This is a genomic window from Pseudoalteromonas sp. NSLLW24, assembly GCF_015864725.1.
Lineage (GTDB): Bacteria > Pseudomonadota > Gammaproteobacteria > Enterobacterales > Alteromonadaceae > Pseudoalteromonas > Pseudoalteromonas arctica.
This window is the reverse complement of record NZ_JADYWQ010000005.1, coordinates 1-57,671: the sequence shown is the minus strand read 5'-3', so window position 1 is coordinate 57,671 and position 57,671 is coordinate 1. Positions and strand designations below refer to the sequence as shown.

At 39.5% G+C, this 57,671-nt stretch carries 55 protein-coding genes and 2 tRNA genes (1 of these 57 running past the window's edge); 15 read left to right on the top strand and 42 right to left on the bottom strand.

The genetic code is table 11. The annotated features are described in order from the left end of the window. Both I6E72_RS06595 and I6E72_RS06590 read left to right on the top strand, forming a co-directional pair. On the top strand, positions 1 to 288 hold the 3' portion of the coding sequence (locus tag I6E72_RS06595) for an amidohydrolase family protein (RefSeq protein WP_197111546.1). Its footprint begins 552 nt before the window's first position; only the last 288 of its 840 coding nucleotides appear in the window; its start codon lies off the left edge, out of view; its stop codon occupies positions 286 to 288. Positions 289 to 337: 49 nt separating this feature from the next. Continuing rightward, entirely contained in the window at positions 338 to 709 is a 372-nt protein-coding gene (locus tag I6E72_RS06590; protein WP_165722404.1) for a hypothetical protein, read from the top strand. A gap of 95 nt (positions 710 to 804) precedes the next feature. On the opposite strand, the gene I6E72_RS06585 is transcribed toward I6E72_RS06590, so the two are convergent. The 4 genes from I6E72_RS06585 to I6E72_RS06570 all read right to left on the bottom strand — a co-directional run bounded on the left by I6E72_RS06585 (position 805) and on the right by I6E72_RS06570 (position 3,986). Further along, positions 805 to 1,980, bottom strand: coding sequence for a mandelate racemase/muconate lactonizing enzyme family protein (locus I6E72_RS06585; protein WP_007375956.1), 1,176 nt, complete (start codon positions 1,978 to 1,980; stop codon positions 805 to 807). A 26-nt stretch (positions 1,981 to 2,006) separates the two neighbouring features. Further along, a complete protein-coding gene (locus tag I6E72_RS06580; RefSeq protein ID WP_121953742.1) occupies positions 2,007 to 2,774 on the bottom strand; it encodes a class II aldolase/adducin family protein in 768 nt (255 codons plus the stop codon). 165 nt (positions 2,775 to 2,939) lie between these two features. Further along, positions 2,940 to 3,263 (bottom strand): c-type cytochrome, encoded by a 324-nt coding sequence (locus tag I6E72_RS06575; RefSeq protein ID WP_002957866.1) that lies wholly within the window; start codon positions 3,261 to 3,263, stop codon positions 2,940 to 2,942. A gap of 183 nt (positions 3,264 to 3,446) precedes the next feature. Continuing rightward, positions 3,447 to 3,986, bottom strand: a complete 540-nt coding sequence (locus tag I6E72_RS06570; protein ID WP_002957867.1) for a DUF2058 domain-containing protein — start codon at positions 3,984 to 3,986, stop codon at positions 3,447 to 3,449. 221 nt (positions 3,987 to 4,207) lie between these two features. Here I6E72_RS06570 and I6E72_RS06565 point away from each other — a divergent pair, with 221 nt between their 5' ends. Continuing rightward, positions 4,208 to 5,341, top strand: coding sequence for an MFS transporter (locus I6E72_RS06565; protein ID WP_197111544.1), 1,134 nt, complete (start codon positions 4,208 to 4,210; stop codon positions 5,339 to 5,341). Here I6E72_RS06565 and I6E72_RS06560 read toward each other — a convergent pair. Together I6E72_RS06560 and I6E72_RS06555 are read right to left on the bottom strand one after the other, a co-directional pair. Beyond that, complete coding sequence (locus tag I6E72_RS06560; RefSeq protein WP_197111543.1) at positions 5,308 to 5,808, bottom strand: prolyl-tRNA synthetase associated domain-containing protein; 501 nt, start codon at positions 5,806 to 5,808, stop codon at positions 5,308 to 5,310. The genes I6E72_RS06565 and I6E72_RS06560 overlap by 34 nt on opposite strands. 1 nt (position 5,809) lies before the next feature. Further along, entirely contained in the window at positions 5,810 to 6,205 is a 396-nt protein-coding gene (locus tag I6E72_RS06555; RefSeq protein ID WP_197111540.1) for a hypothetical protein, read from the bottom strand. Between the two features lie 166 nt (positions 6,206 to 6,371). Between I6E72_RS06555 and I6E72_RS06550 the strand changes: the two genes are divergently transcribed. From I6E72_RS06550 to I6E72_RS06535, 4 genes are all read left to right on the top strand, one after another. Next, positions 6,372 to 6,447, top strand: a tRNA-Ala gene (locus I6E72_RS06550). Positions 6,448 to 6,626: 179 nt separating this feature from the next. Continuing rightward, complete coding sequence (locus I6E72_RS06545) at positions 6,627 to 7,889, top strand: ABC transporter substrate-binding protein (RefSeq protein ID WP_197111538.1); 1,263 nt, start codon at positions 6,627 to 6,629, stop codon at positions 7,887 to 7,889. After that, entirely contained in the window at positions 7,889 to 11,107 is a 3,219-nt protein-coding gene (locus tag I6E72_RS06540; protein WP_197111536.1) for an ATP-binding protein, read from the top strand. The genes I6E72_RS06545 and I6E72_RS06540 overlap by 1 nt, the downstream gene beginning before the upstream one ends. Positions 11,108 to 11,166: 59 nt before the next feature. Further along, on the top strand, positions 11,167 to 13,374 hold the full coding sequence (locus tag I6E72_RS06535; protein WP_165736110.1) for a two-component system response regulator: 2,208 nt from the start codon (positions 11,167 to 11,169) through the stop codon (positions 13,372 to 13,374). 76 nt (positions 13,375 to 13,450) lie between these two features. Here I6E72_RS06535 and I6E72_RS06530 read toward each other — a convergent pair whose 3' ends face one another. Together I6E72_RS06530 and proB are read right to left on the bottom strand one after the other, a co-directional pair. After that, positions 13,451 to 14,698 (bottom strand): glutamate-5-semialdehyde dehydrogenase, encoded by a 1,248-nt coding sequence (locus I6E72_RS06530; RefSeq protein ID WP_165736109.1) that lies wholly within the window; start codon positions 14,696 to 14,698, stop codon positions 13,451 to 13,453. Further along, positions 14,695 to 15,801 carry a glutamate 5-kinase gene (gene proB / locus I6E72_RS06525; RefSeq protein WP_197111534.1) on the bottom strand — a complete coding sequence of 369 codons (1,107 nt, stop codon included), beginning with the start codon at positions 15,799 to 15,801 and terminating at the stop codon, positions 14,695 to 14,697. The genes I6E72_RS06530 and proB overlap by 4 nt, the downstream gene beginning before the upstream one ends. Before the next feature lie 870 nt (positions 15,802 to 16,671). Between proB and I6E72_RS06520 the strand changes: the two genes are divergently transcribed. Next, positions 16,672 to 18,519 (top strand): cation:proton antiporter, encoded by a 1,848-nt coding sequence (locus tag I6E72_RS06520; protein ID WP_165722391.1) that lies wholly within the window; start codon positions 16,672 to 16,674, stop codon positions 18,517 to 18,519. A gap of 70 nt (positions 18,520 to 18,589) precedes the next feature. Here I6E72_RS06520 and I6E72_RS06515 read toward each other — a convergent pair whose 3' ends face one another. The 21 genes from I6E72_RS06515 to rpsJ form a co-directional block, all read right to left on the bottom strand. Next, a complete protein-coding gene (locus tag I6E72_RS06515) occupies positions 18,590 to 19,228 on the bottom strand; it encodes a tetratricopeptide repeat protein (protein WP_007586412.1) in 639 nt (212 codons plus the stop codon). A gap of 110 nt (positions 19,229 to 19,338) precedes the next feature. Continuing rightward, positions 19,339 to 20,652: an adenylosuccinate synthase gene (locus I6E72_RS06510; RefSeq protein WP_010554354.1), complete on the bottom strand. Its 1,314-nt coding sequence runs from the start codon at positions 20,650 to 20,652 to the stop codon at positions 19,339 to 19,341. Between the two features lie 214 nt (positions 20,653 to 20,866). Then, complete coding sequence (hflC, locus tag I6E72_RS06505) at positions 20,867 to 21,745, bottom strand: protease modulator HflC (protein WP_010554353.1); 879 nt, start codon at positions 21,743 to 21,745, stop codon at positions 20,867 to 20,869. 5 nt (positions 21,746 to 21,750) lie between these two features. Continuing rightward, positions 21,751 to 22,920, bottom strand: a complete 1,170-nt coding sequence (gene hflK, locus I6E72_RS06500; RefSeq protein WP_010554352.1) for an FtsH protease activity modulator HflK — start codon at positions 22,918 to 22,920, stop codon at positions 21,751 to 21,753. Between the two features lie 100 nt (positions 22,921 to 23,020). Beyond that, entirely contained in the window at positions 23,021 to 24,310 is a 1,290-nt protein-coding gene (hflX, locus tag I6E72_RS06495) for a ribosome rescue GTPase HflX (RefSeq protein WP_007586404.1), read from the bottom strand. Between the two features lie 15 nt (positions 24,311 to 24,325). Continuing rightward, positions 24,326 to 24,589, bottom strand: coding sequence for an RNA chaperone Hfq (gene hfq, locus I6E72_RS06490; protein WP_007586402.1), 264 nt, complete (start codon positions 24,587 to 24,589; stop codon positions 24,326 to 24,328). A gap of 78 nt (positions 24,590 to 24,667) precedes the next feature. Next, positions 24,668 to 25,585, bottom strand: a complete 918-nt coding sequence (miaA, locus tag I6E72_RS06485; RefSeq protein WP_007586400.1) for a tRNA (adenosine(37)-N6)-dimethylallyltransferase MiaA — start codon at positions 25,583 to 25,585, stop codon at positions 24,668 to 24,670. A gap of 10 nt (positions 25,586 to 25,595) precedes the next feature. Further along, positions 25,596 to 27,443: a DNA mismatch repair endonuclease MutL gene (mutL, locus tag I6E72_RS06480; protein ID WP_165722389.1), complete on the bottom strand. Its 1,848-nt coding sequence runs from the start codon at positions 27,441 to 27,443 to the stop codon at positions 25,596 to 25,598. A gap of 36 nt (positions 27,444 to 27,479) precedes the next feature. Further along, a complete protein-coding gene (locus tag I6E72_RS06475) occupies positions 27,480 to 28,823 on the bottom strand; it encodes an N-acetylmuramoyl-L-alanine amidase (RefSeq protein WP_024597271.1) in 1,344 nt (447 codons plus the stop codon). A 27-nt stretch (positions 28,824 to 28,850) separates the two neighbouring features. Beyond that, positions 28,851 to 29,318, bottom strand: a complete 468-nt coding sequence (tsaE, locus tag I6E72_RS06470) for a tRNA (adenosine(37)-N6)-threonylcarbamoyltransferase complex ATPase subunit type 1 TsaE (RefSeq protein ID WP_024608194.1) — start codon at positions 29,316 to 29,318, stop codon at positions 28,851 to 28,853. A gap of 498 nt (positions 29,319 to 29,816) precedes the next feature. Continuing rightward, entirely contained in the window at positions 29,817 to 30,074 is a 258-nt protein-coding gene (rpsQ, locus tag I6E72_RS06465; RefSeq protein ID WP_002957888.1) for a 30S ribosomal protein S17, read from the bottom strand. After that, on the bottom strand, positions 30,074 to 30,265 hold the full coding sequence (gene rpmC / locus I6E72_RS06460; RefSeq protein ID WP_002957889.1) for a 50S ribosomal protein L29: 192 nt from the start codon (positions 30,263 to 30,265) through the stop codon (positions 30,074 to 30,076). The genes rpsQ and rpmC overlap by 1 nt, the downstream gene beginning before the upstream one ends. After that, a complete protein-coding gene (gene rplP, locus I6E72_RS06455) occupies positions 30,265 to 30,678 on the bottom strand; it encodes a 50S ribosomal protein L16 (protein WP_002957890.1) in 414 nt (137 codons plus the stop codon). Before rplP ends, rpmC begins: the two co-directional genes overlap by 1 nt. Positions 30,679 to 30,690: 12 nt before the next feature. Beyond that, positions 30,691 to 31,392 (bottom strand): 30S ribosomal protein S3, encoded by a 702-nt coding sequence (gene rpsC, locus I6E72_RS06450; protein WP_002957891.1) that lies wholly within the window; start codon positions 31,390 to 31,392, stop codon positions 30,691 to 30,693. Positions 31,393 to 31,403: 11 nt separating this feature from the next. Beyond that, the gene (rplV, locus tag I6E72_RS06445) at positions 31,404 to 31,736 is read right to left on the bottom strand and encodes a 50S ribosomal protein L22 (RefSeq protein ID WP_002957892.1); all 333 of its coding nucleotides are present in this window, start codon (positions 31,734 to 31,736) and stop codon (positions 31,404 to 31,406) included. Positions 31,737 to 31,749: 13 nt separating this feature from the next. Beyond that, positions 31,750 to 32,028: a 30S ribosomal protein S19 gene (gene rpsS, locus I6E72_RS06440; protein WP_004588689.1), complete on the bottom strand. Its 279-nt coding sequence runs from the start codon at positions 32,026 to 32,028 to the stop codon at positions 31,750 to 31,752. 15 nt (positions 32,029 to 32,043) lie between these two features. Then, on the bottom strand, positions 32,044 to 32,868 hold the full coding sequence (gene rplB / locus I6E72_RS06435) for a 50S ribosomal protein L2 (RefSeq protein WP_002957895.1): 825 nt from the start codon (positions 32,866 to 32,868) through the stop codon (positions 32,044 to 32,046). A gap of 15 nt (positions 32,869 to 32,883) precedes the next feature. Then, on the bottom strand, positions 32,884 to 33,186 hold the full coding sequence (gene rplW / locus I6E72_RS06430) for a 50S ribosomal protein L23 (protein ID WP_002957896.1): 303 nt from the start codon (positions 33,184 to 33,186) through the stop codon (positions 32,884 to 32,886). Beyond that, positions 33,183 to 33,788 carry a 50S ribosomal protein L4 gene (rplD, locus tag I6E72_RS06425; RefSeq protein WP_002957897.1) on the bottom strand — a complete coding sequence of 202 codons (606 nt, stop codon included), beginning with the start codon at positions 33,786 to 33,788 and terminating at the stop codon, positions 33,183 to 33,185. Before rplD ends, rplW begins: the two co-directional genes overlap by 4 nt. Positions 33,789 to 33,805: 17 nt before the next feature. Further along, on the bottom strand, positions 33,806 to 34,441 hold the full coding sequence (gene rplC, locus I6E72_RS06420) for a 50S ribosomal protein L3 (RefSeq protein ID WP_002957898.1): 636 nt from the start codon (positions 34,439 to 34,441) through the stop codon (positions 33,806 to 33,808). 27 nt (positions 34,442 to 34,468) lie between these two features. Beyond that, positions 34,469 to 34,780 carry a 30S ribosomal protein S10 gene (gene rpsJ / locus I6E72_RS06415; protein WP_002957900.1) on the bottom strand — a complete coding sequence of 104 codons (312 nt, stop codon included), beginning with the start codon at positions 34,778 to 34,780 and terminating at the stop codon, positions 34,469 to 34,471. Between the two features lie 417 nt (positions 34,781 to 35,197). On the opposite strand from rpsJ, the gene plsB reads away from it, so the two are divergent. Further along, a complete protein-coding gene (gene plsB, locus I6E72_RS06410) occupies positions 35,198 to 37,636 on the top strand; it encodes a glycerol-3-phosphate 1-O-acyltransferase PlsB (RefSeq protein WP_197111532.1) in 2,439 nt (812 codons plus the stop codon). Between the two features lie 21 nt (positions 37,637 to 37,657). Here plsB and tesB read toward each other — a convergent pair whose 3' ends face one another. Continuing rightward, positions 37,658 to 38,515 (bottom strand): acyl-CoA thioesterase II, encoded by an 858-nt coding sequence (gene tesB, locus I6E72_RS06405; protein ID WP_002957902.1) that lies wholly within the window; start codon positions 38,513 to 38,515, stop codon positions 37,658 to 37,660. A gap of 77 nt (positions 38,516 to 38,592) precedes the next feature. Between tesB and I6E72_RS06400 the strand changes: the two genes are divergently transcribed. Both I6E72_RS06400 and I6E72_RS06395 read left to right on the top strand, forming a co-directional pair. Beyond that, on the top strand, positions 38,593 to 39,051 hold the full coding sequence (locus tag I6E72_RS06400) for an EVE domain-containing protein (RefSeq protein WP_007587049.1): 459 nt from the start codon (positions 38,593 to 38,595) through the stop codon (positions 39,049 to 39,051). Positions 39,052 to 39,120: 69 nt separating this feature from the next. Then, positions 39,121 to 40,155, top strand: coding sequence for a cytosolic protein (locus I6E72_RS06395; RefSeq protein ID WP_165722380.1), 1,035 nt, complete (start codon positions 39,121 to 39,123; stop codon positions 40,153 to 40,155). A gap of 36 nt (positions 40,156 to 40,191) precedes the next feature. Here I6E72_RS06395 and I6E72_RS19730 read toward each other — a convergent pair whose 3' ends face one another. Continuing rightward, entirely contained in the window at positions 40,192 to 40,389 is a 198-nt protein-coding gene (locus I6E72_RS19730) for a PLDc N-terminal domain-containing protein (protein WP_007587044.1), read from the bottom strand. Continuing rightward, positions 40,389 to 41,456, bottom strand: coding sequence for a potassium channel family protein (locus I6E72_RS06390; protein WP_007587041.1), 1,068 nt, complete (start codon positions 41,454 to 41,456; stop codon positions 40,389 to 40,391). Before I6E72_RS06390 ends, I6E72_RS19730 begins: the two co-directional genes overlap by 1 nt. 169 nt (positions 41,457 to 41,625) lie before the next feature. Here I6E72_RS06390 and I6E72_RS06385 point away from each other — a divergent pair, with 169 nt between their 5' ends. Then, positions 41,626 to 42,936: a short-chain fatty acid transporter gene (locus I6E72_RS06385; RefSeq protein WP_197111531.1), complete on the top strand. Its 1,311-nt coding sequence runs from the start codon at positions 41,626 to 41,628 to the stop codon at positions 42,934 to 42,936. Positions 42,937 to 42,982: 46 nt separating this feature from the next. Here the strand turns inward: I6E72_RS06385 and I6E72_RS06380 are convergent, their stop codons facing one another. The 6 genes from I6E72_RS06380 to I6E72_RS06355 all read right to left on the bottom strand — a co-directional run bounded on the left by I6E72_RS06380 (position 42,983) and on the right by I6E72_RS06355 (position 48,530). Further along, on the bottom strand, positions 42,983 to 45,133 hold the full coding sequence (locus I6E72_RS06380; RefSeq protein ID WP_197111529.1) for a peptidase domain-containing ABC transporter: 2,151 nt from the start codon (positions 45,131 to 45,133) through the stop codon (positions 42,983 to 42,985). A gap of 26 nt (positions 45,134 to 45,159) precedes the next feature. Then, complete coding sequence (locus I6E72_RS06375; protein ID WP_139047204.1) at positions 45,160 to 45,462, bottom strand: hypothetical protein; 303 nt, start codon at positions 45,460 to 45,462, stop codon at positions 45,160 to 45,162. A gap of 134 nt (positions 45,463 to 45,596) precedes the next feature. After that, complete coding sequence (locus tag I6E72_RS06370; protein ID WP_007587028.1) at positions 45,597 to 45,782, bottom strand: hypothetical protein; 186 nt, start codon at positions 45,780 to 45,782, stop codon at positions 45,597 to 45,599. A 12-nt stretch (positions 45,783 to 45,794) separates the two neighbouring features. After that, positions 45,795 to 45,938 carry a class IIb bacteriocin, lactobin A/cerein 7B family gene (locus tag I6E72_RS06365; protein WP_007587027.1) on the bottom strand — a complete coding sequence of 48 codons (144 nt, stop codon included), beginning with the start codon at positions 45,936 to 45,938 and terminating at the stop codon, positions 45,795 to 45,797. Positions 45,939 to 46,140: 202 nt separating this feature from the next. Continuing rightward, positions 46,141 to 47,382 (bottom strand): HlyD family efflux transporter periplasmic adaptor subunit, encoded by a 1,242-nt coding sequence (locus tag I6E72_RS06360; RefSeq protein WP_197102037.1) that lies wholly within the window; start codon positions 47,380 to 47,382, stop codon positions 46,141 to 46,143. 131 nt (positions 47,383 to 47,513) lie between these two features. Beyond that, complete coding sequence (locus tag I6E72_RS06355) at positions 47,514 to 48,530, bottom strand: metalloprotease (RefSeq protein ID WP_197111527.1); 1,017 nt, start codon at positions 48,528 to 48,530, stop codon at positions 47,514 to 47,516. Between the two features lie 166 nt (positions 48,531 to 48,696). Here I6E72_RS06355 and I6E72_RS06350 point away from each other — a divergent pair, with 166 nt between their 5' ends. Then, the gene (locus I6E72_RS06350) at positions 48,697 to 49,908 is read left to right on the top strand and encodes an EAL domain-containing response regulator (RefSeq protein ID WP_165722366.1); all 1,212 of its coding nucleotides are present in this window, start codon (positions 48,697 to 48,699) and stop codon (positions 49,906 to 49,908) included. Between the two features lie 32 nt (positions 49,909 to 49,940). On the opposite strand, the gene I6E72_RS06345 is transcribed toward I6E72_RS06350, so the two are convergent. Further along, the gene (locus tag I6E72_RS06345; RefSeq protein ID WP_007587021.1) at positions 49,941 to 51,017 is read right to left on the bottom strand and encodes a hemolysin family protein; all 1,077 of its coding nucleotides are present in this window, start codon (positions 51,015 to 51,017) and stop codon (positions 49,941 to 49,943) included. An 84-nt stretch (positions 51,018 to 51,101) separates the two neighbouring features. Between I6E72_RS06345 and I6E72_RS06340 the strand changes: the two genes are divergently transcribed. Next, positions 51,102 to 53,597, top strand: coding sequence for an alpha/beta hydrolase family protein (locus tag I6E72_RS06340; protein ID WP_197111525.1), 2,496 nt, complete (start codon positions 51,102 to 51,104; stop codon positions 53,595 to 53,597). A gap of 216 nt (positions 53,598 to 53,813) precedes the next feature. After that, positions 53,814 to 54,518 (top strand): response regulator transcription factor, encoded by a 705-nt coding sequence (locus I6E72_RS06335; protein ID WP_002957913.1) that lies wholly within the window; start codon positions 53,814 to 53,816, stop codon positions 54,516 to 54,518. Here I6E72_RS06335 and I6E72_RS06330 read toward each other — a convergent pair. From I6E72_RS06330 to I6E72_RS06320, 3 genes are all read right to left on the bottom strand, one after another. Continuing rightward, on the bottom strand, positions 54,515 to 56,026 hold the full coding sequence (locus tag I6E72_RS06330) for a YifB family Mg chelatase-like AAA ATPase (RefSeq protein ID WP_007587019.1): 1,512 nt from the start codon (positions 56,024 to 56,026) through the stop codon (positions 54,515 to 54,517). The genes I6E72_RS06335 and I6E72_RS06330 overlap by 4 nt on opposite strands. Positions 56,027 to 56,060: 34 nt before the next feature. Continuing rightward, complete coding sequence (locus I6E72_RS06325) at positions 56,061 to 56,675, bottom strand: trimeric intracellular cation channel family protein (protein ID WP_007587018.1); 615 nt, start codon at positions 56,673 to 56,675, stop codon at positions 56,061 to 56,063. Positions 56,676 to 57,594: 919 nt separating this feature from the next. Then, positions 57,595 to 57,671, bottom strand: a tRNA-Met gene (locus I6E72_RS06320).

Here is a 57,671-nt window from a genome sequence, read left to right as displayed (position 1 = left end):
AATGATTGGCGACAAGGTGTTGAGTTACTTGCTCAGCATGACAACATAGCAATTAAATTCTCTGGTTTTGAATTACTACAACTCACCAGCGAGCAACAAGCAGCGTGTTTTAGTTTTCTTTTTAATCACTTTGGCCAGCAGCGTATTATGTTTGCTAGCAACTTCCCTGTGTGCCAAATAAATACAAGCTACAACAATCTATGGCACTGCCATAAGGCGTTATGCTCAAACGATAAGACATGGCATGACCTTAGCTATACAAACGCTAAGCACTACTACCAAGTGTAAGTAAAACTAGTTATATTAAACTCTCTTTTTATGATAATACGGCCAATTTATGAAAATGTACTTTTTACTAATCGTTGTATTTTCAGCGCTTCTTCTCAATGGCTGCATATCTCAAAACCCAGACCCGACACCTAAGCTGCAACATGCCCTACTGGCAAAGCCAAATAAAACAGCCGTTAGCAAAGCAATTAAAACACTTGTACATATGCAAGAGACTCAATTAGCTGATGATGTATTTACTACCAGCAGCACAGTAACCCTTAGCAATGTAGATGGTAATAATATTATCGACACGCAAAGTCGCAATACACCCGATCAGTTTGAATTGATGATTAAAGGCAAGCAATGCTACATACGCCATCTCGATAGCAAAGCAACTATTGAACTTAAAGACGTGGAATGTAAAATCAACGAGTTATAACAAGCTTTACCTCCCCCCGAACAAGTAAAAGCCGGTAAGTGACTAATCACTTACCGGCTTTTTAATGCATGACCTAAAGTTAGGTTAAAAGGCTATTATTTTATTTCTACGCGTTGAGAACGCATAACAATCTCATCGTTTAATTCAATACCTAACCCAGGCTCTTCTGACACTTCAAAGAAACCATTTTTAGGTTGTGGGTCTTGTAAACATAACTCGCGGTTCCACTTTTTAATCGCATAAGTATGGTGCTCATGAATCAAAAAATTAGGGATAGCCGTTTCTAAGTGCAGTGATGCTGCTGTTGCAACAGGCCCGCCACATACGTGAGCTTGAATACGCACATCAAAAATATCAGCGTAATCACACACTTTTTTGGTTTCGGTAAAACCACCACATAAACCAATATCAGGTTGTAGAACATCAATACTTTGATCTTCTAAGTACGGGCGCACACCCCAGCGATTATACAAACGTTCACCACCAGCAATTGGCACATTAACTTTATCTGCTACTTTTGCATGTAATGAATGGTTTAAATAGTTAACTGGCTCTTCAAAGTACATACAGTCAAATTCTTCTGCAATTTCACCCAACTGAATGGCGGTTGTAACACCCGGTAAACTGTGGCATTCGAAAATAATGTCTACTTCGTCGCCTACTGCTTCGCGAATAGCTTGCATACGCGCACGGTATAGCTTCATTTCAGTACGTGAGATTATTTTTGTACGGTCGTAATAAGTATTGCCGTCTTTATCGTACTGAATTGGATCTACTTTTACTGCATCGTAACCTTCGGCCATCGCCTTTAAAGCCGCTTCTGCATATTCTTGCGGCTGTACGAGCGCTTTAAATTCGCTATCCCAGTCGAACTGTAATTGCGAAGCGTAAGTGCGTAGTTTGTCGTTAACTTTACCGCCTAACAATTGATATACAGGTAAACCAAGCGCTTTACCTTTTATATCCCAAAGTGCGGTATCAATTGCGCTCATTGCAGCATATACAACAGGTCCGCCGCCTAAACCCCAAAAGCTCTCACGTAACATACGTGACCATAGTTTTTCTGTTTGAAAAGGGTCGTGGCCGATTAAAAAGGCGTCGGCCATTTCTTTAATCATAGCCGCTGCAGCACTGTGACCTAAATCGTATGCAAGGCCCGCTTCGCCAACACCACTAATACCTTCGTCAGTATGAATACGTACAAACACAGGTGTCCAAGAAGGTCGATCAGGACAGTGAATATCAAATACTTCAACGCGATTTACTTTCATTAAAATTCCTTATTAACCGCTATGGGTTATTTTGCAAAACTAGGGTCAAGTCGATACGCTTTACGTAACATCGCAGGCCACGCAAGTTGCCCGCCAGTGCTGCCACTGTGTACTACGTTTGCTTGATTATAAATATTGTCGATTATAGGTTGCGGTACTTCAATCACCTCTTGCGAGCTTGATTGTAGCGCCAATTGAATTTCACACGCTCGCTGTAAATCATAAAAGCGCATAAACGCATCGCCTACCGTTGGCCCTACTGTTAAGCCACCATGATTTACCAATAACATATGGTTAGTACTGCCCAAATCATCTTGCAGCACTTTTCGCTCGTCGTCGTTTACTGCAAGCCCTTCGTAACCATGATAAGAAAGCGATGGCAGTGAAAACATTGAATATTGGCTAAGCGGTAATAAACCATTTTTTTGTGTAGCTACAGCGATTGTTTCTTTAGTATGAAGGTGAATAACACAATGAGCGTCTTCGCGTACCTCATGAATCGCACTGTGAATAGTAAAACCAGCTGGATTAATACTAAATGGCGTATCGTCAATAATGTTACCGTCTAAGTCGACCTTCACTAAATTAGAGGCAGTTACTTCATCAAAGGTTAAACCAAAGGCATTCACTAAGTAATGATCGGTGCCAGGCAAACGTGCTGATAAATGCGTATAGATCAAATCCCCCCAACGAAAGTGCTCTACCAGTCTGTAACACGCAGCTAAATCAATACGCAGTTGCCACTCTTGTGCCGATACTTTATTTTTTAAATCGAGTTGGGGTAAATCAAACATAATAAGCCTTTTAAAAACGTACATTATTAACCTGTACGAACAGATGTTTAGAAGTCTAAAGCAGTCTCTATTTTATAGCAAACACCAAACAAAACAGCCACACTATTGTGTGGCTGTTTGTAAAACTAAAATACCAATTGTATTAAAATGGTATAACTGCGTAAATTATTTTACGTTAGCTAGGTAATCTGCAATTGCTTCAAACTCTTCATCAGTTACCGTTGCAACCATTGCTTTCATAGCCATGGTCATACCGTTATTACGTGCACCTGACTTAATATCTTTCATTTGCGCTACTAAATAATCTTTGTTTTGACCGTTTAGTTTAGGGTACATACCCATAATTGGTGCTTTACCTTCAGCGCCATGACAAGTTTGACAATTTTTAGCGGTATAAAGTGCAGCGCCATCGGCAGCTGCTGCATTAAACGAGAAGCTTGCGGCTAAAGTAATACCCGCGCCTAATAGTAGTGTTTTCATCTTGCTCATTGTATTTACTCTTCTTTTTTGACGGTTAGAAAAACTGTTCTATTGATTGTAGTAAACAATCAAATAAAAAGCATACGTACGAAACGACGCTAGACGATCAACTTAACCAAAAACCGCTAACTCGTTTCTGTCTCACTTTTATATACTTTATCAAATAAAAATGAGCTTACCCTTAATGGACTATTACCACACTATATCATCTGGTACTTCAAAGTCTGCGTACGGGTCATCTTCATCTTTTGGTTTGTTTTCTGGCTCTACATGAAAAACAATATACTTTTCGTCAACTTCAGCCACTTTGCGTGCTGGTTCGTCGTCTAGTACGTAAAACTGCCCTTCTAGTACACAAATAGCTAAACGACCGCCCGATAACGCTTTTTGCGTTTTCTCGTTCACGTCGATATTTTTTACTTTATTTTGATAAGTAAAATTAAATGTGCGCTCACCACGAATAGCGTCTTGGTTGTGGTGCTCTAAAATTTGTTTAACACGCGCTTCTTGCTCGCGCTGCTTTAAGCTCACTTGGCGTGTTTGGTTAAGCTCTTCAGCTTTTTTTTGCTGTTCTAGCTTGGTTTGTTGAATATGCTTTTGCAGATCACTTGGGTTGCTAGTAGCCCCTTTCTTTTGCTTTTTTTGTTGCTTACGCTTTTCTGATTTAGCAACTTTAGCATTATGCGATGTTGTTAATCCTGCTTGAAGCAATTGGTCTTGTAATGAACCCATGGCTTTGTTCCACTAAAAACTAATATTATCGCTATTTTAATCACCAACGAGTTCAAATAACAGCGCTATCGACATTAATCTAGCAAACTAGTTAAAACAAACCATGATATAGCGCAATGACTATGGTTTTAATTATGAATTAAAAGCAATTTTTAATACAATACCACGCAACCAATCAGCAAATGCACAAGCCATAGAATGCGTTTACCTCATTTACTCGTTTGCTCGTTTGCTCGGTATTTATATTTTTTGTGCTTTATGCACCGCAACCCCTACTTAGCCTTTTTGCGAGCGAATTTAATGTAGCACCTGCGGTAGCTGGCAGCTTAATGACTGCAACTATGTTGCCCTTAGCCATTGCCCCACTCGTTTATGGTTTATTTTTAGCAAAAATAAATCCACTACTAATTCTACGTATTGCAATGGTGCTTTTAGGCTTTAGTTGCTTACTTTTTATTTATGTACCTAACTTTGAGCTTTTATTATTAGTCAGATTTTTACAGGGTTTGACGCTCCCCGCAGCTTTAACAGCAATGACTAGTTATATAGGCATGAGTTATAGCGCTGATACACTTCAAAAAAATATGACCCTTTATATTGGTAGCAGTATAGTTGGTGGTTACTTTGGTCGTGTGCTTGCAGCTTTGTTTAGCGACTTATGGAATTGGCAGAGCTTTTATTACGTAATTGCTTTTATGCTTATTTGCTTAACTTTGACAATTAAGCATTCTCGCTTTACAAACCCAGCTACACCGTCGCAGCTCTCCCCTCTGGATTACATTAAACAACTTAAAGAAGGCGCTATCCTTAAAGTGTACGGCGCCGTCTTTTGTATGTTTTTTTGTTTTGCTGCATTACTTAATTACTTACCGTTTATATTACAAAACACGTTTTTAATTACCAATACTCGTGACATAGGTTTAGTTTACAGTGGTTATTTAGTTGGGGCCCTCGCCTCTATTGCTGCACCTTGGTTGCTTAAAAAAGTCCCTTCGCCTTGGCATTTATTAACTGCGGTATTTAGTTTTTATAGTGTGAGTATTATTTTATTAATGAGCCACCAGCTTAGCTTATTTTTAATCGCATTTACTTTGTTTTGTGGTGCTATGTTTGTGATTCATTCAACTGCCGCACCGCTCGTTAATAAAATAAGTAAAGCCCCGCCAAGTGTAACCAATGGCGGATATGTATCGTTTTATTACAGTGGTGGGGCATTGGGGTCGTTATTACCCGGTGTGGTATACCAACATCATGGGCAAACAGCGTTTATGTTTACGCTGCTCGCGGTTTGCTTATGCGGTTTATCGTTAATTATGTGGGCTTATTTTGAGGGTAAAAATACAACGCGCGGTTGATGCTTTGTGTGATTAAAAAATGTTTCTAAATCAGCTTTACTAAGCAACCATGTTTGGGTGTTTTCAAACGGATGACAATGAAACAAATCACCACCCCAAATATCTTGGTCAACCCATAAGCTCACTTCGTTTTGCTTATCATTTAAAAGAGCCAACATAGATACACACCCAGGAGCCACTTTTAAATACGTTGCTAAGCGTTCACTCGATGCAAACCCTAAACGCGAAAGCCCTTGTTGCTTTGATAGTGCCTTTAAATCGAGTTGCTTATTGTGCTCTGTAATAACTAAAAAGTGTCGCTTGCCTTCGTTATCGCGTAAAAATAGGTTTTTAAGACGAGTACCTGGGCGCTCAATCATAAACTCATCAGCCGCTAAGCTAGTATGTAGCGGTGGATGTTCTATTGTATCGTAAGCAATATCTAGGTGCGCTAAAAGCTCTGCTAACTTAGTTTTATCAGCCAACATATTACAAGCAACGCCCTCTTAGCTGTACGCTCAAATCTCGCCATAAAACATCATTAACTTCATGTTTGTTATCGCAGTATTTACGCTCTTTTAGCTCTTGGTTCAATAATTCAACTGCTTGATCTTCTAGCTGTAACTTTAGAATGCTCGACTCTTCAAAATGCTCTTTCTCTATATACTGCTTAACCTCACCGCGGCTTGGTCTCTTGTTAGGACCACGATCAAGGTTAAAGTTTTCACGATGCTTAGCTTTTACCGAAACAACATAAGCAAAAAGTTTATTACCTTGCTCATCTTGCTTTTCGTGAAACTGTTTATTATTTATTTCAAAAGGCGGCTCGTCATTTGAGGCACAACCAGCAAGTAAAACCATAAGCGCTAGAACACATTTTTTCATTGTTTTTTATCGTTTTAGTTTTGAATTAAGCCGAGTCTAACAAAAATTGACGTAAACAGTGAAAATTTACGAAAAAATACTTGACCAAATTTATAAAAAAACTTAAAGTTCGTCCCGCTTGGAACTCAGCAGTCAAGCAGTTACATTATATGTAACTTAGGAATGTGGGGCTATAGCTCAGCTGGGAGAGCGCCTGCCTTGCACGCAGGAGGTCAGCAGTTCGATCCTGCTTAGCTCCACCACTTTCCTACTCCTTTTCAAATTCGCTCTACTCTTCTATTTTTCCATTGTTTTTATTATTTTTTGACACCCTACTATTCTAATTTTTCATTCTATATAATTTTAAATTTATCCATTCAACTTGTGTCTTTACAAGTTCTTAGCTATATATAATGTCACACATTAATACTTTAGGCTTAACATGGACATACCCAAGCGTTCAACGCTAAAAAAGCTAGCTGCAATAGGTTTAACAGCTGGTGCAATAACACATGCGCCTTATGTTTTTGCCCGAAAAAAAGTCACATTAAGAGTACTTGGTACGCATGTAACACTCCAAGAGGCTATTCGCAAGCAAGCGATGAGTGACTTAGGTATTAATATAGAATTTACTCCCGCAGGCAGCGCTGCTGTTTTGCAAAAGGCATCAATGGACCCAAGCTCCTTTGATTTATACGAACAATGGTCAAACAGCATTAATGTGCTTTGGGATGCAGGTTCTATACAGCCAATAGAAAAAAAACGACTCACCTACTTTAATGAGATAAATCCACTTACTAAAACGGGAAAACTAACCGAAACTGCAAGTATTGGTGCAGGTGATGCTCCCTATAAATTATTAAATGTTCAACCCGATGGCACATTAAGCGCACAAGAAAGCGATGATATTAGCTTTTTACCTTATGTGCATAATGTTGACTCTTTTGGTTACAACACCGATTTTATTAAGCCCGGTATAGCATACGAAACCGAAAGCTGGAGTTGGCTGCTTGATGACGAGAACAGAGGTAAAGTAGCTATCGTAAATGCGCCTACCATTGGACTCTTTGACCTAGCCCTAGCAGCGCAAAGTAAAGGGCTTATAAAATTTAAAAATATAGGTGCGATGACTCGCCCAGAACTTGATAGATTGTTTAGTATATTACTCGACTTTAAACGCCAAGGTCACTTTAGTGGCTATTGGAACTCGGTTCCTGAGTCGATTGAATTTATGAGAAGTAAGCGAGCCCATATAGAAAGTATGTTTTCGCCTGCCGTGTCTGCATTAAACAGCCAAAATATTAATGTACGATTTGCCGCGCCAAAAGAAGGCTACCGAGGCTGGCATGGTGTTATGTGTTTGTCGTCACAAATACAAAGTAGCGCAAAAGATGCAGCTTACGATTATATGAATTGGTGGCTTTCAGGCTGGCCTGGTGCATTTATTGCTCGCCAAGGTTATTACATTAGTAACCCGCAGCGCTCTAAACTACTCTTATCGCCGGCCGAATGGGATTACTGGTACGGTGGAAAAGCAACAAACATAGACTTATTAAATACAAATGGCGACGTAGCTATTAAAGCTGGTGCGCAACGTAATGGTGGTAGTTACCATAAACGCTTTAGCAATGTAGCAGTATGGAATACAGTTATGCCAACCTATGACTACAGCCTGCAAAAATGGTATGAGTTGATTAGCCGATAATGATAATAAATTCAATTAAATCAAAAATAATATTAGCTTTGTGTTCGCTGATTGGATTACTTCTTTTACAAAGCTATTTGTTTAACTATTCGCAAACGTCCTTACTTAACTTGCAAAAGTCGCAGCATAACGCGCTTATTCAAAGTGAAGCTGTGAATCACTTAGAAAACGATATTATTTCCCTGCAAGGGCATGCAGTTTCATTTATTGACAATGCAAATGAAAATACGATTACCAAATTTAATTTTTATTTAAATAAGGCAAATCTAAATCTCGAGCAGCTAAAAACAAACACTCAAAACCAAACCCCTGAGTATCAAAACTCACTAATACGCCTTGGCGAGTATCTAAATAATTACCAAGATACATTTGGCCAAGTTGTCGTAAACAGACAAAAACGCGAACACCTTTACACTACTCAGTTCAAACAGCCTATTGATGACCTACAGGTAACAATTAGTGATTTAGAAGGGTCTTCAAACAATGATAATAAAGTTATTTTTAACGATGTTTTACTCACAATAAGTAATTTAAAACACGCAATTATAAGCTATCTCTATAAACCTAATTTTGATGAAGCACAAAATGTAAAACAAAACTTAAATCACTTACATAAAAAACTAACGAGCACCTCTGTAATAAATGAATCCCTGTCCAATAAAACAACAAGCTTAAAACAAGCTTATAACCAACTTGTATTACTCACCCGTAGCTACACTTTTTCTGTAAATGTAGTGCTTACAGGCATAGAAAACGAATTGCTGTATTTAACTAATGAAATTAAAAACATAGAAAAAAATAAACTTATCAAAACAGAAGAGCTACTAAGTAGCCACTTAACAAAAAATACAGAACAGGCAAATATATTTGCCGTTTTAATTATGTTAATCATTTTATTTTTAAGCTATTTTATTTTTAGATCGGTTATAAAACCAATTACTCAGCTCACTTTATTACTTAAAGATATGAATAGCGAAAAGCCAGTAACTATTTCAAATAACAGCCAAAATCAAACTGAAATAGCGTCGGTAATAAAAGCAGCTAATGCTTTATATTTAAAAAATAAGCAAACCAAAGAGCTACTCAATGAAACCCGCGTATTAAATTCCCAAATGGAAGCAATGAATGCCGACCTGACGAGCGCTATGGAGCAAACCGATAAAGCCAATAAAACAAAAATAGATTTTGTAGCCAATATGAGTCATGAACTTCGCACCCCAATGAATGGCATATTAGGTATGTTGCAGCTTTTACAAAGCAGTGAGCTTCCCTCAAGACAAAAACATTATGCAGATAAAGCTTTTTCAAGTGCTCAAAATTTATTACAGATTTTAAATAATATTCTAGATTTTTCTAAACTAGAATCGGAAAAAGTCCAGTTAGAGCAAATCCCTTTTACTTTACATACTATTGTTTCTAACGTTCAAAATTTGTTCTCAACAAATGCTAAGCAAAAAGGCTTGTTATTAAACTTTACTTTACACGTTGATGCAGGGCTTGAACTTATTGGCGACCCAATGCACTTAAGTCAAATAATAAATAACTGTGTAGGTAACGCAATTAAGTTTACTGAGCATGGTGAAATATCATTAATTATAGAAGCGACATCTCAACACGAAAAAACAATAAACCTTCGCTTTAGTATAAAAGACACGGGTATTGGGATGACTGAAGAGCAATCAAAAATTATATTCCAGTCTTTCTCGCAAGGTGATTCAAGCACAACAAGAAAGTATGGTGGGACCGGTTTAGGACTCACTATAAGCAAACAGTTAACTAAATTGCTGGGCGGAGATATACAAGTAAGGAGCGCGATTAATCAAGGTAGCGAGTTTTTCTTTACTCTACCTTTTACCTTATCTGAGCAGCAAAAGCTTAAAAAACACGCCTTATTAATTAGCCCTGATAATGAGCAAATTAAAAAATTAATGGACTTACTAAATGATATAAATATAACGACAGAAACAACACAAGAACCATTAAGGGCCATTGCAAAAATGTCTCAGCCTAGTAGCCCATTTAGTATTGTAATAATGTCGATAGAAAAAAAAGAGCTCAACGATAACTTTATTTTACAACAACTGTACGCTCAAAATAAAAGCGTTAATGAAAAATTGACACTGATTTTATTAATTACCGATGAAGAGTCTCCTGAGCCAATTGCAAAAAATGAAAATATAGACATTATAATTATTGGTAATAAAAATAGTGAAGTTGAAATTTTAAGAAAGCTTTCACCAAATAATTTTAAAGAAAAGCAATTAAAGCCTCACCCTAAATTCTCGGGTTTTAATGCATTAGTTGTTGACGACAATAAAATTAACCAAGAAATAGCCTCCGCCCTTTTAGCAAGATTAGATATGACCGTGATCATTGCTGATAATGGACATGATGCATTAGATAAAGTAGAGATAAATGACATCGATATTATTTTTATGGATGTTCAAATGCCAGTTATGGATGGGCTTGAAGCAACAAGCATATTAAGAGAGCGAGGCTACAAAACTCCCATAATTGCCATTACGGCAGCCGCAGATCCTAATGATAAAAAAGCAGCGTTTAGAGCGGGTATGGATGACTTTTTAGTAAAACCGATTATTTTTGATGCGCTTTACGAAAGTATAGAAAAGCATCTGCAAAGTAGCGAATCTCTGAGCACTATAAACCTGCCTTTAGCAAAAGAAAACCTAGAAAACAATGACGAATTGTTAGCTAAATTATTTACTCAGTTTGTCAACGATTACAATGACTTTTCAACTAAAGCTGATATATTAATCAAAAATGGAGAGTTAGAAAGCTTAATTCGACTAGTACATACACTTAAAGGATTGGCCGGCACATTAGGCTTTGAGCTACTGCAACAAAGCGCGCAAAGTGTTGAGAAAAGCTTAATAGATAAGAAAAGTATTAATTTATCTCATTTTAATGAGCAATTAATACTTACACTTTTTGCTGTAAAACAATTTTTGATAGCTGATAGCTTTAAAAAAGAACATATACAGCAACATGAACTAGAAAACGAAGACTCGGTTATTGATAATATATACTCATTAGCATTAACGGCTCGCCCCGTACCTAGCAGTTTGGTTAGACAGCTAGAAATGAATCAATATGATAGAGGCCACTCTCTATTTAAGCTCAAAGAAGCAATTGATCATTTTAACTACGCGTTAGTAATTGAGCTTATTGATAAGTATAGAAACGATAATAAAAATTAGGCATAACCACTAACCTGAACTAGATTTAATATTGTAAAGAACGCAGAGAAGGACAGATAGTGCATTCAAATTACCTCGCAAACAATAATGGATTAACCACAGAACAAAAGCATAAACCTTTAATTCTTATTGTTGATGACGAACCTAGTAATTTACACGTATTAGTAGAAGGACTTTTAACTGACTACGATGTACGTATTTCGACTAGTGGTGAGCAGGCTTTGATATTTATTGAGTCAACTCGGCCTGACTTGATTTTATTAGACATAATGATGCCTGGCATGGACGGCTACGAAGTATGTAATATACTCAAAGCGAAACAAAATACCAAAGGCATCCCCGTCATATTTGTAACTGCGCTTACCGAGGAAGAGTCTGAAGAAAAAGGCTTTGCTATGGGCGCAATTGACTACATACACAAACCTTACAAGCTAGCGCTCGTTAGAGCACGCATTCGCACTCATATTACCGCTCAAGGCATGCTAGATAGGCTTATAGAAAAAAACTTTGACCTGCACGACAAACTACTTGAAATAGAGTCTCTGGCGAAAGAGTTAAGTCAGCGTGAAGAAGAATTAAAAGAACTCTCCTCAAAACAAAAGTTATTTTATCAAGCCCTAACGGGAACCGCTGATGGCGTTGTTATTACCGACAGTAACGGAAAAATTATTGCCGTAAACCCTTCATTTTGCCGGATTACAGGTTACTCTGAATCTGACTCCCTGCAAATGCAGTTGCACGATATTAAACAAAATAACCACCCTAGTATTAGCTTTGATCAAGTATGGCATCATGCGAACCAAGCAGGCTATTGGAGTGGAGAGCTAGTAACCAGACGAAAAAATGGCGAGCTTTATCCTGAGTTATTAACTCTCAGTATGGTAAAAGGCGAGCAAGATACCAACGTGCACTATATTGGTGTATTTAGTGATATTTCTAGCGTTAAGATAACGCAAGAAAGAATTCACTACCTCACATGGCATGATGAACTTACAGGTTTGCCCAACCGAAATGGTTTTTTAAAGCAGTTGGAGCAGCAACTTCAGGTTTGTAGTACCGAAAATAGTTATGCCTATATTTATATTATTGACATAGACAGCTTCCACTCAATAAATGATGGATTAGGCCTACTCGCTGGCGATAACATTTTAAAAGAATTAACTAAACGAATTCATTCTAAGGTGAGTAAAAAAGATGTTATTGCTCGCTTAGGCAGTGATGAATTTGCAGTACTGTGTACAGTTGAAAAAGGTATTGGCAGGATCAGAGCCCAAGCTATGGCTGAAAATAAAGCCCAAGAACTGCTCATAAGTGTAAACCACCCCTTTGTGGTTGATGAACAAGACGTTAGCTTAACAGTAAGTATTGGCACGTATATTTTTCCTCGGGAAGATCAGTGGGAAAGTGCTATTGAAACAATTCGTAACTGTGAGGCGGCTTGTTACAAAGCAAAAGAAAAAGGCGGCAATAGAGTTACCTTTTTTGATACTTCATTTGGCGAGCAAGCAAAACGCCGTTTTGAAATAGAGCAAGATTTACGTAAAGCTATTTCAAATAATGAGTTATCCCTATATTTACAATCTCAATTTGACCGAAGCCAAACCCTCAAAGGCGCTGAGGTTTTATTAAGATGGGAGCATCCTCAAAAAGGCTTCATTAGCCCTGGTGAGTTTATATCTATAGCCGAAGAGTCAGATATAATTTATGACTTAGATTGCTGGGTAACTTCAAATGCACTTGAAATATTAACGCAACTTAGTAAAACTCACCCTAAGTTAAACCTATCAATTAATGTAAGTGGCAGGCACTTTCATGAAGCGCGTTTTTTAAGCTTTATTAGCCAACAAATAAAGCAACATAGCATTAACCCTCAGCAACTCACTATTGAGATAATTGAAGGTACATTACTTAATCACATGGAAGCGGCTATTGAAGCTGTTCACTTTCTCAAGAAGCTAGGTATTAGGGTATCAATTGATGACTTTGGTACTGGATATTCGAGTTTAACTTATCTTAAACAATTACCCATACAAGAACTAAAAATTGACCGTTCTTTTGTATTGGAAGCACCGACTGATAATAACGATAAGTTAATTATTGATATGATTGTAAGCTTAGGCCGTTTATTTGAACTCGAGATAGTTGCCGAAGGTGTAGAGAACCAGTCCCACTTTGATTTATTGCAAGAATATCCAGAAGTCATTCTTCAAGGCTATTATTTACACAGGCCTGAACCTGCAAGCGACTGGCTTGAAAAATTAAATTAATTACAGAGTAGTCTGAAAAAACAAAAAAGCCGAGTATTTCCATACTCGGCTTTTTAATGAAATTAAGCTTTAGCGGTTACTCGCGAACTTGGCCTTCACCATTCACTAAGTACTTCTCAGTAGTCAGTGACTCAAGTCCCATAGGACCGTATGCATGAAGCTTAGAAGTTGCTATACCAATCTCTGCGCCTAGGCCCAGCTGTGAGCCATCAGAAAAGCGAGATGATGTATTAACCATCACTACAGAAGCATCGACACTACGCTGGAATAACTCTGCAGCGGCTGCGTTTTTAGTGCAAATTACTTCAGTGTGGTTTGAACCAAACTGTGCAATGTGTTCAACCGCTGCCGTAAAGTTTGGTACAACGCGAATAGCGATTTCTAGGTCTAGGTATTCTTCACCAAATTCGTTATCGGCTAACACAGTTGCATTATCAAAGTATTTAGCTGCAAAGCTGTCAGCATTTATTTTTACACCTTCTTGGCGTAATACCACTGCGCACAGATTTAAAAACTCATCTGCAACATCTTGATGAACTACTAAGCCCTCAAGTGCATTACAAACACCCGTACGTTGCGTTTTACCGTTAAGTAGTAAGTTAAGCGCAATTTCTAGGTCTGCATCTTTATCTACATATAGATGACAAACGCCTTTGTAATGCTGAATTACTGGGATCGTGCTGTTTTCAGTAACAAAGTTAATTAAGCCTTCACCGCCACGTGGAATTATTAAGTCAATGCTTTCACGTTGCTGCATTAATTCCATTAATAGTGCACGATCTGGATCTGGAATCACTGAAATAAGTGATACTGGTAAGTTATGCTTTTCAAGTACGCTGTGCATTACACTTGCGATAGCTTGCGAACTTTTAAGTGCTTCTTTACCGCCACGTAAAATTACGCCATTACCTGATTTAAAACATAATGCGCCAGCGTCTGCTGTTACATTTGGGCGTGCTTCGTAAATCATACATACAACGCCAAGAGGTACGCGCATTTTACGAATTTTAATGCCATTTGGACGCTCTGTAATATCACGTAGCTGACCAACAGGATCGTCCAGGCTTACGATTACTTCAATACCTTCTGCCATTGCTTCAATACGCTCATCGTTTAGCGTTAAGCGGTCGATCATTGAGGCTGCTAAGTTATTGTCGCGTGCTGCGCTTAGGTCACTTTCGTTTTCTTTGATTATAAATGCTTTTTGCTCTCTTAGTGCCGCTGCCATTTCAATTAGTACTTGATTTTTAGTCTCGGTATCGAGTAAAGCAAGTGTATGGGCAGCTTTAGCTGTCTGGCGTGAAATGTCCGTAATTAAACTCATGACTTCTCCAATAATGCGATATGTTTTTCAGATATAACTGGTCCAATTGAATCCTGCATTTTTTCGCTGAATTCACTCTGTTCGTTGTCTGCAATAAAGTTTAACAAACAGCTACTGTAATTTGCGGTCGCTTTAGCTAAACGCGTACCGTCTTCACTACGTACTAAAATAGTATCACCAACAGCAAATTCACCATGGACTTCCATGATTTCATCACCGCGAATACAGCCACTTTCACCTTCAAGGGATTCATCAAATGATCCATCAACAACAACTTCACCTTGCTCATTTGCTGTGTGTGTCATCCAATGCACAGAGTCCAGCATCGGTTTTTCGTACGGTAAAAATATGCTACCAGGATTTTCCCCAGCTAGCAGTTTCGTAAATGTTTCTTCTTTAAAGCCGTTTATAATGTAAGTCGCGATACCATGTGACGTTGCTTTTTCTGCAGCTTCTATTTTGGTTTTCATGCCACCAGTACCAACAGCACTTGTAGCACATCCTGCCATAGCATAAATAGATTCATCAATTGATTTTATTTCAGGCAGTAACACCGCATCATCATGTAAGTTAGGGTTTTTGTCATATAGCCCATCAACGTCTGAGAATATTAATAAAGCATCGGCATCCGCTGCAGCTGCAACCATCGCTGATAAGTTATCGTTATCACCCACTCGTAGCTCATCGGTTGTCACCGCATCGTTTTCATTAATAATAGGGAGAATACCGTGCTCAAGTAGAGTGAACACAGTTTCGCGAATACTTTGGTAACGCTCGCGGTCACGTAAATCGCCGTGCGTTAATAATAGCTGCGCAGATGGAAAGTCAAAAAAGCGGTCCCACATGGCGATCATTTCTGTTTGACCTGCTGCTGCCATTGCCTTTTTCATTACCACAGAGCGAGTTTTGTCTGATGGGAATAAATGCGCTCCAGCCGCTACAGAACCCGATGATACTAAAATCACCTCGATTCCACGGGCACGACAACGAACAATGAACTGTGCGATGGTTAATATGTAACGCGAACGGCAGCCATCTTGATCTGGTGCAATTAATGCACTACCTACTTTAAGTACGATACGTCGCCAATTTAACTTTTGCATAAATGCTCAACTTTCCATTTTATCTGCGCTCATCTTAATTAGACGAGCTAAAACTAAGTAGCTAGGTTTAAAACATAGCTTCGAATTTTTCTTTTCATTTAGGCAACACTTTTTCACACACACGCAAAAACCATATCTAAAACAAGAAGCTTAGATTTGAGGTTAAGTAAAAGTAGCAACAACCCAATAATATTGAGCAGCACTAATCAAAAAATTTAAAAGTGTTGTTTATGCATCGCTGTAAAAAGCTGTGTGTGGCTTTTTTATTAACAACATACATAGAGCCTCTAAAGTCTGATACACCAACAGATAGGGTGAAGACCAAAGGACCGAGATTTAACCGCCACGATGGGGGGCTAAATATTGAAAGTAATAGTTCAACTCAAACCTTTATTTACTTAAATAATTAAATAAACTTGTTTGGCAAAACCATACCAAGAATTCGGCAAATGATATTTTGTAATGCTCAAATACTAGAAACATCACTAACACATGATTATAAAGATTAAAAATGACGTTAAGATTAACAAGCCTGTTTTATCTTCAATAAACTTCGTTAGATGACTAATTATTAGAACACGAAGTATAATACACCAAATACCCCTTTAAAATCAAGGTTAAAATTCGAACTAAGTTAATACAAAACACTCATACTCTTTATATTGTTATTAAAATTCAATAAATTAAACAATTAATACACTTTAAAATAAGGTGGCTAAGTTCTCGCTAAATAATTTAAGCCTACTAATCTTTTATAAGCAGCTAAAATTGATTAGTAATATTTGAGTTTCCGGTGTATACCCCTGTATTAATAATTAACAAAAGTTATACTTTCTAAACATATCGTCATAAATAAGGAATTCTTAATCTATGTCAGCAATTTACATAGCCGGTATCGCACTTTGCTCTGTGCTTGCCCAATGGGTCGCGTGGGCTTTTAGAGTACCCGCTATTCTTTTCTTATTGCTTACTGGTCTTTTACTTGGACCATTTAGTGGTGTTTTAGACCCTGATGCACTTTTAGGTGATTTACTGTTTCCAGTAGTATCACTAAGCGTTGCCATCATTTTATTTGAAGGTTCCTTAACTCTGCATTTCAGAGAATTAAAAGGGATAGGAAAAGTTGTAAGGAATCTCTGCTCAATCGGTATGCTTACTACCTGCATTATTATTAGCCTAAGCGCCTACTGGTTGCTTGAGCTTAACTGGCGTGTTGCTGCGGTACTAGGCGCAGTACTCGTTGTTACTGGCCCTACCGTTATAGCACCGCTATTAAACTCAATGCGCCCAACACAAGACATAGACCGCATACTTCGCTGGGAAGGTATTGTAATAGATCCTATTGGCGCATTATTTGCTGTATTGGTATTTGAAGCTGTAATGCTTGTAGGCCAAGGCGAAGTATTTAGTCATACTATTATTGCTTTAGTTAAAACCCTGGGTGTTGGTTTAAGTATTGGTGTTGCTGCAGGTTGGCTAACAACCCTATTAATGCGTCGCGAGTGGCTGCCATTTGAATTACATAAGTTTGGAATTTTAGCACTAGTCCTTATTAGTTTTTCTGTATCAAACTATTTAAGCCATGAATCAGGCTTATTAGCAGTAACTGTATTTGGTATTTGGCTTGCGAACCAAGACGATTTAGAAATAGATTCTGTACTTGAGTTTAAAGAAGACTTGTCGATGATATTAATATCGACGCTATTTATTTTACTTGCAGCACGCTTACAGCTTTCTGATTTGATGATGCTCGACAGCGATGTATTTATCTTTTTAGCTATTGTGCTTTTTGTTGCACGCCCACTGTGTATTGCTATTTCGACCTTTGGTACTGACTTACCAATGAAGTCTCGCTTGGTACTTGCCTGGATTGCTCCACGCGGTATAGTTGCCGCAGCCGTTGGGTCAGTATTTGCACTAAGTATGATGGAAGCTGGCGTTGCTGATGCTGAAAAAATGGTGCCACTTATATTTACGGTGATCATCATTACGGTTGTGCTGCAAAGCTTAACAGCAATTCCTGTTGCCAAGCTATTAGGCGTACGCCAACCATCACCAAATACAATATTAATTATTGGTGCAAACCATGTATCGCGTGCAATTGGACGTGGCTTACAAGAGCAGAATATTCCGGTTCACCTTTCAGATCCTGCATGGGAAAACTGCAGAATGGCACGTATGGATGGCTTAGCTTGTTATTATGGTAACCCGCAATCAGAGCATGCTGAACGCTACTTACCTCTAACAACTATTCGCAGTGTCTTAGCGCTATCGCCAAACCGTCATCATAATGCGCTAGGCGTTCAATACTTTTCGCATTTACTTAATGAAAAAAATGTATTTTCGCTTCGCTCATCAACGTCGCATGCTAAAGCAAATAAAGACAGTGCAACGTTTTTATCTAGACAAATATTGTTTGGCGACGAAGGCTCATACGCACGTTTGAGCAGTATCATAGCTAAAGGCGGTAAGGTTAGTTCAACACGTATCTCGGATGAGTTTAGCTGGGAGCAATACCTAGAAATGAACCCTGAGGCTATCCCTTTGTTTATTCTTAAAGGTGATAAAGACAGCGATGACGATACGCCAATTAAGCTAAGACCGTTTACAATCAACATGGAAAAACCGCCGCTAGAAGGCGAGCGTGTTGTTGCATTACAGCCGCCTAAAATGTCGGTCTTAAAAGACCCGCAAACAAAGGCTAAAGAAGAAAGTTAAACACTTTTACTACCTGTAAAAACTCAAAAACCCTAACTTAAAAAGTTAGGGTTTTGTTTTTTAAGAGCCATTAAATAGGAAGGCGAGCTCGCGCAACCACACTATCTGGCATTTTTTGCGCTAACTTAGTCAACGCTCGCTCAATTTTTTTATGAGTCGCTTTATCTGCCACCATAGAATTAAATAGCCAGCGGTATGCATCTTCAAAATCACGCGGGCTGCCATAGCCATCATTAAATAATTTAACCAAACGTAGTTGTGCTTTTAAATTGCCTTGCGACGACGCTTCACGCAAATACGTAATTGCCATTGCTTTATCTTGCTGAACTAAACGCCCGGTGTCGTAGTAACGCCCTAACTGCTCTAGCGCTGCCGCTAAGCCTTGTTCAGCCGCTTTTCGCATGTAATACACACCTAACTCTACATTACGATCCACGCACACGTTATAAGCCAGCATATCGCCGTATAAAAATTGATAAGACGGCAATGCCATTTTATTGGCTCGTGCTTCTATATCTTGCACTAACTGGCAATCATCTGCCTTTACCCGCGCTAAATGCGTATTTTTATTTATTAACGCAATTAGCTCAGATTCTGTATACAGCGGTACAGCAGCAGGGCTTTCTGTAGCTAAGCTGTTGGTTGCTATAAATAAAGATAGCGGAATTAATGAAAGCCTTAATACGCAATTACGGTAAAATAAACGCATGCTCACCACTTATAAAAATAAACTTATTAAAATATATACAAAGATCGTTCCAAGGTGAATTTTAGATACAAAAAAAGCTGCACTAGGCAGCTTTTTTAATCTAATGGTAATTACGCAAACGGGTTGCGAAGTACCATAGTTTCTACGCGGTCTGGACCTGTAGAAATAATATCAATTGGAACACCCGTAATTTCTTCAATACGCTTGATGTAGTCAATCGCAGCTTTTGGTAAACCGTCAAGACTCGTTACACCAACAGTGTTTTCTGACCAACCTGGCATTTCTTCGTATACTGGCGTTACTTTATCGTAACCTTCAGCTGCTAATGGTGTTACGTTAGTAACTGTGCCATCTTCAAGCTTGTAACCAATACAGATTTTAAGCGTTTCTAAGCCGTCTAAAACATCAAGCTTAGTTAAACAAAAACCTGAAATACTGTTGATTTGAACCGCACGGCGCATAGCCACTGCATCTAACCAACCAGTACGACGAAGTCGACCTGTTGTAGCGCCAAACTCATGGCCTTTATCACCTAAGTGCTTACCAACTGGATCTTGTTTCTCAAGACCGTCGTAAAGCTCTGTAGGGAAAGGACCTGAACCAACACGTGTAGTGTACGCTTTAATAATACCTAAAACGTAATCAAGGTTTAATGGACCAAAACCTGCACCAGTAGCAACGCCACCAGCTGTAGTATTTGAAGATGTTACATAAGGGTAAGTACCGTGATCGATATCAAGTAACGTACCTTGTGCACCTTCAAATAAAATGTTTTCGCCTGCTAAACGCGTTTGATCTAAAAGCTCAGTTACATCTACAACCATTGCTTTTAAGATATCAGCAACAGCCATTGCATCATCAAACGTTTTTTGGAAATCTACAGCGTCTACTTTGTAGTAGTTAACTAAAGTGAAGTTATGGTATTCAAGAACTTCTTTTAATTTAGCTGCAAATAATTCAGGATTAAATAAATCGCCTACGCGTAAACCACGGCGAGCCACTTTATCTTCGTACGCAGGACCGATACCACGGCCAGTTGTACCAATTGGCTTATCGCCACGAGCAGTTTCGCGGGCTACATCTAATGCAACATGGAAAGGCAAGATTAGCGGACATGCTTCACTTATTAAAAGACGCTCACGTACTGGTACGCCGCGTTCTTCAAGCATGCCAATTTCTCTCATTAGCGCTTCTGGTGATAAAACTACACCATTACCAATCACACATTTAACATTGTCACGTAATACACCCGATGGAATAAGGTGTAGAACCGTCTTTTCACCTTCGATAACTAAAGTATGACCCGCATTGTGGCCACCTTGATAACGAACTACTAAAGATGCTTTGTCTGTAAGGAGATCAACTACCTTACCCTTTCCTTCGTCACCCCATTGGGTGCCTAATACAACAACGTTTTTACCCATCGTAAATTCACTTAGAGAAAATTAGGACGAGATTTTACCAGAAAACTAAAGTAAAGATCACCCCTGTTCAGCTTATTTTTTCTGCGCGCATTTGTTATATCCAAATATTAGCTAATAACCACATAAATAACAGTGATTTAAAGCACTAGACTGTGTTTAACAAAAAGCCCCGCAAATGCGAGGCTTTTTAACTTCTAAATAATTAACGTAAAGCCTATTGAGCTTTAGCGCCTTTCATATATTGGAAGAAGTCGCTATCTGGTGAAAGCACCATAACGTCTTGCTTATTTTTAAAAGTCTTTTTGTAAGCCTCAAGCGAACGCACAAAACTAAAGAACTCAGGGTCTTTGTTATACGCGCTTGCATAGATGCCTGCGGCATCAGCATCGCCTTGACCACGTACAGAACGCGCATTACGTTCTGCATCGGCAAGCATTACTGTTACACGACGGTCAACACCCGCACGAATAGTCTCGGCTTTTTCCTGACCTTCAGAACGATGCTCTTTTGCAACAGCAGTACGCTCAGCGCGCATACGTTGGTAAATAGAGCTACTCACTTCTTGTGGTAGGTTAATTTGCTTAACACGTACGTCTAGCACCTCAATACCAAGCTCACGTGCACTTTCAGAAGCTTGTACTAACGCTTCTTCCATCAACTCGCTACGCTCACCCGATACAATTTCGCGAATTGTACGTGTACCAAAGTTTGTACGAAGACCATTATTTACTTTTTGTTTAAGTAGCGTTTCAGCATATTGCTTATCGCCACGGGCACGTAAGTAAAAAGCGCTAAAGTCATTAACACGCCATTTTACAAACGAATCAACAATTAAGTCTTTTTTCTCACTAGTAACAAAGCGATCCGGCGCACCATCTAGCGTTTGAATACGTGCATCAATGCGACGAACTTGGCTAAAAAATGGCACCTTAAATTGTAGGCCTGGGCCATATACAATCGCTTGATCGTCGCTATCTTTTTGTACTTTACTGAATAACATTACAATTGCTTTTTGCCCTTCAGGTACAACAAATACCGATGAGAAAGACATAACAATGGCAGCTAATAGTATTACTAAACTAAAGTTTTTCATTATGATTATCTCCCATCATTGAAGCGGTCGTTGTTAAAGCGGTCATTGCCACTATTAACAGAGCTATTGCGTGACGTATTTACTTTATTGCGTAAATCTTGAATATCACTAGAGCTTGGAAGTGCAACACGTGTTGCTGTCCCTTGCTTATCCATGATCTTATCAAGTGGTAAATAAAGCATATTATTACCGCCTTTAACATCAACCAATATTTTAGAACTACTCCCTAACACTTCTTCCATTGCATCAATGTATAAGCGCTCACGAGTAACTTCTTTAGCTGCTTGATATTCAGGTAATAGCTTTTCAAAACGAGCTACTTCACCTTGTGCTTCTAATGTAATACGCTCTTGGTAACCTTCCGCTTCTTGAGTCATACGCGTTACTTGACCACGAGCACGCGGTTCAATTTCACGAGCATATGCTTCTGCTTCACGAATGAAACGTTCTTCATCTTCTTGTGCAGCAATCGCATCATCAAATGCATCTTTAACTTCAGTTGGCGGACGAGAGTCTTTAAAGTTCACGTCAGTAACAATTAAACCTAAGTTATATGGTTCGATAATCTTATTAAGCTCATCCCATGTATTTTGACGAACAACCTCACGGCCATTAGTTAATACTTGGTCCATTTTTGCATGGCCCACAACGTAACGTAGTGCACTATCTAGTGCTTCTTCTAAGCTACTATCAGCGTTAGTTACGCTAAATTCATAAAGGTATGGGTCAATAACACGGTATTGCACCTGAAACTCAACGCTCACTACGTTTTCGTCTTCAGTAAGCATAAAACCAGAAGCCGATAATGAACGAACTGCTTCAATATCTACTGGGATTACCGTTTCAATAAACGTCATTTTCCAACGCAGACCAGGATCAGCAATTCGGTCATATTTACCAAATTGAAGAACCACACCACGCTCGGCTTCTTTAACCGTATAAATACCACTTAACGCCCATACAATAACGGCGATAATAAGTATGAATGAAATACCGGCTCCGCCAAGTCCACCGCCGCTACCATTGCCGGATTTTTTCCCGCCAAATAAGCCGCCGAACTTGTTACTAAACTTGCGGAACACCTCGTCTAAATCAGGTGGGCCTTGATCACGTCCGCCTTTATTATTCCACGGATCTTTGTCATTGCCATTATTACCCGGTTCATTCCAGGCCATAGCTATACTCCATTGTTATCTAAATAAATTAGGAAATTGTGTTAAATCTAACAAATCTACCGCGTTTCTCATACAAAAACCGACATTAAAACGTCAATTTTTAATTACGGTTGATAAAACCAGCAATTTCAGGACCAAATTCTTTAATTAAACGATTCCACTCAACCATTGGCATTCTAACATCTAACAGCCAATTACCTTGCTCATCAAAGCGTTCTTCATGTACTGCATTTAAACTAAACAATGCAGCCCTTAGGCGACCATACAATGGCGTAAGAAATAATGTTTCGTTAAACATCTTCTTAGCAAGCAGTTCACTAATAGCCTCACTAAGTAATTCACACCCTTCACCAGTCTGAGCGCTAAGCCATACTCTTATAGGTTGGCCTTCGTCATCTCGATCAATACGTGGGCTTACGTTATCCAGCGCATCAATTTTATTATAAATTAATAGCTGTGGTACTTCATCGGCTTCAATTTCTTTAAGCACCGATTGTACTTGTTCAATATTTTCTTGAAGACGAGAGTCTGCTGCGTCAATTACATGTAACTGTAAATCAGCTTCACGAGTTTCAGTTAGCGTTGCTTTAAAAGCAGCAACTAAGTCGTGCGGTAAATGACGAATAAAGCCCACTGTATCAGCTAAGATAACAGGACCAACATCACCTAATTCAAGCTTACGTAGAGTCGGGTCAAGCGTTGCAAACAACTGATCGGCCGCGTATACATCTGAATTCGTAATTCGATTAAATAATGTAGATTTACCCGCATTGGTATAGCCAACTAACGATACCGTAGGTATTTCGTTACGAGTGCGAGCTCGCCTACCTTGTTCGCGTTGCACTGCTACTTTAGCTAAACGCGCACGGATATTTTGAATTCGGGCACGAAGTAATCGTCTATCTGTTTCAAGTTGGGTTTCACCAGGTCCACGTAAACCAATCCCGCCTTTTTGGCGTTCAAGATGGGTCCAGCCCCGAATTAATCGAGTCGACATATGGCGAAGTTGTGCCAATTCAACCTGCAGCTTACCCTCATGGGTACGTGCACGTTGGGCAAAAATATCAAGAATTAGCGTCGTTCTATCAAGCACACGACACTGACAAACACGCTCTAAATTGCGCTCTTGTGACGGCCTGAGTTGATGATTGAAAATTACGACATCTGCATTGTGGATTTTGACAATCTCAGCTATTTCTTCTGCTTTACCGGTACCGACGAATAGTTTCGGATGTGGTGCTTGACGGCTGCCTTGCACAACCGCCAAACTACTAACACCAGCAGAAGATACCAACATTTCTAATTCATGAAGATCTTCACGATCCCCTTCTTTAGGTAAGTCGATATGAACTAAAATTGCCTGTTCGCCGGATTCATAGCGGTCAAACAAACATTATGCTCCTAATTAAAAGTTACCAGCTTCTGGTTCCTCAGTGTCTTCACTCCCTTGAACTGCTTGGAAGTTAACTGCGCGAGCAGGGACAACTGTTGAAATTGCATGCTTATAAACCATTTGATTTACGGTGTTCTCTAGTAAAATAACAAATTGGTCAAATGACTGAATTTTGCCTTGTAATTTTATGCCATTTACCAAAAAGATTGATACTGGAATGCGCTCACGTCGTAGTGCATTCAAAAATGGGTCTTGTAACGATTGGCCTTTTGCCATGTTATTGTTCCTTCGTTCTAGGTGTTATTATAATTAAGTGGCTGAACTTATTTGATAAAAAACAATATTCAACTACTACTAGCTTAGCGAACTTACTACACGATGCAAGTTTTCTTCGTCACCCGTTGTTAACCAAGTAACATCAGGCCAGCTACGAAGCCACGTTAACTGACGTTTTGCCAATTGACGTGTTGCTGCGATGCCACGAAAAACCATTTCATCATGGCTTGTTTCACCCGCAAGGTAATCCCACATTTGTCTATAACCAACACAACGAATAGAAGGCATATTGGGGTGTAAATCCTTACGTAGATATAGGGTCGAAACTTCATTTTCAAACCCCTGATCAATCATTATTTTAAACCTTTCTTCAATTCGGCGATGTAATTCGCTACGTTCTTGCGGTGCAATCGCAAATTGATGAAAAGTATAAGGTAAAGCCGGCTGTTTTTGCTTTTGCAACTCAGTCATGGTCTTACCAGTTAACCTGTAAACCTCTAAAGCTCGATTAATTCTTTGTGAGTCATTCTCACTTATTTTTTCGGCTGCTTTTGGGTCAACTTTAACTAATTCTTTATATAAATGAGGCCAGCCAAATTCTTTAGCTTGTGCTTCTAGCTCTGATCTTATTACTGTATCTGCTTCAGGCAAAGGCGATAAACCATCAATTAAAGATTTAAAGTACAACATTGTACCTCCAACCAATACAGGCACTTTACCTTGTCTATGAAATTCGTCAATTTTTTGTACTGCATCGCGCCTAAAATCAGCAACTGAATATGTTTCACTCGGGTCAAGTAAGTCGATCAGATGATGCGGAGCTTTAGCAAGTTCTTCTGCATCGGGTTTTGCAGTACCAATGTTCATATCTTTATACACTAACGCTGAATCAACGCTGATTATTTCTGTATTTAAATGCTCGCACAGTGAGATTGCCAATGCTGTTTTACCAGCAGCAGTTGGACCCATTAAAAATATGACTGGTAAATTACTCAACACTGATACCTTAATCTAATTGCATTAAATAGTGATTTAGCTCTATTTTAACTGCTTTTTCGCGTAAGCGTTCAATAGTTTGCGGATTATTTTGTAAGCGCATTTGTTGCGCTAAAAACACATTGCTTAAATAAAACCGGGGAGGTACACATTTTATCTGCCACTCTAACCAATTCTCTATATTTTCAAGCCCTGCTTTACACCCATCAAGTAGCTCACCTATCGCTGTACTTACATCAAGTAAATATAAGCACGCTGGCAATTTTTTAACCATTACAAACTGTTTTTCTATTACGAGTTCAAAACCAAGTAAAGTAAACCACGATTGCTGAGCTTCTATAAGTAAGCAATCTTCTTTTGATAAGTTTACTCTTACGGGCAGCAAAAGAGCTTTCCCTTCTAAACTTCCGGACTCTTTAATTTGATTATGCCAATCATCTACCAATGCATATTTGAAATGTGAGCAATACAATTGCTGCTCAACACTAAATACACACGCACCTTCATTAACACTGATGATTGAAACTGTCTTTAAAACATTATGCGCAGACTCTAACTGGTGTTGTGCTACGGGTATGTTTGCTACATTATCAAAATGCGCAGCGTGTTGCTCACTCACACCTTGATAAAACGCGTTTACATCATGATGGCTCGTACTTGGTGTAGCACGGTATGCCCCGCCACCGCCAACACTTCTAGTACCTGATGATGAACTACCAGCACTTCCAGAGTAAGAGGGCTGTAATTGCGATTTAGGGTAATCAAATACTCCATCCGCTTTTGTATCATTAGAACTACTATGCGCTGACCCCATAAACACAGGCGCAGATTCCATCTCAGAGCTAAGCGGTTCATTCGTAAACTCACCTTGCAGCGGCACTACCACTTGCTTAATAGCCTGTAATATAAAGTCATGAATTAAGCGCCCTTGATGAAAACGCACTTCATGCTTAGCTGGATGAACATTTACATCAACCTGCCGAGGGTCTATATCAATATAAATGACAAAACCGGGTAATTCTTGTGTTCCACTTACTTCTTCAAATGCCTGGCGTATAGCATGCAGAATAAGTTTATCGCGCATCATACGATTATTAACATAAGTATACTGAGTCGTATTAGCTGACCCTACAGGTAGCACCCAACCATGCAGCTGTAAGCCACCCTCTCCTGATTGAATATGCAAACCTTGCTCAGCAAAAGCCTTACCTGCAACTTGGGCTACACGTGTAATAGCCTGAGAGGGATCTGTCTTCGCACGATACTGCCTTACTACTTTTTCGTTGTGAGTTAGTGTAATAGAGACATCAAAGCGACTAAGCGCAATACGCTTTATCAACTCATCAATATGGCTAAATTCAGTTTTTTCGGTACGCAAGAATTTACGACGAGCTGGGGTGTTAAAAAATAAATCTTTTACTTCAATGGTTGTGCCATCAGGGTGCGCTACTGGCTTTACTTGCACGGCCATATCGCGACCTTCTGCAAATGCTTGCCAAGCAGCTTCTTGATCTTTTGGTTTTGAGCTCAGTGTTAAACGCGATACAGAACTAATTGACGCAAGCGCTTCACCCCTAAAACCAAGTGAACAAATATTTTCAAGGTCATCTAGAGATTTTAATTTACTCGTAGCGTGACGAGAAAGCGCGAGCGTTAGCTCATCTTTACTTATCCCTGAACCGTTATCACGTATACGAATAAGCTTATGACCGCCACGCTCTATATCTATCTGAATACGTGTAGCGCCAGCATCTAAACTGTTTTCGACTAGCTCTTTTACTACCGACGCTGGGCGCTCAACCACTTCGCCTGCGGCAATTTGGTTAGCTAAACGCGCGGGTAATATTTCAATATTCATGAGATTTCCTAGCAAGCATTGCGCTAATAATAATGACTAACTTTGTGGTATATCGAGCTCTTGCCCAATAAACAAAGTATTAGAGCTAAGCTTATTAACTTGTTTTAATTCAGTGACTGTAATGCCATAGCGACTCGCCAACATACTTAAAGATTCACCCGGGCGTACCTTGTGCTTTGTTGGATATTGCGACTTTAATTTAGCAAATAAAGAGTCATCAGGTGGATTTTTTAAATAGTAATTTTTAATAGAAGTAAATATAGCTTTAGCCAAACGCTCTTGATGGTTAGCACTTTTAAGCAGCTTTTCTTCTCGTGGGTTAGATATAAACCCTGTTTCTACTAAAATTGATGGGATATCTGGTGATTTAAGTACAGCAAGACTCGCATGTTGGGGATCTTTCTTATGCAACTTAGCAACTTTACGTAGCTCTTTAACCACTTCGTCAGCTACGTTTAAGCCGGTTTTCATAGAGTGATCCATCGACATATCAAGTAATGCTTGCGCTAAGTATTTTTCGTTAGCGGCATCTTTCATTACATCCGCAGCGCCACCTAAAAGCTCAGAGTGCTTTTCTTTATCTTCTATCCATTTACCTATCTCTGAATTAGCACGCCTTAACGACAACACCCAAACAGAGGCACCATTTGGTCCCGGGCTCGTAAATGCATCAGCATGAATAGAGACAAAAAAGTCGGCCTTTTTTTCACGAGCACGATTGGTTCGCGTATTAAGTTTTACAAAGTAGTCACCGCTTCGTACCATGCGCGAAATCATCCCACGTTCGCCATCAATCATGCGCTCTAAACGTTTTGCAATTTGCAGTGTTACTGTTTTTTCGTACGTGCCAGAGGGACCAATTGAACCTGGATCTTCGCCGCCATGACCCGCATCAATTGCAATCACAATATCGCGTTCTTGGCTTAACTGGCGGTTTTTAGCTGCTGTTTGAGCAGGAGAAACAACTGTGGCAGCTTGGCTTTTATTGTATAAATCAACAACGAGCCTGTTTTTATAAGGGCCTGTAGGCGCTAAAGCAAATACAACTGGCTTTACTGGTGCGTTTAATTCAAACACTAACCGAACACTGTGCTTATTTTTAGGTTTTGAGTAGCGTAACTTGCTCACTATTTGATGTTTTGGTGGTACACCTGGTAGTATTTTTAACTCGCTAGTGTTTTCTAAATCAATTACTAAGCGGCTTGGGTTTTTAAGCATGAAATAGCTAAAGTCAGGCTTATCATTTAAATCAAATACCACACGCGTACTATCAGGGGACGGCCATACGCGTACACTATTAATTGTATTTTTGGCCCACAGCGGCAAGCTTATGGTAATAACCATAAGGTAAATAAAGAGTTTAACTACACCTCGGCTCATTTGATAATTACTGCCTTAACTATATTATTATTTGTTATTTAGTTTTTCGACAATTGCTACACCACGCTCACTGGCGCTATTAATAACAATTTTACGTTCGTTACCCATATAGCTTAGAGTAATATCTAAATCAGGCACAGGAATAAATTCACCACCTTTTTCTGGCCACTCAACAACGCAAATTGCATCTGGTGAAAAATAATCGCGTATTCCCATGTATTCAAGCTCTTCAGGGTCACCTAAGCGATATAAATCAAAATGATAAACATTTGCGCGCTCGAGTTCATAAGGTTCAACAAGTGTATACGTTGGGCTTTTAACTTTGCCTGTATGTCCAAAGCCTTGCACTACCCCTCTTGTAAACGTTGTTTTACCAGCGCCTAAATCACCATGTAAATAAATAACCGCACCTTGCTCTATAATATCAGCAACGCGATTACCCATTGCAACCGTGGCTACTTCATCAGTCAAATGAAATTCAAAACTACGCGTCATTACTACCTCAAAAATTCATTCAAAAGCGCATATTTGCTAATCATACCAGAATATTAATTTAAGGCGATAAATTGAGGTTTTAGACATAAAAAAACCAGATAAGCTGATAATGAAAGTTGTGTATGGATGTCTATTTTCGATACTTTGAAACTGTATTATTGTAATAAAATAAGGTAAGTGAGTTCTCAGACTAAAAGATAGTAAAAGATAGTAAAAGAAAGGTAACACCACGAATTAGATGACCCCATATTGGCATTAAATTAACTGAGATATGTAAGTTTATTATCTAACTTCTTCTGATTCAGTAGATGGTTCTGCTAGCAAAAAAGTAACTGGTAAATGAAACTCTCAACTACTCCCCAAGATAACTTTGTATTTTCAGATAGAAGACTAATCCAGGTGACCCGCTCACCCTAGTTTACTGTTTGCAGGTGCTTTAAATACAAAAAGCCCCAGCTAATGCCGGGGCTTTTTTACAAAACTAACTTAATTAAAAAATTAAGCTTGTTTTGGACTAGAAATAACGTCTACTAAAGTCCAAGATTTATTCTTAGAAATTGGTGCGCATTCACGGATAGTAACTACGTCACCCGCTTTTGCTGTGTTATTTTCGTCATGTACGTGTAACTTAGTCGTACGTTTAATGAATTTCCCATAGATTGGGTGCTTCACGTAACGTGCGATAGCGATAGTGAAAGATTTTTCCATCTTGTCGCTGATTACACGGCCTTGAAGAGTACGAATTTTATCGCTCATTATTGACCTGCCTTCTGGTTAATAACTGTTTTTACACGCGCGATATCGCGGCGTACTGTTCTTAGCGTGTGTGTCTGAGCTAACTGACCAGTGCTAGCTTGCATGCGCATATTAAATTGCTCACGAAGTAGTCCTAGAAGTTCAGCATTAAGCTCTTCTACGCTTTTGTCTTTTAGTTCGCTAGCTTTCATCACATTACCGTCCGAGTTACGAAAGTTGTTTTGAATGGCAATTTACGAGCAGCAAGGTCGAATGCTTCACGAGCAAGCTCTTCTGAAACACCTTCCATTTCGTAAAGTACTTTACCAGGCTGAATTTCAGCAACCCAATATTCAACAGAACCTTTACCTTTACCCATACGAACTTCAAGAGGTTTTTCTGTAATCGGTTTGTCAGGGAAGACACGAATCCAGATTTTACCTTGACGTTTCACGTGACGCGTCATAGCACGACGAGCTGCTTCGATTTGACGAGCAGTCATACGGCCACGGCCAGTTGCTTTCAATCCGAAAGTACCGAAGCTTACTTTGTTACCGTTTTGCGCTAAACCGCGGTTGCGGCCTTTGTGCATTTTACGGAATTTTGTACGTTTTGGCTGTAACATTAGTCGCTACCTCTACTTAGCACTTTTCTTGGCTTTCTTTGGTGCGCGTTTAGCTGGCTTCTCTTGCTCTTGTACTAGTGGTAAACCACCAATAACTTCGCCTTTGAAGATCCAAACTTTAACACCAATGATACCATAAGTGGTTAAGGCTTCAGAAGTTGCGTAATCGATATCAGCACGAAGAGTATGTAGAGGTACACGACCTTCACGATACCATTCTGAACGTGCGATTTCAGCGCCGCCAAGACGACCGCTAACTTCAACTTTAATCCCTTTAGAACCGATGCGCATTGCATTTTGTACCGAACGCTTCATAGCGCGACGGAACATAACACGACGTTCTAGTTGAGAGGCAATGCCGTCTGCTACTAGTTGTGCATCTAGTTCTGGTTTACGTACTTCAGAGATATTAATCTGAGCAGGTACACCAGCGATTTTAGTTACCGCTTGACGTAATTTTTCTACGTCTTCGCCTTTTTTACCGATAACAACACCCGGACGAGCCGTATGAATTGTTACACGGATTGATTTTGCTGGACGCTCAATAACGATTTTAGACACAGAAGCCGTTTTCAATTCCTTAGTAAGGAATGTACGAACTTTGTGATCGCCAAAAAGCTGTGCAGAGAAATCTTTTGAACTCGCGTACCAGGTAGAAACCCAAGGTTTAGATATACCTAGGCGAATACCAGTAGGATGAACTTTTTGTCCCATTACTTATACTCCTAGCTATCTGAAACCATAACAGTGATATGGCTTGTACGCTTAAGGATGCGGTCTGCGCGTCCTTTAGCACGAGGCATAATACGTTTCATTGTAGGACCATCGTCCACAAAGATCGTTGTTATACGAAGCTCATCAATGTCAGCACCTTCGTTATGCTCTGCGTTAGCAATAGCAGACTCAAGTACTTTCTTAACTAATACAGCCGCTTTCTTCGGGCTGTACGCCAGGATTTCTAGTGCGCGATCTACAGGTAACCCGCGGATCTGATCTGCAACTAGACGTGCTTTTTGCGCCGAACCAGAGGCGAATTTATGTTTAGCTAATGCTTGCATTTATCTTCCCCTCTTATCGTTTCTTCGCTTTCTTATCCGCAGCATGGCCACGGTAAGTGCGAGTTGGTGCAAATTCACCTAGTTTGTGACCGATCATTTCGTCAGAAACGAAAACTGGTACGTGCTGGCGACCATTATGGACAGCAATGGTCAATCCGATCATGTTAGGTATGATCATTGAACGACGGCTCCAAGTTTTAATTGGCTTTTTCTCACCGCTTTCCAAAGCTTTCTCTACCTTCTTCAGCAAGTGTAGGTCTATAAAAGGACCCTTCTTGAGAGAGCGTGGCATGGCTATTCCTCAATATTACTTAGTACGACGACGTACTATAAATTTATCCGTACGCTTGTTCTTACGCGTCTTCGCACCTTTAGTCGGTTTACCCCATGGAGACACAGGATGACGACCACCAGATGTACGACCTTCACCACCACCGTGTGGGTGATCTACCGGGTTCATGGCAACACCACGAACTGTCGGACGAATACCACGCCAGCGATTTGCACCTGCTTTACCAAGTGAACGAAGCATATGCTCAGCATTGCCTACTTCACCTAGAGTCGCACGACAATCAGATTCAACTTTACGAACTTCGCCTGAACGAAGACGTAATGTTACATACTGACCATCACGAGCAAGGATTTGAACGTATGCACCAGCAGAACGTGCGATTTGAGCACCTTTACCTGGTTTTAATTCTACGTTGTGAACAGTCGAACCTACAGGCATATTACGCATTGGTAATGCATTACCAGGCTTGATTGGTGCATCAACACCAGACTGGATTGCATCGCCAGCTTTTAAGCCTTTAGGTGCGATAATGTAACGACGCTCACCGTCTGCATATAATACAAGAGCGATGTTTGCGCTACGATTTGGATCGTATTCTAAACGTTCAACAGTAGCTGGAATGCCATCTTTAGTACGTTTAAAATCGATTAAACGGTAGTGTTGTTTATGACCACCACCGATATGACGAACCGTAATACGACCATTGTTATTACGACCACCTGATTTAGAGTTTTTCTCTAAAAGTGGTGCGTATGGCTTACCCTTATGTAGATCAGAGTTAACCACTTTAACTAGGTGACGACGGCCCGCAGAAGTAGGCTTACACTTTTGAAGTGCCATAATTCTATCCCCTTATTACTCGGCGCCGCCGACAAAGTCTAGCTCGCTGCCTTCTTTAAGAGTAACGTAAGCTTTCTTCCAGTCGCTACGACGACCGAAACGTGCGCCAGTACGTTTTGTTTTACCCTTAACGTTAAGTGTGCGAACACCAGTTACTTCTACTTCAAAAAGCTTCTCAACTGCTACTTTAATTTCAGCTTTAGTTGCGTCATTTACTACTTTAAAAACAATAGTATTGTTTTCTTCAGCAGCAATTGTGCTTTTTTCAGAGATATGTGGAGCAAGGATCACTTTTAAAAGACGTTCTTCGCGAATCATGCTAGCGCCTCCTCAAGTTGCTTAACAGCAGCGGCTGTAATAAGTACCTTATCGAAAGCAATTAAGCTTACAGGATCGATACCAGCTACATCACGTGTGTCAACCTTATAAAGGTTACGTGCCGATAAGAAAAGATTTTCATCTACTTCTTCAGTCACGATAAGAACATCTTTAAGCTCAAGTTCTTTAAGCTTAGCAACTAGTTCTTTAGTTTTTGGTGCTGCTAGAGCAAAACTTTCAACAACGATTAAACGCTCTTGACGAACTAATTCAGATAAGATGCTTTTAATCGCACCACGGTACATTTTACGGTTTACTTTTTGGCTGTGGTCTTGTGGTTTAGCTGCAAAGCTAACGCCACCTGAACGCCAAATTGGGCTACGGATTGTACCGGCACGTGCACGGCCAGTACCTTTTTGAGCCCATGGTTTTTTACCACCACCGCTTACTTCAGAACGTGTCTTCTGAGCACGAGTACCTTGACGAGCACCTGCTGCGTATGCAACAACTACTTGATGTACTAATGCTTCGTTAAACTCACGTCCAAAAGTAGCTTCAGAAACTTCAAGACCGCCAGAAGCGTCTTTAATTGCTAATTCCATCACTAAATCTCCAGGACTTATGCTTTAACAGCTGGTTTAACGATAACGTCACCGCCAATAGCTCCAGGTACTGCACCCTTAACTAAAAGCAAATTACGCTCAGCGTCAACGCGAACTAGTTCTAAGTTTTGAGTCGTTACACGCTCAGCACCCATATGACCGGCCATTTTCTTACCTTTAAACACCTTACCAGGTGATTGGTTTTGACCGATTGAACCAGGAGCACGGTGAGATAGAGAGTTACCATGTGTAGCGTCTTGCATGCTGAAATTCCAGCGCTTAACACCACCTTGGAAACCTTTACCTTTAGAAGTACCGGTTACGTCAACCTTGTTGATTTCGTTGAATAATTCAACAGTAAGCTCAGCGCCTACTTCAAAATCGCCTTCACCACCGTTAAGGCGGAATTCCCACAGACCGCGACCCGCTTCAACACCAGCTTTAGCGAAATGACCCGCTTTAGCTTTGTTTACACGACTTGCTTTTTTAGTGCCTGCGGTTACTTGAAGCGCGTTATAACCGTCTGTTGCGTCAGATTTGATCTGAGCAATGCGGTTAGGTGTCGCTTCAATAACTGTCACAGGGATAGATACACCATCTTCAGTGAAGATTCGTGTCATACCCACTTTACGACCGACTAGACCTAATGCCATTTTCCTAAAACCTCTCTAATCTTTCGATTAACCCAGGCTGATTTGAACATCAACACCAGCAGCAAGATCTAAACGCATAAGCGCGTCTACAGTCTTGTCAGTTGGTTCTACGATGTCTATCAGACGTTTATGGGTGCGGATCTCGTACTGATCACGCGCATCTTTATTAACGTGCGGTGAAGTTAGTACAGTAAAACGTTCAAAGCGTGTAGGTAGTGGGATTGGACCACGTACTTGTGCGCCAGTGCGTTTCGCAGTTTCCACGATTTCTGCCGTTGATTGGTCAATCAAACGGTGGTCAAAAGCTTTTAGGCGAATACGAATGCGTTGATTTGACATTCTTAACCTCAATATAAAGAGCATATAAAAGAGCATAAAAAAACGACCGAAACAATCTTAAAACTTAAGATGTCGGCTGTTTGATTATATCTACGTTGAGTTCCAAATCGGAACTCCTGTTTATTAGCTTGAAATCCAAGCTTAATTTATCCTTTCTAGTTCCCAGAGGAATTTTGAAAGCCTGCGTATTATAGAGGTATTGGTGATAAATGCAACAACTATTTAGAAACAATACAATGCCTATAAATTTGATTAAATAAGCACCCATACATGCTTACTAGCTATACTTGAACTAATACCTCTACTGTTAGTCAATAAACAAGTTAACACCTTAATTACGCAAACTAAGGGATTTTTAGATATTATGGTATCCTACTGCGCTAATTTTGCCCTTAATACTCTCAATATGGTGAGTCGATGCGTATTTTTAATTATTGTTTAAATGTTATGTCTGCTGGATTTAGCCGCTTATTTGTAAAAAGCAAAGTGCTGCCAGAAAATCCGATTAAACAGTATGATCTAAACCCTGAGTACCCTACATTTTATATAGTGCGTTTAAATTCACGATTTGATTTAGCGGCTCTCGCACATGCGTGTAAAAAAAATGGTCTACCTAGCCCAACCGAAGAGCAAGTATTAGGTAACCAAGATTTAGACCGTTTTATTGGTATTAAAAATCCACCACCACTGTTTGGTGATGAAGCTAAGCCAACCAATGCTTTAGCTCAAGGTAAACAAATTATTGAATACCTAATACAAAGTGGGCAGCAAAACGTACAAGTGGTTCCGGTTACTATTTTATGGGGTCGCGACCCGGGTAAAGAAAAGCCGGGGCTACGCACTTTAATTACGCACTCTCTAACTCCTAGCTGGTTTAGAAAGTTTTTTGTGGTGTTGTTTTCAGGACGCGACAACTTTATTCGCTTTAGCCAACCACTCGACTTATCGCTTTTAGTCAATGAAAAAGCCGATGTAAGCGAGTTACCACATAAATTATTACGTGTAGCACGTGTTCACTTTAAGCGCCAAAAGCTAGCTGCTACAGGCCCTAAGATGCCCTCTCGTGAACAATTATTTAATTCATTATTAGCGTCACCTACAATAAAAAAAGCAATTCAAGATGAAGCTAAAGCTAAAAACATTAGCCAAACAGAAGCCCGCCAAAATGCACTTAAGCTACTTGATGAGATAGCCGCTAATTACTCTGAAGCAATGATACGTGTGGCCGAGCGATTTTTAACTTGGTTGTGGAATAAGCTCTATAACGGTATTGATATTAAACACGCAGAACAAATTCATGAACTAACAGATAAAGGCCATGAAATAATCTATATGCCTTGTCATCGCAGTCATATGGATTACTTACTGCTTACTTACTCTATTTATCATTTAGGCTTAGTTCCACCACATATAGCTGCAGGTATAAATCTTAACTTTTTCCCTGCCGGTGGCATATTTAGACGCTCTGGGGCATTCTTTATTCGTCGCTCGTTTGCAGGCAATAAACTTTATTCTGCCATATTCAAAGAGTATTTAAGCCAACTGTTTATTAAAGGTTACTCTGTTAAGTTTTACACGGAAGGCGGTCGAAGCCGAACTGGGCGCTTACTTCCGCCTAAAACGGGTATGCTATCTATGACATTACAAGCAATGCTACGCGGAATAGACAGACCAATATCTATCGTTCCTGTGTACATTGGCTACGAGCACGTCATGGAAATTAACACCTACCTTAAAGAGCTGGATGGAAAAGATAAAAAAGGCGAATCTATATTTGGTATTTTTAAGGCAATCAAAAACCTTAAAAACTACGGTCGTGGTAATTTAAACTTTGGTGATCCAATCTCGATTAACCAATACTTAAACGATAACCAACCTGATTGGCGTGATTCAATACACCCTACCGATGTGCAAAAGCCACAATGGTTAGCGCCACAAGTAACTAAACTTGCCGACCAAGTAATGGTTAAAATTAATAATGCGGCGGCGCTTAATGCGGTTAACTTACTAGCGATGATATTGCTGGTTAACGATAAACAAGCATTGAGTAAACCAAAGCTATTAGCACAACTTGATTTTTATCTGCGCTTACAGCGCGATGCAAGCTATAGCGATAAAGTAACCGCGCCAGACGAAACACCAGAGCAATTACTAACGCATGCATTAAAGCTGAATAAGTTTGAAGTTATCAGTGATGAATTTGGCGAAATTATTACTATTAGCGATAAAGAAAAAGTACTGTTTAATTACTACCGAAACAACATTTTGCACTTGTTTGCAGTACCAAGCTTAATTGCACTACATCTATTTAAACAACACAGCACAACTATTGAGCAATGCCAGCAACTTGTAAAAACGTTTTATCCGTTATTTGCTAAAGAATGGTATTTACAGCCTCTTGATGAGAGCTACATAACACGTATTTTAGCTAACTTTGCTGATCAAAATTTAATTGAGTTTGATGGCGATAACATTCATATAACGAACAGTAATGACTGCTTAGCTAAGCTAGAAATGCTTGGACGAGCACTTAGTTTTACTCTACAACGTTACGCTATTGTGATTGGTTTTATTCAAACAAGTGATGGCATTGAAAAAGCAGAATTAGAACGAGAGAGCCAAGTGCTTGCACAGCGTTTAGGCACACTGCATGGTATTAAAACACCTGAATTTTTTGATAAAAAAGTACTTGTTAGTTTTATCGAGAACTTACGTGGCGAGTCGTTAATAACAGAGGGTGATAAAGGCTTAGTAGGCAGTACACAACTTTGCGAAACCTACGCACACCTTAAAACATTACTGCCAGCACGCGTCTGGCAGTCAATCAGCGATATAGTACAAGATCAGTGTAACTAGTACTATATCTATAAAAGGGGGTTAGCGCTGACGCATAACCCCTTCTTGCATTGTTGAGGCAACCAAGTTGCCTTGGCGATCAAAAAACTGCCCACGTACCAAACCACACCCATTACTCGCACTTGGACTATCAATTGAATACAAAATCCAATCATCCATTCTAAATGGGCGATGAAACCACATTGCATGATCAATAGTAGCTACTTGCATATTTGGCTGCATAAACGATACACCATGAGGCTGCAATGCTGTTGGTAAAAACTCAAAGTCAGAGGCATACGCTAATAAGTAATTGTGGATGCGCTGATCGTCTGGCATTTCACCATTAGCTTTAAACCAAATATGCTTTACCGGCTCCATAACTTCTGGTTTAAACGGGTTATGAAAAGTAACTGGTCGCATTTCAATTGGCATTTCACGCGTAAACTTATTACGGATGACTTCAGGGATATGCGAAGCGTTATCTTGATAAAACTCAAGTGATGAGCGTAACTCTTCAGGTGCGGGTACATCAGGCATTGTTGCTTGATGCGACAAACCATTTTCTTCACCCTGAAACGACGCTGTCATATAAAAAATTGGCTTACCGTACTGAATCGCTTTTACTCGGCGAGTACTAAAGCTCTTTCCATCGCGAATAGTTTCGACATCATAAACAATCGGTTTAGCTGGATCGCCTGGGCGTAAAAAGTAAGAATGTAATGAATGAACTATACGCCCCTCAGGTAGAGTTTCTTTAGCGGCAGAAAGCGCCTGCCCCATAACTTGACCGCCAAACACAGCACCAAAGCCTAAATCTTGGCTTTGTCCTCGATATAAACCTTGCTCAATTTCTTCAAGTGTTAACAACGACAATAAATCATCTAATACTTGGCTCATTACTTCTTCCTCATTACCCTAGTATCCAAATGATACTATACAATAGTGGGAAGTAAATATTTGTTAGGAATACTGTTATGGCTTACTGGCTATTTAAAACTGAACCCGATGCGTTTTCATTAGATGATTTAAAAAACGCACCAAAACAAACGACTCTTTGGGAAGGCGTGCGTAATTACCAAGCGCGAAACTTCATGCGTGATGGCGTTAAGCTCGGTGATTCAGTGATGATTTACCATTCAAGCTGTAAACACGTAGGTGTAGCGGGTATTGCCGAAGTGACACACGATGCCTACCCAGATCCTACTCAGTTTGATTTAAGTAGCGACTATTACGATGCAAAAGCCACCAGCGACAAACCACGCTGGGTTGTTGTTGAGGTTACTTACCAAAGCCATTTAAAAAAATTAATTAGCCTTAAAGATATTAAAGCCAATAATAATATTACTGAAATCGCACTTAAAAAAGGCGGACGACTATCAATAATGCCTGTTACTAAAAATGACTGGGATGAAATAATCAAAATGGCGCAGTAACACCCTCTCGGTTTGACCTAATTTCATTGAGTTTGATATGATCCGCGCCGACTTATAGCTGGAGGATTAATGAAATTACTGTATTGGTTAGATGAATGGTTAACTCTCCCGCGCAATGAGCAACAAACTCGATTACCCATGACGGGTAGTGATTTACTCGGCGATGTATTTGTTAAGTATGATTTTGTTGACGTTAATAAGCCCCTGCTTTTTACCTTTTCACCCGCAGGCACTAACGTGCAAGAGCAAGATCTCAATCCTGATTTTGCACCATGGGGTTATCACTTAGCTCAAAAACAAAACGTAAACGTAATCGCTTTTCAGCATTTAGGTAAAAGTAATTGGTTTCGTAATCGTAATTTAATCTTTTTTCTCGAGCAATTATCAACATTACTTACGCCGTTTAATTGTCGATTAGGCTATGGCTTAAGCCGTGGCGGATTTGCTGTTGGCGCTTTTGCTAAACTATTAAAGCTAAACCAAGTACTGTTCTTTCACCCGGTAAGTACTAAAAATAAAGAATTAGTACCCTGGGATGACCGCTCTAGTACCGATATAGCTCAGCAGTTTGACTGGCAACAAGATTATCACGATCTAGATTTAGGAGATGCCCAAGGCTATATTATTTACGATCCTACTAATCGTATAGACCGAATGCACGCCAAGCGCTATAAGCAGTTAACTCACTTGCGAGTATTTGGTATGGGACATGGCACACACGCTACATATTTGAATAAGTTTGGGTTTTATAAGCAAGTAGCCGTTGATTTCATTCAACATCAGCAAATAGATATTGCACAGTTTCGCCTGCAAACCAAAACCTTACGCTTAAAAGAAGATTATTATCAAAGTCTCAATACGGCTAATGCAGACTCCCCCCATCGTTTAGCATTATTGAGTACAGCGCATAAAATTTTAGCTGATGAAAAAGAAGTGTATGTACAAGAGCATCAAGCAAAAATTGATATTCAGCCATTAATAGATGTGGCACTTAAGCACCAAGATGAGCACCCTAATGATGCTATTCAGCTATTAGAAGTCGCCCAGCAACTTCTACCTGACGACCCTCTAATTGAGCATAAACTCAAACAGTTGGAAGAGTAATTATTCCAACTAAAACGGCTATAAAGGCTAACTACTCTATTTAGCCTTTTTCTTTTTGTGCCTATGCTTGGGCACAATGGTAAAGTACATCATTAAACCTAACCAAGAAAATATAATGATTCCCATTAGCCAGCCATTCTTTTCATGACCCTGTGTACGCTTACTGTTGAGTACAATAACGACAGGTAATATGTAAGCACTTAAAACAACAATTAAAAATACAACTTCATTCATTATTTTTCTAGGCTCGACCAGTCTACTTCACTACTTAATACTCGATCTACCGATATATAGTGCAAAATATCGCCTTCACTTACTTTGTAATCTAATGGTGGGTTTAAATCCATATTTTGCGCACTTAAATTATGGGCAACACCTAACAGTATTGCATCATGCTCAAGCTTAAAATGATGAAACAAAGTACCAAACTCCATATCTTTGCAGCCACTTGGTACTTTCAAGCTAAATTGTGTATCGCCGTGCAAAGTAGATAGCAGCTCCTCTTGCACACGGCTCGAACCAGGGTCTTGCATTGAGCGTACTAATATCTCAGCTGATTTTGCACTACTACATTCTACATTTTGGCAATGCTCTAACATCATCTCAACTTTAGTTTCATCTAAAAAGTGAGCACTTATATGACAATCATCTTTTACTAAGCGACTTATGCGCAGGGCTGTCGTAAATGTCTGGTCGTCATCTTGACCATCAATAATCACCTTATCAGCACTACGAATAGCTACACGCTCTAGTTCAGCTAAATTTGTAAAACTCGTTAAACGTGCAAAATCAACGCTTTCGTTAGCTAAAAAAGGATGATCCATTTGCTCTGTTACCGCGAGTAAAATACGACGGTCAGTACGTTTCGTATCTGCCAAAATGTAATCAATCATCTTTTTTGTACGAGTGTCGTGCCAACCAAAAATAATAATATGGTGGTTACTGTGGGCAAAGTTTTTATCACCAGTCATAGCGCGCCTAATTAAGTAAGTAACAGTTTGTCCTGCTTTTCCTAGCAAAACACCAAATAAAGCTAAACCAAATGGAATTTGTATTAATGCAACCACCCAACGACCAAGATCAGTAGTTGGACTAAAGTCACCATATCCCACTGTTGATGTTGTTACTGTGTAATAGTAAAAAAAGGTAGTAAGCGAGGTTAACGCTTTCTCATTCGCTATAAATAGTAAGCTCCATGTTAATAGCATATGAGTCAAAATAGCTAATGCCACTGCTTGCCAACTCAACTGATCTATATGAGCGCGAACAAGTAACGCTAGCCTTTTAAATATCACCGGCATAATACAAAGTCTTCGTTAGTAAATTATCTATAAACAGTACGTTACTGTAAGCGATGCTTTTAAGCAATGTTTAAGCTTTTAACCGCAAATATAAGACTAAATGCTGTTTGCCAATGATGATTTTTCATGATTAATTAGCGTTAAAATAATAACCAAAACAGTTGTGCTTATGCTTAATAAAATAGCCCGCCCTTTTACTAAAATTGTAGAGCGCTATCTTCCCGACCCTTTTATATTTGTAATTTTACTTACAATAATCACCCTTATTAGTGCGAGCTTATTTACAACCGCAACCAACATTGAAGTATTACAAGCGTGGGGAGGTGGATTTTGGAACTTATTAAGTTTTGCTATGCAAATGCTGCTGGTGTTAATTACGGGCTACATGTTGGCAAGTACGCCACCTATAAGTAAGTTATTAGAAAAACTAGCAACACTCGCAAATACAGCACCTAAAGCAATTATATTGGTAACGCTTATTTCGCTTTTAGCGAGCTGGATAAATTGGGGATTTGGCTTAGTTATTGGTGCTCTTTTTGCCAAGGCAATTGCTAAACATACTCGTGTTGATTATCGATTATTAGTAGCCAGCGCTTACTCAGGTTTTGTTGTATGGCATGGCGGATTAGCTGGCTCGATTCCTTTAACTATCGCAACCGATGGTCACTTTTCAGAGGCCAGCATTGGTATTATTAGTACAGAGCACACTTTATTTGCGGGCTTTAATATAGCCATATTAGTTGGTTTATTCATTATTATGCCGCTCGTTAATCGCTATATGCTACCAAGCGAGCAAGAAAGCGTATATATCGACCCAGCTCTTTTACAAGAGACAACACCTAAGCCCACAACAATAACCAGACCCGCCCAACATTTGGAACAAAGTAAACTACTCGGCATGACAATTGGCTTATTAGGTTTGGCATATTTAGGTTATTACTTTTTTATTGCTGGCGGAAACTTAAACCTTAATAGCGTTATTGCCGTATTTTTGTTTTTAGCTATTACGCTTCATCAAACACCCCATAATTTACTTAACAGTCTGCAACAAGCAATTCCAAGCGGGGCTGGCATCGTTATTCAATTTCCTTTTTATGCTGGCATTATGGCGGTAATGGTTGATAGCGGATTAGCACAACAGATATCACGTGGCTTTATTGCCGTTGCAGATGCTGATAGCTTGCCATTTTTTAGTTTTATAAGTGCAGGACTCGTTAATATGTTTGTACCCTCTGGCGGCGGCCAATGGGCAGTACAAGCGCCTATTGTAATACCTGCAGCACAAGAGCTAGGTGCCGATATATCTCGCGTTGCAATGGCTGTTGCGTGGGGTGATGCGTGGACTAATTTAATTCAACCTTTTTGGGCATTACCCGTCCTTGCTATCGCAGGCTTAAAAGCAAAAGATATTATGGGGTTTTGTGTTGTGCAGTTGTTTGTGACTGGGGTTTTTATATCGCTGGTATTGAGCTTTTATTAACTGTAAACATAATAAAAAGGCGTGTAATACACACGCCTTGATTGTTTTATGCACTCTCGCTCTGCTGTTGTAGCTCCACCAACCTACCCTCTTTCAGTTGATAGACTTTGCTGGCCATGTTAATGGTTTCTTGGCGATGAGCAATCATAATCCGTGTGATGGGTAAGTGCTGAATTTGTTCACTTATTTTGGCTTCGTTGCCTTTGTCTAAATGACTAGTCGCTTCATCCATAAACAACACGCAGGGCGATTGATACAACGCTCGCGCTAATAATAGCCGCTGCACCTGCCCGCCCGACAAGTTTGATCCCATATCACCTACTAATGAGTTATAACCCATAGTCATTTTGGTAATATCATCATGAATAGCTGCATGTCGGGCACATTGCTCTATTTTTAAGTAATTGGGCTGTGGGTCAAAAAAGCTGATGTTATCGGCGATTGAGCCAGCTAACAATGTGTCATCCTGCATCACTGCAGCTATTTGTTTACGGTAGTTTTTAAGACCAAACTGGGTGATATCTTTACCATCCAGCAGCACTTTACCCGAGGTCGGCTGTAATAACCCCAGCATAATTTTCATTAGCGTAGTTTTACCCGCGCCAGATGGTCCTGTAATCGCAATCGAGTCACCGGTATTCAGCGTTAAATTAACATTATTTAAAATCGGCACTTGCTCTTCACTGTAACTAAAGCAAATATTCTCGAGCGTAAGCTGGCCTCTCACTTTACCTTCGTCATCACCTGTATAGGCCATTTCACCGTCACGATTAGCTTCTTGTTTCGTGAGTGCTATATCTGCAATACGGTCTAAGTGTAAGCGCATCATTTTGAATTGAATAATTTGCTCAATTAAGTTGGCAAAGCGGCTGGTTAACTGGTTTTTATAAGCAATAAACGCCAGTACCATACCAACAGACAAGCTATTGCTCATAACTAGCAATGCAGCAAAGTAAATCACCAATACATTTTCAAGGCCAAATAACAGCTTGTTAAATGAATCAAAGCTAATGTTTAAACGCCCTAAACGAATTTCACTGTTTATTACCTCTGCATAACGGTTTTGCCAAATTCCTTGGCGCTGCGATTCATTACCAAACAATTTTATAGTTTGCATACCCCGAATATTTTCTAAAAAGTTCGATTGCTCTTTGGCAGATGATTGAATCATTTCTTCGGTGGCTTGATGTAGTGGACGATACAGCGCTAAACGTACCAAGGTATATAGTACAATTGCACCAACAACTACCGCAGTGAGTTTTAGCGAATAAATTAGCATCATAATCAATACGGTAATGCCCATTACGCCATCGACCAGTGTTTCTACAAACCCTGTAGTTATGCGCTCCCGTATTTGCGCTAATGAGCCAAAGCGCGAGACAATATCGCCAATATGGCGGGACTCAAAATAGTTCATTGGCAAGCGCAATAAGTGCCTGAGCAAATTCACGCCCATTTGCATATTGAGCAAACTCGAAAGCCGTAAAATTAGCCAACTTCGTACCGCATTAGTCACCACTGAAATTATCGCAATCAGAGCAAAACCCATGGCAAGTACCGTTAATAACGATTCATCAAAACTAATGAGTACTTCATCCACCACCCACTGCATATAATAAGGGGTCATCAAAGCAAATAATTGCAATACCAGTGACAACGCAATCAGTTTTATTAGCCCTGCTTTTAAGCCCTTCATTGAGCTCCAAAGTTGGGTAAACTTCATCTGTGCTTGTTCTTGTTTGGCTTCAAACTGACTGGTTGGAGTCAGCTCTAAACAAATACCGGTAAAGTGTTTACTAAACTCATTACTATTTAAACTGCGTTTACCTACAGCAGGGTCATTAATTGCAAATTTAGCTGCAACACCTTTGCTAGAGACTTTGGTCAGCACCACAAAGTGATTCATATCCCAATGCAATATACACGGCGTTTGCAGTTTATGAACTTCATCAAGCGGGCATTGTAGCGCACGGCTAGCTAGCCCTAAATTATCACCTAGCTCAATCAACTGCTGTAAGTTCATACCCTTTAGATTAGCCGAAAAGCGTTTTCGCATGGCAGGCATATCCAGCTTATGACCGCGATAACATGCCACCATAGCCATTGAGGCAAGGCCGCATTCGGCTATTTCGGATTGGAGAATCACTGGGACTGGTTTTGAGAGTGAAAAAGTTATAAGTCCATTTGCAGAGTTCATAATTACCTTAGTCAAACAACATTTTATTAATCAAGCTCATTTTTTGAGAAAATAGCCATTGAATCTAACTTCAGCATAACTCGTATTACTATCGCGGAGACACCCAAAGTACAAGTAATAATCCAAAAATCAACTAGCTCTAAGGCACCATTGAGGCTTAATCTTAAAATAATAAAATTACCTCCCATAAAGAAAACCATAGAGATAAAAATATATAACGCCCATTTTTTATTTTTATATATACCCGTTAGAATAGCTAAAGAAAACCCAAGAGTTACAGTAAAGAAAGCTAGCTCACCGTATGAAATTACATTATCACTAAGCAGCAAATTGACGTCTTTTATAATTACATATACAGACCCTAGGACTATCAAAGAACACATTGCAAAAATTGATACGATCGCGGATAGCTTCATTTTAAATAAAGAAGGGAATAAATCCCCTTCTATCTCCTCTATTATAATTACTCAGCGGCGTTATGATATACTGCAGCTATACCACCTACAATTGCACCAAAACCAGCTCCAATCCCAATTGCAGTAGCCAAACCGCCTGCAGTAATCGACGAGCTAGCATATAGACCAGCAATAATAAAAGGTAGTGGGCCACCATTTATTTCTTGTATTTCATTACTTGTTAATTCTCTCATTGCAAGACCCTCCTATTTTCTAATTGCATTATAAGTTGCTATACCACTAATGATTGCAGCAAAGCTTGCAACTTCTCCATAGACTGCTATTGCTACAAACAGGGGGAATGGACCACCACTTACTTCTTTAAGTTCATTTACATTTAATTCACGCATAATGTTATACTCCATAAATCCGATGCTTTTTAGTTAAGTCATCGGGTTGTTAATATGCTCCCCTTCAATAAAGGTGAGCGATTAATAGGCTGGCTTTAGCTGCTCGCTAAAGTTAACTAAAGCTGGCCGTCTTTTTCGGTTGTTTGCATTTAGCAAACCACCAAAACTTTCAAATTTTTCTTTATTTCATAAAGCGCTACACTTAACTTACTCGCCCTTTTAGGCTGTACAGTGGCTCGAGTAACCACTCGATTAATGTGCGCTGCTCCAACATAATATCCGCCTCAAACAACATGCCGCTTTTCAGCTCAAACGCCTTACCATAGGCCTGCATTTGTTGTTGGCTGAGTCTTGCTCGCAAGCGATATACTGGCTCTTGCAGTGCTATAGGCAAACGTATTTCATTTGGGGTAATGAGTGCTTTGTCGATGCGGATAATTTTACTGTTAATGAAACCAAAGCGTTGATAAGGGAAAGCATCAAAACGCAGGCGCGTATCGTTACCTAGCTGTATAAAGCCTGCTGAACGTGTTGGTAGCAGCAACTCTGCTACTAGCTCTGAGCCTTCGGGAATAATATGCAACAGTGGTTTGGCTTGGGTAAGTGTTTCGCCTTCAACCACTTGAATGCCAGTAACAACACCGCTGTTACTGGCTGTTATGGTATATTGATAGTTACTTTTAATTTGTGTGAGCTGGTTTTGAATATCCGCTTGTTGGCGTTTAAGACTATTTATACGCAACGTATACTGCTGGGGCACATTGGCAATATTAAAGCTAAGTTGACTTAATTGGTTTTCTTGCTGCATCAGCAAGCGCGCTAGGTTTTGTTTTTCTTGCTTAGCATCTAACAGGGCTTGCTGCTGTTGCTCTCGCTCGATGTTTGATAAAAAGCCATTTTTATTAAGTTGATTAAGGTTGCTTTGTTGGCGGTTAAGTAGCCCTAATTTTTCATCAGCCAGAACTAGTTGACTTTGTAATGCAGCTTGCTCATTAGTAAGTGCACGTTTTTGCGCTTGCAAGTTAAGTGACTCTTGCTTTTTTAGGGTAAGGTTTTGTGTTATCTCATCATTGAGCAACTGTATTTGCATACTTAGCTGCTCAACAAGCTGGGTACTCAAGGCTATGCCTTGGCTGTTATTTTGTTGCACAATAATGGTCGCCAACGGCTGACCTTTAGTAACGGCATCACCCTCTTGTACAAATAGCAGCTCAATCATACCACCTTGACTAGCAAAGCTTTGGATTATCCCTTTATTGGGTATTAAAAACCCCCGAACTGTTTCCTTGCGGGAATACTCTGCTGTAAATAAAAAGCTTATCACTACAATCGCAATACATACCAAAACAAATACGATAAGTTTTATTGATAGTGGTTGTGCTAGCGTAATCACACCAGTTAAACGCTCACTTTGCTGAGCGACAGCTTCCTTTCTAAATAACATCCAGTTGATCCGCTAAGATTGTTCTAATTTATATTACACTAGAATTCAATTAACAATAAATCAACATAAAAGTCGAAAAATAAAATATTAATGCAAAAAACTAACTTATTTAGTTAGAAAAAATAAAAATACTAGCTCGATAAAATAGTCATCGGCAGGCTCAATATTGGATTTTCCGAATCGGCAAAGTGCATCATTACAGCTACATGCCCAGCGACTACAACTGCATACATTACCGCTGAAAAGCCTTGGCCATATTTATCTAGCGGCATTAAGTGTGAGTAGTGACGGCCTCGCCACTCAAATACAATTTCCAGCGCACCTACAAACAAAAAGAATACCAGTAACATTAAGCCAAAGGTGTAGCTCAGCCATAAGCCAAATAGTACGCCTAATAAGCATACGCTTAAACCAATCCATGAACGCATTGAAAAGCTAATACTTTTTAATACATGCCCGCCATCAAGCGGTAAAATAGGTAACAAGTTAAATAAATTTAATAACGCACTAAGAACTGCCACACCTGCAAATATTTCCATCTCGGTGGCGTAATATAAAACGACACCCAGTACCGAGGTAATTAAACCAAATGCAGGCCCCATTAGCGATATAACTACATCTTGCCAACGAGTCGTTATTTTGTCGTCACTTACAGCTAGCCCACCTACAAATGGGATTAAGTAAATACCTTTGGTTTTTATGCCAAAGTATTTCATTGCTCGCACATGGCCGTATTCGTGTACAACTAAACACCCAATTAGCATTAATGCAAATTCTATACTAAATAACCACGCATAGCCTGCAACAGAAGCCCCTGCAAGCACTACTTTAATTACCTTAGCACTTTTAAAAAGCTTAAAACCTAATGCAGCCAGACCTAAAAAGCCTTTTTTAGGTGATCCATTTGTAGGTGCTGGTAACGCAAGTTGTGTCACAAATTGCTCATCCACAAAGAGCGAAATGCTTTGCTCTTCCACTGCCGCTGTATCAATACCTATTACTTTGTTGTCGTAAGTAAATTGAAAATAGTTTTCACGAGGGTTATCAAAGGTAATGGCTTGTTGCGCGTGAAATACCTGCACAATTCTTTGCCCAGACACCATAAGCGAAAATGGTTGCTCGGCTAAAGTAAGATCTATTCTTATCATAATTAAGACCGTTTAAAATAATGGCGCTAGTATACCTAATCAGCTTAAAAACACGAGTGAAGGTGCTAGGTAACTATTTTCAAAATAAAAGTATTTGATACTGACAAAATAAAAAAACACTACTACTTTTATAGTAACTCCAAGCGATACATTGAAAGGGATAACAGTGGACAAAATAGTGCCTAATATTTTAGTTGTTGACGATTCAAAAGCAATTTTGATCGTTATGGAAGCTATACTTAACGAATTGGGTATGTCTAACACTATAACTACGTGCCTGAATGCAAAAGAAGCTCTTGAAAAAGTTAAAGAGGATATCAACTACTTTGATGCTATTTTTACTGATCTCAATATGCCCGAAATGGACGGCATGGAACTAATCCGCCACTTAGGAGAGTTACATTATCAAGGCGGTATTATAATTGTTTCTGAAATGGACCATAAAGTTATTAGCTTAGCTGCCAATCTCGCGAAACAACATAACGCTCACCTCATTGGTAATATTTCAAAGCCAGTGCAACTGTCTCAGGTTAGTAGGTTACTTATTAAAGTGGCGCAATTAAACAGCCACACTTTATTAAAAGAGTCAGCCATTTCACAAGATGAGCTTATTGATGCATTAAAAAACGATGAAATAACGCCTTTTTACCAACCAAAAATAAACGCTGATAACAATAAAATTGAAAGCGTTGAAGTCTTAGCACGTATTTTATCAAGTAAAGACGGCAATATTATTTTACCTAACCGTTTTATAAACACTGCCGAACAACACAACTTAATTAATCAAATTACATTTTCTCTTTTTGAAAAGGCCACCAGCGAATTCAAAAATATGAAAGCGCAACTAGGTCATGATTTTAAAATGGCATTTAATTTATCGCCAACTCAGCTCGACGACTTAAACTGCCCTAATAAATTACTGCTCATTTTAGAATTAAACCAACTCACGCCTAGTAACATAATTATAGAAATAACAGAACAACATGCACTCTCAAGCCTCATGCAATTAGAAACACTAAACAGATTAAGAATGCATGGCTTTGGTATATCGCTAGACGACTTTGGTGTTGGTTTTACTAATATGAATCAGCTTCGAAATCTTCCTTTTACTGAAATTAAAATAGACCGTTCACTTATTAGCCATATAGAAACAGATTTATTTTCTCAAGTGGTCGTAAGTTCGTTATTTAATATTACGAGTAAAGATAATTTAGACTTAGTAGCAGAAGGCGTTGAACGACCAGAAGAGCTCGTTTATTTAAGGCATTATAAAAGAAAACTAGCTATACAAGGTTTTTTATTTAGCCGCCCTAAACCACAAGACGAATTTATATCTTGGGCTAAAGATTGGCTGAAAACTGATGGCAGCCCCGCTTAAAGAGGTATTAATATTTAATCGGGGCTGGTTAACTAATTATCACCCCGAGTGTGTTTATCTTCTTCACTGACTATATGCGCACTACTTGCTAAACGTTTGTGCCAACGCTGCCTTGCTACTGCGCGCATATTAGTAGATTGGTCACGCTCATCTACAATCTCTAGCCCCATTAAAGCTTCAATCATATCCTCTAGCGTTACAATACCTTGCACGTCACCGTACTCATCTACAACTAGGCATATATGCGTGCGCTTTGTTAAAAGAGTTTGCAGTAACGACGATACATTTTGAGAACTCGGCACCGTATAAATAGGCTTAATCAATTTGCTAATTTTGTAATCGGTACCTAAACGGTGAAATGCCAGCATAATATCGTTTTTATGCACAAACCCAACAATATCGTCGCTGTCTTTATCAAATACCAATATACGAGAAAATGACGACGAGCCGTGATCGTTTAAATACTGATTCACTGTTAAGTCTTTGTGGATTTTAAAAATAACCGTTCGAGGCGTCATTAAGTCGCATAATTTTGCATGTCTAAAATGCAATAAATTACGAATTATTTCGGACTCATCCTGATGTAATGCACCCGACTCCGTACCTATATCAGCCATTGCCTCTATCTCTTGACGAATATAGTAAGCCTCATCGTGCTTTGGACCCATTAAATTTGTTAGCTTTTGTGCAAACCATACAAAAGGCTTTAGCAATATAACTAAAAACCTCAAAGCGTAAGTAACACTTGGCGTTAGAGCTCGCCAGTAATTAGCCCCCAAGGTTTTAGGAATAATTTCAGAAAGAATTAATACGAGGAATGTCATAATGGCTGATGCAATGCCTACAGCCGCATCGGAAAACACGACAGCTGCCTGTGCGCCTACCCCAGCAGCACCCGCAGTATGGGCAACCGTATTTAAAGTTAAAATAGCAGCTAAAGGCTGATCTATATTGTTTTTAAGTTTTTCGAGCTGTTTAGCAAGCTCAGGATGATCTTTCCTAAGTGATGCAACATAGCTGGGCGAAATACTTAATAACACAGCCTCCATCACAGAACATAAAAACGAAATAACAATCGCCACTACCATATAAACTATCAGTAAAGTCACTTTCTCTCCTCTATATTGGATATGTGAGCATGGTATCAATACATGCTATATTTGGCCAAACTTCCAATAATAATAGGCATAATAATGAAATTTAGCGCACCATGGTGTCATCAAAATAAGCTATTTAAGTACGCAGCAGCTCTTTTAACGCTTAGCAGCTTAAGCTTTGCTGCAATAGCTGCACCATTGGATAAATCAAAAATTCAGTTTATCGGCCCACTTGCCGAGGACATGCAGTTAAAGCCTTTTCAAACACCTCATGGCAATGCCATTATTAATAACCTATTGCCGCAGCTACAAGCAGACTCAGATAGTTTTTCTGTATTTGGGAAAAAACAAAACTGGCAGCCGTTTAATAAAATCAATGCGCTCACTTTAGGTGGGTTACAGGCACTAAAATTTAATATTGAAACAACCCGCTTTACACAAGGTGCGCTTACCTTAAAAGGGATTGAGCAAGGTCAGTTATTTATTAATGGCGAACTACAAACAGGTGATAAAAATAGCTATAAGTTAGCTTTAAATAACAGTACTCACTCTATTTTAATAGTAGCCCAACAAGTAGCTAATTGGCACGATGTAACGCTTGATTTTGCACCTAAAAGCGACGTTGATAAAATTACGCTTAGCGCCTCACAAACAAAACGCTTATCTGCAAAACAATTGTTTGATGCCCCTACAATCAGTCAATTATCACTCGCACCTAATGCTAAGCAGTACGTTACTACTACTCGCACTTATAGCGATAAAACACAAAACCAAGCAAATACAGTTACTGTACTTAAAGATTCAGATAATCAAACGCTTTATCGCTTCGAAGCAGGCCAACCAAGTAACATTATTTGGAGTCCAGATAACCAATATTTAGTGTATTTGTTAAATGGTGAGCTTAAACAACTTAGCCGTAAAAACTTCTCAATAAAAACATTAGCAAACGATTTAGAAGGAGCCAATGGCTTTACCTTTTATAACGACACCAGTCTTTTGTTTAGCTGGTCTAAATCACCTGAGAGCACTAACAGCTTAACCAAGCACTATAAAGGTCTACAAGATCGCTGGTCGTATGCACGTACCACCAGTCAAATTTACATGCTTGATACTAAAAGTGGTTTAACAAAAGCACTTAGCCAAGGTCCTCTTTCTTACAGCCTTGAAGATTCAAATAGTAACCGTGGCAAAATATTAATGAGCCGCCCAGTAATGGCAATGCAAGCATCAACCCACCCTGAAACAGAGTTAGCCGAACTCGATTTAAAATCAAACAAGCTTTCATCGCTTGGTAAATTCAAAACATTTAATTTAGCCAAATACGCAAATAAAGATATTTATGTAATTGCAGGCCCTGACTTTAAAAATGGCGCAGGCAGAGCTCTACCAAAAGCAATGCTTGCTAATAACTACGACGGGCAACTTTACCTACTTACTGAAGGCGGTAAAAACGTAAAAGCACTTAGTAAACAATTCGATTCTGCTATTGGCCAACTGCACGTTTTAGAAAACGGCGATGCGCTCATTAAAGTAACAGAGCAAGACACTCAACCGCTTTACCTATTTGATTTAAGTAAACAGCGCTTTAAAAAGTTAAATACAGGATTGGATATTGTTGAACAATTTAGTTACTCACACGACCGTAATACCGAAATTTTATTAAGTGGCACTAACGCTTTAGCGCCACAACAGCTAAAACGCCTTAACGTCAGTAAAAATAAAACAGATTTAATATGGGATTCAAAACCAAGTAGCTATGCAAATACACGACTCCCTACATTAGAGGAGTTTAATTTTAAAAATAAACATGGGGTTGAAATAACTGGCCGCGTTTATATTCCTAGCAATTTAGATAAAACTAAAAAGCACCCGGCGCTCGTGTATTACTACGGCGGCACTTCACCAGTTACGCGTGGTTTTACAGGTCGTTATCCGTTTAACTTATGGGCAGAAAATGGCTACGTTGTTTATGTAGTACAGCCTACTGGCGCAACAGGGTTTGGACAAAAGTTTTCAGCGCAGCATGTTAATGCCTGGGGCGACTACACTGCAGACGATATTATCGAAGGCACGCAAGCCTTTTTAAAGAAATACAACTATGTTGATAGTGAAAAGGTAGGAAATTTAGGGGCATCATACGGTGGCTTCATGACCATGTTATTGGCAACTAAAACCGATATATTTAGTGCTTCAATAGCTCATGCGGGTATTTCTAATATTACCTCGTATTGGGGTGAAGGTTGGTGGGGCTACTTATATTCTGGCGAAGCATCAAAAAATAGCTTCCCATGGAATAACCCTGAGCTTTACAGCCAACATAGCCCTGTATTTCATGCCGACAAAGTAACAACACCTATGCTACTTCTTCATGGTGATAGTGATACCAATGTACCTGTTGGCGAAAGCTTAACAATGTACACTGCGCTTAAACTGCTTAATAAGGACGTAGAGTTAATCGAATACAAAGGCGCCGACCACCAAATTTTTGCACGCGATAAACGATTTGATTGGTGGAACACCATGCTCGCATACTTTGATAAAAAGCTAAAAGATGAACCTCAATGGTGGGACTCAATGTATAAAAATAACTGAGCCTGAACCTTTAAAATAACGACTTAATACAGATTTATTAATAGTAGTATTAATTATTTAGCACCTTTTAATTAGTTTAAAGGTGCTAACCTCATCCTCTAATAACGTCTTATACACCTTTGAAATATTAAGTTACTTAAAACTAATAAACCCCCTTCTCAGCATTTACCTAATGGTGCTACCATACAGAGCTATAAGCATTCAAAATAAAGTACTATGGCTATTAATGTTTTATTGGTTGAAGACGATGAACTACTCGTTAAACGCATCCAAAATCACTTTGCAGATACCGAATTTACAATAGAGGTAGACCCAACTGGCGCTGATGCACTTAACATTGTAAGGCAGCGGGTAAACCTGCGCGGTGCTATATCATTAGCCATAATTGACATTGTTTTGCCAAAGCGTGATGGGCTTCAGCTGGCAAAAGAATTAAACACACTTACCGATATTGGCGTTATTGTATTATCGAGTCGTGACTCCCAAGCCGATCGTATTGCAGGCCTTGCACAAGGTGCTGATGACTATATTTGTAAGCCCGTCGATTTACTTGAGTTAGAACTTCGCATGCGCGCGCTCTATAAGCGTGTTGCCGTTAACCTAGAAGACGACGAAAGCGAAGAGTTTATAGAATATGCTGACTTTAAGCTTCACCCCGATAACCGCACATTAATTACTGCTGCAGGCGTTGAATCACGCTTAACTGAAGCCGAACATAAAGTGCTTATTTGCTTAATTAGTAATGCGGGTAAAGCCACATCCCGTGAAAAAATATCAGAAGAAATAGGCCAGCCCGATTGGAGTCCAAACGATCGTACTGTTGATGTGCTGATTGGTCGTTTACGTAAAAAATTAAATGACGAAAAAGATCAAAAACGCATTGTTACCGTACGCGGTAAAGGGTATATGCTTTCTATTTAATACTTAGTTAATTGCGCAATAAGGCGCTCAAATGCGCGGTAATTAAGTGCCTCTTTAAGCTCATTTAAACTAATGTTTTCAGCGCCTTTTAAATCACTAATAGTCCGCGCCACTTTAATCACTCTATGATAAGAGCGTGGCGATAAAGACAACTTCTCGCTTGCTCTGGCTAAAAACTGCAACTCTGCTGGCGCCAGTACACAGTGCACACTCATTTCTTTATTATTAAGCCTCGCATTAACCTTACCTTGACGTTTTAGTTGTAGATAATAAGCCGTTTCAACTCTTGCTCTAACCTCAGCACTACTTTCCTCCGGCTGAGTACTTTGTAGTTCAACACTCGTTAAACGAGGTAGTTCTATTTGCAAATCAATACGGTCAATAAAAGGCCCCGACACGCGCGATAAATAACGCATAACTTGATCGGGAGTTGCCCGCTTATCTGTATGACTTCCTGTTGGGCTTGGATTTAATGCTGTAATAAGCTGAAACTGCGCCGGAAACTCCATTTGCCTAGCTGCACGTGAAATAGTAACTGTACCGGTTTCCATTGGCTCACGCAGTGAATCAAGTACCTTACGCTCGAATTCCGGTAACTCATCTAAGAAGAGCACACCATTATGTGCCAGAGAAATTTCACCAGGTTTGGGATTCGAAGAGCCCCCCACCAAGGCAACAGCTGAACAAGTATGATGTGGATTACGAAATGGCCGCTGTCGCCAATTAGTTAAATCTATGGATTGCCCAATAATAGAGTAAAGCGCAGCTGTCGAAATAGCTTCATCGTCCGACATAGTAGGCATTATAGTTGCCATTCGCTGGGCCAGCATCGATTTACCAGTACCTGGAGGGCCTAAAAATAATAAATTATGCCCGCCAGCTGCAGCAATTTCGAGTACTCGCTTTGCACCGGGCTGACCTTTCACATCGCTTAAATCAAGTAAAAAGTCAGGGGCTTGTGTGCAGTCGGGATATTCTATATTTAATGGTAAGGGTTGTTGATTAAGTAAATCCCCCCACACTTCTTGAATAGAGCTTACGGCTTTGCGTTTAACGCCATTAACTAGGCTTGCTAGGCTGTCGTTTGCAAGAGGTAAAAAGCAGCAACGATCTTGCTCTTTTGCAGCAAGTACCGAAGGTAAAATAGCGTTTACACCACGCACCTCACCATTAAGAGCAAGCTCACCATAAAACTCGTACTTGTGAATATCAGGACACACTATTTGCCCAGAGGCGACTAAAATACCCACCGCAATAGCAAGATCAAACCGTCCGCCATCTTTTGGCAAATCGGCAGGGGCTAAATTTACAGTTATTCGTTGATCGGGAAAACCAAATTGTGAGTTTTCGAGTGCGCTACGTACTCTATCTTTTGATTCTTTAACGGACGCTTCGGGCAGGCCTACTATATGAAAAGCGGGTAAACCATTTCCTAGGTGAACTTCTACAATAACTTCAGGGGCATTTATACCCACTTGAGCACGAGAAAATATACGAGCTAACGACATTCCTTATCCTAGTAAATGGTGTGATTACACCAGTTTAGTCAGGATATTTAAAAACGTGTAATGTGATTTGCCATTTTATAGCAGCTAAACGAAGTAATAAGGTCATTAACATACCTAATACCATCGCCATTTCGGTTACTAACGAAAAACTAATGCCAAGCGTATAAACAGTGCCACCCGCTATACAGGTAATAGCGTAAAGCTCACCTTTTAATAGCATAGGGATCTCGCGTGCAAGCACATCTCGAATTAACCCACCAAAGCAGCCTGTAATTACAGCCATAATTACCGCAGTCATATCGGGCATACCAACAAGCTGCGCTTTTTGCGCCCCCATTACTGCAAAAAAAGCTAAACCAAACGCATCCGCTGTTTGTAAAATATAATGAGGTATCGGCTTTTGTTTATTTATAAGGCGTGTTGTAACAAATACTGAAGCTAGTATGGCAAAAAAGTAACTTTGATCGTGTAACCAAAACACAGGAACATCTAAAATTAGATCTCGCACTGTACCACCACCAATAGCGGTTACCGTCGCTAAAACTACGACTCCAAAGCCATCCATTTTTTTTTCGTACGCTAGCAAAGTGCCCGACACAGCAAACACCGCAATGCCTATTAAATCAAACCAGTGATAAAGTTCTGTCATGTGATGTGTATTGTTACTTAAAATCTTTTAACCGTTTTAACATAAAATACTCTTTTTTAAAAAATAAGTTATTTGTTAAACGTCACAGATATTAGAGTAAAGTCATTAAATAAAGCAGAATATAAGGTATTTTATCAAACTGCTGACACAAAAAATCACTCGATAAAGAGTGCGATTTTGTTTTAAATTTTTAGGTATTTAATTTCAGTGGTTGCGGGAGCTTGAGTTTATAAAAAGCGAACCGACGACCTTCGCTTACTTGTGCAAAGTGTTTTGCGCAGTAACAGTGGGTTTAAATTTATAAGAATTTATTAAACTGCAGACGCAAAAAATCACTCGATAAAGAGTGCTATTTTGTTTTAACTTTTTAGGTATTTAATTTCGGTGGTTGCGGGAGCTTGAGTTTGTAAAAAGCGAACCGACGACCTTCGCTTACTTATGCAAAGTGTTTTGCGCAGTAACGGTGAGTTTTATAATTATAGGAATTTATTAAACTGCAGACGCAAAAAATCACTCGATAAAGAGTGCTATTTTGTTTTGAATTTTTAGATATTTAATTTCAGTGGTTGCGGGAGCTTGAGTTTGTAAAAAGCGAACCGACGACCTTCGCTTACTTATGCAGAGTATTTTGCGTAGTAACGGTGAGTTTTATAATTATAGGAATTAATTAAACTGCAGACGCAAAAAATCACTCGATAAAGAGTGCGATTTTGTTTTAGCTTTTTATGTATTTAATTTCAGTAGTTGCGGGAGCTTGAGTTTGTAAAAAGCGAACCGACGACCTTCGCTTACTTGTGCAAAGTGTTTTGCGCAGTAACGGTGAGTTTTATAATTATAAGAATTTATTAAACTGCAGACGCAAAAAATCACTCGATAAAGAGTGCTATTTTGTTTTAACTTTTTAGGTATTTAATTTCAGTGGTTGCGGGAGCCGGATTTGAACCGACGACCTTCGGGTTATGAGCCCGACGAGCTACCAGACTGCTCCATCCCGCG

What these genes read in the sequence shown, in the direction of transcription:
- I6E72_RS06590 (WP_165722404.1), top strand. Translation starts at nt 338, where the DNA reads ATGAAAATGTACTTTTTACTAATCGTTGTATTTTCAGCGCTTCTTCTC.
- I6E72_RS06585 (WP_007375956.1), bottom strand. Translation starts at nt 1,980, where the DNA reads ATGAAAGTAAATCGCGTTGAAGTATTTGATATTCACTGTCCTGATCGA.
- I6E72_RS06580 (WP_121953742.1), bottom strand. Translation starts at nt 2,774, where the DNA reads ATGTTTGATTTACCCCAACTCGATTTAAAAAATAAAGTATCGGCACAA.
- I6E72_RS06575 (WP_002957866.1), bottom strand. Translation starts at nt 3,263, where the DNA reads ATGAGCAAGATGAAAACACTACTATTAGGCGCGGGTATTACTTTAGCC.
- I6E72_RS06570 (WP_002957867.1), bottom strand. Translation starts at nt 3,986, where the DNA reads ATGGGTTCATTACAAGACCAATTGCTTCAAGCAGGATTAACAACATCG.
- I6E72_RS06560 (WP_197111543.1), bottom strand. Translation starts at nt 5,808, where the DNA reads ATGTTGGCTGATAAAACTAAGTTAGCAGAGCTTTTAGCGCACCTAGAT.
- I6E72_RS06555 (WP_197111540.1), bottom strand. Translation starts at nt 6,205, where the DNA reads ATGAAAAAATGTGTTCTAGCGCTTATGGTTTTACTTGCTGGTTGTGCC.
- I6E72_RS06545 (WP_197111538.1), top strand. Translation starts at nt 6,627, where the DNA reads ATGGACATACCCAAGCGTTCAACGCTAAAAAAGCTAGCTGCAATAGGT.
- I6E72_RS06540 (WP_197111536.1), top strand. Translation starts at nt 7,889, where the DNA reads ATGATAATAAATTCAATTAAATCAAAAATAATATTAGCTTTGTGTTCG.
- I6E72_RS06530 (WP_165736109.1), bottom strand. Translation starts at nt 14,698, where the DNA reads ATGAGTTTAATTACGGACATTTCACGCCAGACAGCTAAAGCTGCCCAT.
- proB (WP_197111534.1), bottom strand. Translation starts at nt 15,801, where the DNA reads ATGCAAAAGTTAAATTGGCGACGTATCGTACTTAAAGTAGGTAGTGCA.
- I6E72_RS06520 (WP_165722391.1), top strand. Translation starts at nt 16,672, where the DNA reads ATGTCAGCAATTTACATAGCCGGTATCGCACTTTGCTCTGTGCTTGCC.
- I6E72_RS06515 (WP_007586412.1), bottom strand. Translation starts at nt 19,228, where the DNA reads ATGCGTTTATTTTACCGTAATTGCGTATTAAGGCTTTCATTAATTCCG.
- I6E72_RS06510 (WP_010554354.1), bottom strand. Translation starts at nt 20,652, where the DNA reads ATGGGTAAAAACGTTGTTGTATTAGGCACCCAATGGGGTGACGAAGGA.
- hflC (WP_010554353.1), bottom strand. Translation starts at nt 21,745, where the DNA reads ATGAAAAACTTTAGTTTAGTAATACTATTAGCTGCCATTGTTATGTCT.
- hflK (WP_010554352.1), bottom strand. Translation starts at nt 22,920, where the DNA reads ATGGCCTGGAATGAACCGGGTAATAATGGCAATGACAAAGATCCGTGG.
- hfq (WP_007586402.1), bottom strand. Translation starts at nt 24,589, where the DNA reads ATGGCAAAAGGCCAATCGTTACAAGACCCATTTTTGAATGCACTACGA.
- mutL (WP_165722389.1), bottom strand. Translation starts at nt 27,443, where the DNA reads ATGAATATTGAAATATTACCCGCGCGTTTAGCTAACCAAATTGCCGCA.
- I6E72_RS06475 (WP_024597271.1), bottom strand. Translation starts at nt 28,823, where the DNA reads ATGAGCCGAGGTGTAGTTAAACTCTTTATTTACCTTATGGTTATTACC.
- tsaE (WP_024608194.1), bottom strand. Translation starts at nt 29,318, where the DNA reads ATGACGCGTAGTTTTGAATTTCATTTGACTGATGAAGTAGCCACGGTT.
- rpsQ (WP_002957888.1), bottom strand. Translation starts at nt 30,074, where the DNA reads ATGAGCGATAAAATTCGTACTCTTCAAGGCCGTGTAATCAGCGACAAG.
- rpmC (WP_002957889.1), bottom strand. Translation starts at nt 30,265, where the DNA reads ATGAAAGCTAGCGAACTAAAAGACAAAAGCGTAGAAGAGCTTAATGCT.
- rplP (WP_002957890.1), bottom strand. Translation starts at nt 30,678, where the DNA reads ATGTTACAGCCAAAACGTACAAAATTCCGTAAAATGCACAAAGGCCGC.
- rpsC (WP_002957891.1), bottom strand. Translation starts at nt 31,392, where the DNA reads ATGGGACAAAAAGTTCATCCTACTGGTATTCGCCTAGGTATATCTAAA.
- rplV (WP_002957892.1), bottom strand. Translation starts at nt 31,736, where the DNA reads ATGCAAGCATTAGCTAAACATAAATTCGCCTCTGGTTCGGCGCAAAAA.
- rpsS (WP_004588689.1), bottom strand. Translation starts at nt 32,028, where the DNA reads ATGCCACGCTCTCTCAAGAAGGGTCCTTTTATAGACCTACACTTGCTG.
- rplB (WP_002957895.1), bottom strand. Translation starts at nt 32,868, where the DNA reads ATGGCACTTCAAAAGTGTAAGCCTACTTCTGCGGGCCGTCGTCACCTA.
- rplW (WP_002957896.1), bottom strand. Translation starts at nt 33,186, where the DNA reads ATGATTCGCGAAGAACGTCTTTTAAAAGTGATCCTTGCTCCACATATC.
- rplD (WP_002957897.1), bottom strand. Translation starts at nt 33,788, where the DNA reads ATGGAATTAGCAATTAAAGACGCTTCTGGCGGTCTTGAAGTTTCTGAA.
- rplC (WP_002957898.1), bottom strand. Translation starts at nt 34,441, where the DNA reads ATGGCATTAGGTCTAGTCGGTCGTAAAGTGGGTATGACACGAATCTTC.
- rpsJ (WP_002957900.1), bottom strand. Translation starts at nt 34,780, where the DNA reads ATGTCAAATCAACGCATTCGTATTCGCCTAAAAGCTTTTGACCACCGT.
- plsB (WP_197111532.1), top strand. Translation starts at nt 35,198, where the DNA reads ATGCGTATTTTTAATTATTGTTTAAATGTTATGTCTGCTGGATTTAGC.
- tesB (WP_002957902.1), bottom strand. Translation starts at nt 38,515, where the DNA reads ATGAGCCAAGTATTAGATGATTTATTGTCGTTGTTAACACTTGAAGAA.
- I6E72_RS06400 (WP_007587049.1), top strand. Translation starts at nt 38,593, where the DNA reads ATGGCTTACTGGCTATTTAAAACTGAACCCGATGCGTTTTCATTAGAT.
- I6E72_RS06395 (WP_165722380.1), top strand. Translation starts at nt 39,121, where the DNA reads ATGAAATTACTGTATTGGTTAGATGAATGGTTAACTCTCCCGCGCAAT.
- I6E72_RS19730 (WP_007587044.1), bottom strand. Translation starts at nt 40,389, where the DNA reads ATGAATGAAGTTGTATTTTTAATTGTTGTTTTAAGTGCTTACATATTA.
- I6E72_RS06390 (WP_007587041.1), bottom strand. Translation starts at nt 41,456, where the DNA reads ATGCCGGTGATATTTAAAAGGCTAGCGTTACTTGTTCGCGCTCATATA.
- I6E72_RS06385 (WP_197111531.1), top strand. Translation starts at nt 41,626, where the DNA reads ATGCTTAATAAAATAGCCCGCCCTTTTACTAAAATTGTAGAGCGCTAT.
- I6E72_RS06380 (WP_197111529.1), bottom strand. Translation starts at nt 45,133, where the DNA reads ATGAACTCTGCAAATGGACTTATAACTTTTTCACTCTCAAAACCAGTC.
- I6E72_RS06370 (WP_007587028.1), bottom strand. Translation starts at nt 45,782, where the DNA reads ATGAGAGAATTAACAAGTAATGAAATACAAGAAATAAATGGTGGCCCA.
- I6E72_RS06365 (WP_007587027.1), bottom strand. Translation starts at nt 45,938, where the DNA reads ATGCGTGAATTAAATGTAAATGAACTTAAAGAAGTAAGTGGTGGTCCA.
- I6E72_RS06360 (WP_197102037.1), bottom strand. Translation starts at nt 47,382, where the DNA reads ATGTTATTTAGAAAGGAAGCTGTCGCTCAGCAAAGTGAGCGTTTAACT.
- I6E72_RS06355 (WP_197111527.1), bottom strand. Translation starts at nt 48,530, where the DNA reads ATGATAAGAATAGATCTTACTTTAGCCGAGCAACCATTTTCGCTTATG.
- I6E72_RS06340 (WP_197111525.1), top strand. Translation starts at nt 51,102, where the DNA reads ATGAAATTTAGCGCACCATGGTGTCATCAAAATAAGCTATTTAAGTAC.
- I6E72_RS06335 (WP_002957913.1), top strand. Translation starts at nt 53,814, where the DNA reads ATGGCTATTAATGTTTTATTGGTTGAAGACGATGAACTACTCGTTAAA.
- I6E72_RS06330 (WP_007587019.1), bottom strand. Translation starts at nt 56,026, where the DNA reads ATGTCGTTAGCTCGTATATTTTCTCGTGCTCAAGTGGGTATAAATGCC.
- I6E72_RS06325 (WP_007587018.1), bottom strand. Translation starts at nt 56,675, where the DNA reads ATGACAGAACTTTATCACTGGTTTGATTTAATAGGCATTGCGGTGTTT.